The sequence below is a fragment of the Sedimenticola selenatireducens genome (assembly GCF_007625115.1).
GTDB classification, from domain to species: Bacteria; Pseudomonadota; Gammaproteobacteria; order Chromatiales; family Chromatiaceae; genus Sedimenticola; species Sedimenticola selenatireducens_A.
In genome coordinates, this window is the sequence record NZ_VMNH01000005.1 from 516,480 (window position 1) to 573,718 (window position 57,239).

Annotated in this window: 54 protein-coding genes (2 of these 54 cut by a window edge); 22 read left to right on the forward strand and 32 right to left on the reverse strand. The window is 52.5% G+C overall.

Features of this window, described 5'->3' with window-relative positions; genetic code table 11:
* From FHP88_RS06205 to ubiK, 3 genes are all read right to left on the reverse strand, one after another.
* Positions 1-418, reverse strand: partial view of a hypothetical protein gene (locus FHP88_RS06205; protein ID WP_144358140.1) — the 5' portion only. Its footprint begins 41 nt before the window's first position; only the first 418 of its 459 coding nucleotides appear in the window; it begins with the start codon at positions 416-418; its stop codon lies off the left edge, out of view.
* A 115-nt stretch (positions 419-533) separates the two neighbouring features.
* Positions 534-2,042: a YifB family Mg chelatase-like AAA ATPase gene (locus tag FHP88_RS06210; protein WP_144358141.1), complete on the reverse strand. Its 1,509-nt coding sequence runs from the start codon at positions 2,040-2,042 to the stop codon at positions 534-536.
* A gap of 62 nt (positions 2,043-2,104) precedes the next feature.
* Positions 2,105-2,359 carry a ubiquinone biosynthesis accessory factor UbiK gene (gene ubiK, locus FHP88_RS06215; protein ID WP_144358142.1) on the reverse strand — a complete coding sequence of 85 codons (255 nt, stop codon included), beginning with the start codon at positions 2,357-2,359 and terminating at the stop codon, positions 2,105-2,107.
* Positions 2,360-2,645: 286 nt separating this feature from the next.
* On the opposite strand from ubiK, the gene glnK reads away from it, so the two are divergent.
* The 5 genes from glnK (at position 2,646) to speA (ending at position 7,610) form a co-directional block, all read left to right on the forward strand.
* Positions 2,646-2,984 carry a P-II family nitrogen regulator gene (glnK, locus tag FHP88_RS06220; RefSeq protein ID WP_144358143.1) on the forward strand — a complete coding sequence of 113 codons (339 nt, stop codon included), beginning with the start codon at positions 2,646-2,648 and terminating at the stop codon, positions 2,982-2,984.
* Positions 2,985-3,017: 33 nt separating this feature from the next.
* The gene (locus FHP88_RS06225) at positions 3,018-4,295 is read left to right on the forward strand and encodes an ammonium transporter (RefSeq protein ID WP_144358144.1); all 1,278 of its coding nucleotides are present in this window, start codon (positions 3,018-3,020) and stop codon (positions 4,293-4,295) included.
* A gap of 133 nt (positions 4,296-4,428) precedes the next feature.
* Complete coding sequence (locus FHP88_RS06230) at positions 4,429-5,100, forward strand: GGDEF domain-containing protein (protein ID WP_144358145.1); 672 nt, start codon at positions 4,429-4,431, stop codon at positions 5,098-5,100.
* A gap of 76 nt (positions 5,101-5,176) precedes the next feature.
* On the forward strand, positions 5,177-5,626 hold the full coding sequence (locus FHP88_RS06235; protein WP_186297628.1) for a DUF4124 domain-containing protein: 450 nt from the start codon (positions 5,177-5,179) through the stop codon (positions 5,624-5,626).
* Between the two features lie 109 nt (positions 5,627-5,735).
* On the forward strand, positions 5,736-7,610 hold the full coding sequence (gene speA, locus FHP88_RS06240) for a biosynthetic arginine decarboxylase (RefSeq protein ID WP_144358147.1): 1,875 nt from the start codon (positions 5,736-5,738) through the stop codon (positions 7,608-7,610).
* A 16-nt stretch (positions 7,611-7,626) separates the two neighbouring features.
* Here the strand turns inward: speA and FHP88_RS06245 are convergent, their stop codons facing one another.
* On the reverse strand, positions 7,627-10,272 hold the full coding sequence (locus FHP88_RS06245) for an EAL domain-containing protein (RefSeq protein WP_144358148.1): 2,646 nt from the start codon (positions 10,270-10,272) through the stop codon (positions 7,627-7,629).
* 40 nt (positions 10,273-10,312) lie between these two features.
* Positions 10,313-10,981, reverse strand: a complete 669-nt coding sequence (locus FHP88_RS06250) for a haloacid dehalogenase type II (protein ID WP_144358149.1) — start codon at positions 10,979-10,981, stop codon at positions 10,313-10,315.
* A 284-nt stretch (positions 10,982-11,265) separates the two neighbouring features.
* On the opposite strand from FHP88_RS06250, the gene polA reads away from it, so the two are divergent.
* Complete coding sequence (gene polA / locus FHP88_RS06255; RefSeq protein ID WP_144358150.1) at positions 11,266-13,992, forward strand: DNA polymerase I; 2,727 nt, start codon at positions 11,266-11,268, stop codon at positions 13,990-13,992.
* 261 nt (positions 13,993-14,253) lie between these two features.
* Here the strand turns inward: polA and yihA are convergent, their stop codons facing one another.
* The 22 genes from yihA to leuS form a co-directional block, all read right to left on the reverse strand.
* Positions 14,254-14,895 carry a ribosome biogenesis GTP-binding protein YihA/YsxC gene (yihA, locus tag FHP88_RS06260; protein ID WP_144358151.1) on the reverse strand — a complete coding sequence of 214 codons (642 nt, stop codon included), beginning with the start codon at positions 14,893-14,895 and terminating at the stop codon, positions 14,254-14,256.
* Positions 14,896-14,989: 94 nt separating this feature from the next.
* Entirely contained in the window at positions 14,990-15,454 is a 465-nt protein-coding gene (locus tag FHP88_RS06265) for a bacteriohemerythrin (RefSeq protein WP_144358152.1), read from the reverse strand.
* Between the two features lie 137 nt (positions 15,455-15,591).
* The gene (moaC, locus tag FHP88_RS06270; protein ID WP_144358153.1) at positions 15,592-16,074 is read right to left on the reverse strand and encodes a cyclic pyranopterin monophosphate synthase MoaC; all 483 of its coding nucleotides are present in this window, start codon (positions 16,072-16,074) and stop codon (positions 15,592-15,594) included.
* Entirely contained in the window at positions 16,071-16,604 is a 534-nt protein-coding gene (locus tag FHP88_RS06275; RefSeq protein WP_144358154.1) for a metallophosphoesterase family protein, read from the reverse strand. Before FHP88_RS06275 ends, moaC begins: the two co-directional genes overlap by 4 nt.
* Before the next feature lie 98 nt (positions 16,605-16,702).
* Positions 16,703-17,251, reverse strand: coding sequence for an inorganic diphosphatase (gene ppa / locus FHP88_RS06280; protein ID WP_144358155.1), 549 nt, complete (start codon positions 17,249-17,251; stop codon positions 16,703-16,705).
* Between the two features lie 192 nt (positions 17,252-17,443).
* The gene (locus tag FHP88_RS06285) at positions 17,444-18,700 is read right to left on the reverse strand and encodes a 6-phosphofructokinase (RefSeq protein WP_144358156.1); all 1,257 of its coding nucleotides are present in this window, start codon (positions 18,698-18,700) and stop codon (positions 17,444-17,446) included.
* A 66-nt stretch (positions 18,701-18,766) separates the two neighbouring features.
* The gene (locus tag FHP88_RS06290) at positions 18,767-19,111 is read right to left on the reverse strand and encodes a hypothetical protein (RefSeq protein WP_144358157.1); all 345 of its coding nucleotides are present in this window, start codon (positions 19,109-19,111) and stop codon (positions 18,767-18,769) included.
* A gap of 457 nt (positions 19,112-19,568) precedes the next feature.
* Entirely contained in the window at positions 19,569-20,912 is a 1,344-nt protein-coding gene (gene pmbA, locus FHP88_RS06295; protein ID WP_144358158.1) for a metalloprotease PmbA, read from the reverse strand.
* A 22-nt stretch (positions 20,913-20,934) separates the two neighbouring features.
* Positions 20,935-22,377, reverse strand: coding sequence for a metalloprotease TldD (gene tldD / locus FHP88_RS06300; protein WP_144358159.1), 1,443 nt, complete (start codon positions 22,375-22,377; stop codon positions 20,935-20,937).
* Between the two features lie 142 nt (positions 22,378-22,519).
* Entirely contained in the window at positions 22,520-23,341 is an 822-nt protein-coding gene (locus FHP88_RS06305; RefSeq protein WP_144358160.1) for a carbon-nitrogen hydrolase family protein, read from the reverse strand.
* A 103-nt stretch (positions 23,342-23,444) separates the two neighbouring features.
* Positions 23,445-27,803 carry a YhdP family protein gene (locus tag FHP88_RS06310; protein WP_144358161.1) on the reverse strand — a complete coding sequence of 1,453 codons (4,359 nt, stop codon included), beginning with the start codon at positions 27,801-27,803 and terminating at the stop codon, positions 23,445-23,447.
* A 4-nt stretch (positions 27,804-27,807) separates the two neighbouring features.
* On the reverse strand, positions 27,808-29,259 hold the full coding sequence (rng, locus tag FHP88_RS06315; RefSeq protein ID WP_144358162.1) for a ribonuclease G: 1,452 nt from the start codon (positions 29,257-29,259) through the stop codon (positions 27,808-27,810).
* A 9-nt stretch (positions 29,260-29,268) separates the two neighbouring features.
* Positions 29,269-29,856, reverse strand: a complete 588-nt coding sequence (locus FHP88_RS06320; RefSeq protein WP_144358163.1) for a Maf family protein — start codon at positions 29,854-29,856, stop codon at positions 29,269-29,271.
* A gap of 211 nt (positions 29,857-30,067) precedes the next feature.
* Positions 30,068-30,538 carry a 23S rRNA (pseudouridine(1915)-N(3))-methyltransferase RlmH gene (rlmH, locus tag FHP88_RS06325; protein ID WP_144358164.1) on the reverse strand — a complete coding sequence of 157 codons (471 nt, stop codon included), beginning with the start codon at positions 30,536-30,538 and terminating at the stop codon, positions 30,068-30,070.
* 125 nt (positions 30,539-30,663) lie between these two features.
* Positions 30,664-30,891: a hypothetical protein gene (locus tag FHP88_RS06330; RefSeq protein ID WP_144358165.1), complete on the reverse strand. Its 228-nt coding sequence runs from the start codon at positions 30,889-30,891 to the stop codon at positions 30,664-30,666.
* A gap of 136 nt (positions 30,892-31,027) precedes the next feature.
* Positions 31,028-31,999 (reverse strand): helix-turn-helix transcriptional regulator, encoded by a 972-nt coding sequence (locus tag FHP88_RS06335; protein WP_144358166.1) that lies wholly within the window; start codon positions 31,997-31,999, stop codon positions 31,028-31,030.
* A 43-nt stretch (positions 32,000-32,042) separates the two neighbouring features.
* Positions 32,043-32,402, reverse strand: a complete 360-nt coding sequence (gene rsfS / locus FHP88_RS06340; RefSeq protein WP_144358167.1) for a ribosome silencing factor — start codon at positions 32,400-32,402, stop codon at positions 32,043-32,045.
* Between the two features lie 79 nt (positions 32,403-32,481).
* Positions 32,482-33,090 (reverse strand): nicotinate-nucleotide adenylyltransferase, encoded by a 609-nt coding sequence (nadD, locus tag FHP88_RS06345; protein ID WP_144358168.1) that lies wholly within the window; start codon positions 33,088-33,090, stop codon positions 32,482-32,484.
* A 39-nt stretch (positions 33,091-33,129) separates the two neighbouring features.
* Positions 33,130-34,401, reverse strand: coding sequence for a glutamate-5-semialdehyde dehydrogenase (locus tag FHP88_RS06350; RefSeq protein WP_186297629.1), 1,272 nt, complete (start codon positions 34,399-34,401; stop codon positions 33,130-33,132).
* An 86-nt stretch (positions 34,402-34,487) separates the two neighbouring features.
* Entirely contained in the window at positions 34,488-35,513 is a 1,026-nt protein-coding gene (gene holA / locus FHP88_RS06355) for a DNA polymerase III subunit delta (RefSeq protein ID WP_144358170.1), read from the reverse strand.
* Between the two features lie 22 nt (positions 35,514-35,535).
* Positions 35,536-36,039 carry an LPS assembly lipoprotein LptE gene (gene lptE / locus FHP88_RS06360; RefSeq protein WP_144358171.1) on the reverse strand — a complete coding sequence of 168 codons (504 nt, stop codon included), beginning with the start codon at positions 36,037-36,039 and terminating at the stop codon, positions 35,536-35,538.
* Between the two features lie 42 nt (positions 36,040-36,081).
* Complete coding sequence (leuS, locus tag FHP88_RS06365) at positions 36,082-38,667, reverse strand: leucine--tRNA ligase (protein ID WP_144358172.1); 2,586 nt, start codon at positions 38,665-38,667, stop codon at positions 36,082-36,084.
* Between the two features lie 251 nt (positions 38,668-38,918).
* On the opposite strand from leuS, the gene FHP88_RS06370 reads away from it, so the two are divergent.
* On the forward strand, positions 38,919-39,446 hold the full coding sequence (locus tag FHP88_RS06370; RefSeq protein WP_144358173.1) for a zinc ribbon-containing protein: 528 nt from the start codon (positions 38,919-38,921) through the stop codon (positions 39,444-39,446).
* Positions 39,447-39,517: 71 nt separating this feature from the next.
* Here FHP88_RS06370 and rpmG read toward each other — a convergent pair whose 3' ends face one another.
* From rpmG to radC, 3 genes are all read right to left on the reverse strand, one after another.
* Entirely contained in the window at positions 39,518-39,673 is a 156-nt protein-coding gene (rpmG, locus tag FHP88_RS06375) for a 50S ribosomal protein L33 (protein ID WP_144358174.1), read from the reverse strand.
* Positions 39,674-39,685: 12 nt separating this feature from the next.
* On the reverse strand, positions 39,686-39,922 hold the full coding sequence (rpmB, locus tag FHP88_RS06380; RefSeq protein ID WP_144358175.1) for a 50S ribosomal protein L28: 237 nt from the start codon (positions 39,920-39,922) through the stop codon (positions 39,686-39,688).
* A gap of 212 nt (positions 39,923-40,134) precedes the next feature.
* Positions 40,135-40,809, reverse strand: a complete 675-nt coding sequence (radC, locus tag FHP88_RS06385; RefSeq protein WP_144358176.1) for a RadC family protein — start codon at positions 40,807-40,809, stop codon at positions 40,135-40,137.
* Positions 40,810-40,924: 115 nt separating this feature from the next.
* On the opposite strand from radC, the gene coaBC reads away from it, so the two are divergent.
* From coaBC to slmA, 5 genes are all read left to right on the forward strand, one after another.
* A complete protein-coding gene (gene coaBC, locus FHP88_RS06390) occupies positions 40,925-42,148 on the forward strand; it encodes a bifunctional phosphopantothenoylcysteine decarboxylase/phosphopantothenate--cysteine ligase CoaBC (RefSeq protein WP_144358177.1) in 1,224 nt (407 codons plus the stop codon).
* Entirely contained in the window at positions 42,126-42,584 is a 459-nt protein-coding gene (gene dut / locus FHP88_RS06395) for a dUTP diphosphatase (RefSeq protein WP_144358178.1), read from the forward strand. The genes coaBC and dut overlap by 23 nt, the downstream gene beginning before the upstream one ends.
* Positions 42,585-42,702: 118 nt before the next feature.
* Positions 42,703-45,213 (forward strand): phosphomannomutase/phosphoglucomutase, encoded by a 2,511-nt coding sequence (locus tag FHP88_RS19450; protein WP_144358179.1) that lies wholly within the window; start codon positions 42,703-42,705, stop codon positions 45,211-45,213.
* Between the two features lie 113 nt (positions 45,214-45,326).
* Positions 45,327-46,223 (forward strand): acetylglutamate kinase, encoded by an 897-nt coding sequence (gene argB, locus FHP88_RS06405; RefSeq protein ID WP_144358180.1) that lies wholly within the window; start codon positions 45,327-45,329, stop codon positions 46,221-46,223.
* Positions 46,224-46,232: 9 nt separating this feature from the next.
* A complete protein-coding gene (slmA, locus tag FHP88_RS06410) occupies positions 46,233-46,823 on the forward strand; it encodes a nucleoid occlusion factor SlmA (RefSeq protein WP_144358181.1) in 591 nt (196 codons plus the stop codon).
* Positions 46,824-46,838: 15 nt separating this feature from the next.
* On the opposite strand, the gene FHP88_RS06415 is transcribed toward slmA, so the two are convergent.
* Positions 46,839-47,828, reverse strand: coding sequence for a DUF4124 domain-containing protein (locus tag FHP88_RS06415; protein ID WP_144358182.1), 990 nt, complete (start codon positions 47,826-47,828; stop codon positions 46,839-46,841).
* 88 nt (positions 47,829-47,916) lie between these two features.
* Positions 47,917-48,558, reverse strand: a complete 642-nt coding sequence (gene pyrE / locus FHP88_RS06420; protein WP_144358183.1) for an orotate phosphoribosyltransferase — start codon at positions 48,556-48,558, stop codon at positions 47,917-47,919.
* A gap of 144 nt (positions 48,559-48,702) precedes the next feature.
* Here pyrE and FHP88_RS06425 point away from each other — a divergent pair, with 144 nt between their 5' ends.
* From FHP88_RS06425 to hisD, 10 genes are all read left to right on the forward strand, one after another.
* Complete coding sequence (locus FHP88_RS06425; protein WP_144358184.1) at positions 48,703-50,241, forward strand: AmpG family muropeptide MFS transporter; 1,539 nt, start codon at positions 48,703-48,705, stop codon at positions 50,239-50,241.
* Positions 50,234-50,854 carry a DUF72 domain-containing protein gene (locus FHP88_RS06430; protein ID WP_144358185.1) on the forward strand — a complete coding sequence of 207 codons (621 nt, stop codon included), beginning with the start codon at positions 50,234-50,236 and terminating at the stop codon, positions 50,852-50,854. Before FHP88_RS06425 ends, FHP88_RS06430 begins: the two co-directional genes overlap by 8 nt.
* Before the next feature lie 125 nt (positions 50,855-50,979).
* Positions 50,980-51,801, forward strand: a complete 822-nt coding sequence (locus tag FHP88_RS06435; RefSeq protein WP_144358186.1) for an ABC transporter ATP-binding protein — start codon at positions 50,980-50,982, stop codon at positions 51,799-51,801.
* A complete protein-coding gene (gene mlaE / locus FHP88_RS06440) occupies positions 51,795-52,574 on the forward strand; it encodes a lipid asymmetry maintenance ABC transporter permease subunit MlaE (RefSeq protein WP_144358187.1) in 780 nt (259 codons plus the stop codon). The genes FHP88_RS06435 and mlaE overlap by 7 nt, the downstream gene beginning before the upstream one ends.
* A 3-nt stretch (positions 52,575-52,577) precedes the next feature.
* Positions 52,578-53,054, forward strand: coding sequence for an outer membrane lipid asymmetry maintenance protein MlaD (gene mlaD, locus FHP88_RS06445; RefSeq protein ID WP_186297630.1), 477 nt, complete (start codon positions 52,578-52,580; stop codon positions 53,052-53,054).
* On the forward strand, positions 53,047-53,655 hold the full coding sequence (locus FHP88_RS06450) for an MlaC/ttg2D family ABC transporter substrate-binding protein (protein WP_144358188.1): 609 nt from the start codon (positions 53,047-53,049) through the stop codon (positions 53,653-53,655). Before mlaD ends, FHP88_RS06450 begins: the two co-directional genes overlap by 8 nt.
* A complete protein-coding gene (locus FHP88_RS06455) occupies positions 53,655-53,969 on the forward strand; it encodes an STAS domain-containing protein (protein WP_144358189.1) in 315 nt (104 codons plus the stop codon). Before FHP88_RS06450 ends, FHP88_RS06455 begins: the two co-directional genes overlap by 1 nt.
* A 121-nt stretch (positions 53,970-54,090) precedes the next feature.
* The gene (gene murA, locus FHP88_RS06460) at positions 54,091-55,350 is read left to right on the forward strand and encodes a UDP-N-acetylglucosamine 1-carboxyvinyltransferase (protein WP_144358190.1); all 1,260 of its coding nucleotides are present in this window, start codon (positions 54,091-54,093) and stop codon (positions 55,348-55,350) included.
* A gap of 37 nt (positions 55,351-55,387) precedes the next feature.
* Positions 55,388-56,032: an ATP phosphoribosyltransferase gene (gene hisG / locus FHP88_RS06465; RefSeq protein WP_144358191.1), complete on the forward strand. Its 645-nt coding sequence runs from the start codon at positions 55,388-55,390 to the stop codon at positions 56,030-56,032.
* A 52-nt stretch (positions 56,033-56,084) separates the two neighbouring features.
* Positions 56,085-57,239 carry the 5' portion of a histidinol dehydrogenase gene (gene hisD / locus FHP88_RS06470; protein ID WP_144358192.1) on the forward strand. Its footprint extends 144 nt past the window's final position, so only the first 1,155 of its 1,299 coding nucleotides appear in the window; the start codon lies at positions 56,085-56,087; its stop codon lies off the right edge, out of view.

Genomic DNA, 57,239 nt, shown 5'->3' on the forward strand with positions numbered 1-57,239 from the left:
CGTTGTAGCCCTTGAGCTGGTATTCGGCGATCTCAATGGAGCGGTCATAGTGGCTATTTAGCTGGGCTATTGCGGTTTTTTCGCCCCGCTCCCAGGCGCGTCTGGCAAAGGCCTCGGAGAGGGCAATGAAGATACGCTGTGTCTGATAATGGGCCTGGTCACTATTTGGCTGGTGCGTTTGAAGTCGGTTGATTACTTGAAACTTTTGCAGTAGTTCTGCGTGATAAGCACGGTTGTAGAAGAGATTGGCAATGGCTGATTCGCCGCAGTTCTCGGCCACCTGCCGCATCAAGTGGGGCGTGTAATCGGCGCTATGGGAGAAGGGGTTATTACAGTCTTTGTGGTCAGCAATGGCGGGACTCATCGTTATTACAAGGCCCCCAATCACCCCCAGGATCAGAAGAATACGAAAATTCATGCTACACCTCGCGCCCGTCAGTCGTTCTTTTTCAATGTCTTAGCTTTCAGTGTAGACAGAATATTTCAGATTTGTGTAAACAAAGGTAACGGGTGAACGGGATGCATTGGGAGTACTAGGCCTTACGATCCAGGCTGCGGTAGCTGATCGCTTCACCCAGATGGCTGGGTAAGATCTCATCTGAGGTGTCGAGATCAGCAATGGTACGGGAGAGGCGTAGGATGCGATGATATGCCCGCGCGGAGAGGCCAAGCTGCTCCATGGCGCGCTCAATCAGATGGCGTGTATCAGGTGTCAAGACACAGCTCTCTTCCAGTAGGCGTCCTACCAACTGGCTGTTTGGACAACCGCTGCGGCTTATCTGGCGCTGGCGGCACGCTTCAACACGCTGGCGTACCTTGTGACTGGGTTCTCCTTGGTTGGTAGGCCGGCTGAGTGTCTGGGTGGGTAAGCGAGGGACCTCAATGCTCATATCAATTCGGTCCAGAAGTGGGCCTGAAATTCTCCCTCTGTAACGTGTGACCTGCTCACTGGAACAACGACAGCTTCTTCCGCTGGTGTCGCCAAGATGACCGCAAGGGCAGGGGTTCATTGCGGCAATCAATTGAAAGCGTGCAGGAAACTGCTCCTGCCGTGCGGCGCGGGAGATCGTGACTTGGCCGCTCTCCAGTGGTTCACGCAGCACCTCCAGGACCTTTCGGTCAAACTCGGGCAGTTCATCCAGAAACATTACGCCATTGTGGGCGAGTGAGATCTCTCCTGGACGCGGATTACTGCCTCCACCCACTAAGGCCACGCCTGAGGCGGTATGGTGAGGAGCGCGAAAGGGGCGCTTCTCCCAGTCGGTGGCGGAAAAGCCCAGATTACTGATTGAGCGAATCGCCGCGGTTTCCAGTGACTCCTGTTCTGTCATTGAGGGCAGGATGCCAGGCAGACGACAGGCAAGCATCGACTTCCCTGTGCCTGGTGGGCCTACCATCAGGAGACTGTGATTTCCCGCTGCGGCAATCTCCAGTGCACGCTTCGCACGTTCCTGTCCGCTGACCTCAGCAAGGTCTGGTTGGGCTTGAATAGGGGCAGGGGGTTTCAGTCCGCTGTAGGGGGGGATGCCTTCTTCACGTATCAGGTGCTTGCAGACAGCGAGCAGATGATTGGCGGGGTGTATGGGAATGTCGTTAACCAGCGCGGCCTCTTCGGCACACTCGGCAGGGAGTATCAGCCCTCTACCGGCGGCACGTGCGGCCAGTGCGACCGGGAGTACCCCTCTAACCGGTCGCAGGGCGCCAGATAAAGCGAGCTCTCCAATAAACTCGTGGCTGCCCAGTGCCTGAGTCGGAATTTGCCCTGAGGCGGCCAGGATACCCAAGGCTATGGGCAGGTCAAAACGGCCCCCTTCTTTGGGCAGGTCTGCAGGTGCCAGATTTATGGTGATGCGTCGTGCAGGGAACTCAAAGCCAGAGTTGATCAAGGCGCCGCGCACACGATCCTTGCTTTCACGTACAGCCATCTCAGGGAGCCCTACGATGGAGAGTGCGGGCAGGCCGTTGGCTAAGTGAACCTCAATGGTTACAAGTGGGGCATTGATGCCGCTACGTGCGCGGCTATGGAGTGTTGCGAGAGACATGGTCACCTTCCGTGGTGTGTGTCCAACCGATCTTCAGTGGTCGGTTATGAGTATCGAGGGTATTAACCGTTTTGGGCGATTTTCTCTTCCAGTTGAGCGATCTGTTTTTCCAGGGCCTCTAGTTTTTCCCGGGTCCGTAGCAGTACGGCGCGTTGAATTTCAAACTCCTCTCGTGTCACCAGTTCCATGTGACTGAGGCCGGCCTCCAGGGCTGAGCGGAGATTTTTCTGGAGATCTTCCTGCAGTAGTTGCAGACCGACAGGTACGCTGCCGGCAACCCGCTTGGCGAGGTCATCAAGTAGTTTGGAATCAATCATCCGCGCAAGATAACCAGGTCGGGCCCTGTTGTCCAGCCCAAGTCCGGTAAATCTCGGGAGGAAGGGCGGAGATGGAGTGCACTATTATGGTGCATTCATCCCGCAAGGCCTCTAAAAGGTGCATTGATTATATTGTGATTAAGGATTAATTAAGTATAACCAATTGATATTTAATTAAAATTAACTCTTGGCACGGGAGGTGCAGAAGAGAGGGTAATCCGGGCCGTCTGGTTCCGGTCTATTAACCAGAATGGCTAACCATCTCAAAACAGCAGGAGAATATGTAATGAAATTGGTTTCTGCAATCATCAAGCCTTTTAAGCTGGATGACGTTCGCGAGGCATTATCCGAGATCGGCGTATCCGGTATTACCGTCGTCGAAGTCAAGGGCTTCGGCCGTCAAAAGGGGCACACAGAACTCTATCGTGGCGCGGAATATGTGGTCGACTTTCTACCCAAAATCAGGGTGGATGTCGCGATCGCAGCCGATCAACTCGATCAGGTCATAGAGGCAATCACCGAGGCGGCCAGAACCGGCAAGATCGGCGATGGAAAGATCTTTGTTTCCGAGTTGCAGCAGGTCGTACGTATTCGTACCGGTGAAACGGGTCCAGAAGCACTGTGATTCTTTTCTTGATCTAATTAGAGGTTTAACACGATGGAAGACATACTCAACCTTCGATACGCCCTGGATACCTTCTACTTTTTGGTGTCAGGTGCGTTAGTTATGTGGATGGCGGCAGGGTTCGCCATGCTTGAGGCGGGCCTGGTGCGAGCCAAGAACACCGCCGAAATTTTAACCAAGAACGTCGCTCTGTACGCGATTGCCTGCATCATGTATATGCTGATGGGTTACGGCATCATGTACCCAGAGGGTGGCAATGGGGTCATACCGTCATTTGATTTCTCCTTCATGTTGGGGGGTGATAACGACCCAGCTGCTGTCCTGAAACAGGATGCTGCAGGTTGGTATGACGGTGATTACTACTCTGGCATGTCAGACTTCTTCTTTCAGGTGGTCTTTGTGGCTACCGCTATGTCCATTGTCTCAGGTGCCGTGGCAGAGCGTATGAAGCTGTGGAGCTTCCTGATGTTTGCCGTTGTAATGACCGGCTTCATTTACCCTATGCAGGGTTACTGGAAATGGGGTGGTGGTTTCCTGGATGGACTCGGTTTCCAGGATTTTGCAGGCTCTGGTGTGGTGCATCTTGCGGGTGCCTCGGCGGCTCTGGCGGGTGTATTGCTGCTGGGAGCACGTAAGGGCAAATACGGACCCGATGGTCAGATTCGGGCTATCCCCGGTGCCAATATGCCCATGGCTACGCTAGGTACCTTTATCCTGTGGATGGGCTGGTTTGGTTTCAACGGCGGATCGGAGTTGATTCTCTCCAATGTGGGTGAGGCAAATTCTGTAGCGGCTGTCTTTGTGAACACCAATGCGGCGGCGGCCGGTGGTGTGGTGGCAGCATTGCTGACGGCCCGCGCCATCTTTGGCAAAGCGGATCTAACCATGACCTTGAACGGCGCCTTGGCTGGCCTCGTGGCTATTACTGCTGAGCCGTTGGCACCCAGCCCTATTTGGGCAACAGCGGTAGGTATTATCGGTGGTGTGTTGGTGGTTTTCGCCATCCTGTCACTGGATAAACTGAAGATTGATGATCCTGTCGGTGCTATTTCGGTCCATGGTGTTGTCGGTATGTGGGGTCTGTTGGCTGTACCCTTCTCGAATGCGGACGCCACGTTTGGGGCGCAGCTCACCGGTCTGCTGGTGATCTTTGGCTGGGTATTTGCGGCCAGCTTCCTGGTGTGGATGATCATCAAGGCGACCGTGGGTATCCGGGTCTCTGAACAGGAAGAGTACGAAGGCGTGGATATCAGTGAGTGTGGTCTGGAAGCCTATCCAGAGTTTGTCGGATCAAGAGGTTCGGGTCTCTGATATTGAGCTTCTCAATGTGGAAGATTTGGGCGCCCTTGTGGCGCCCTTTTTATTATCATGTGTATAAATAGTGGAACATTCTCCTCTTATCCGTAGAATCAGGGTTATATTTCAATTCCTAACTGTGGTGTGAATGAGCGGCAAAGATAATAAATCAACGGAATGCCCCGTTGGCGAGAGCCAGTGCGCGCATATTGATGCATTGCTGCAACTCCAGCGAGATCATGAAGATCTTGCTGAGCTAGTTCTTACGGATCCCTTAACCCGGCTGTTCAATTATCGGCATTTCAGTCAGTCTCTGGATCAGGAGTTAGAGCGTACCCATCGAACCGGTCATCCGACGGCGCTGATCATGCTCGATCTGGATCACTTCAAACGTGTCAATGATGAGTGGGGCCACGAGGCCGGCAACCAAGTACTGCGTCAGACGGCAGAGTTGATGGTGTCGCTATTGCGCAAGATCGATATCCCTTGTCGCTATGGGGGTGAAGAGTTTGCCTTGATCTTGCCGGGCACACCCCTTCCCAGGGCGGTGAATGCCGCTAATCGACTGCGTGTGGCGATCGAAGAGTCGCCAGTAATCGTGGATGAACGGCCGCTGTTTATCACGGCGAGCATGGGTGTGGATGTCTATATGCGTAGCAGTCATTTTTCTGCCGAAGCCTTTGTGAAACAGGTGGACAGTCTGTTGTATCAGGCCAAGACATTGGGGCGGAACAGGGTGTCTCATCCCGATCTGGATAGCCTCAAGCCGAAGGGGCAGGTTGGAGTGGAAGAGAAGGCTGCACTGTATGGATCAGATTAGCCTGTATGGGGGCGACTGACAGGGAGAGGTGGCAGAAAGTATGCGTGGGAATAGGATTTTTAGCTGTTTAATCATTATGCTCAGTCAAGCTGGGCTGCCGGCTGCCGACGCGGCGGTTTACCGATGGACGGATGAGCAAGGGCGGGTTCAGTATGGCGATCGCCCTCCCCTCGATACAAATACCGATGAGATTAAAATAAAATCCACTCCGACATCCCGTAGCGACGCTACAAATAGCTCTCCCAGTGAATTGGAGCGCAAGGAACTGCGCCAAAAAATGCTGGATAACTACCAGCAAGAGCGTGAGGAGAAGCGTCAGGCGCGGAAAAAGCGGGAGCAGGAGGCCGCTCGGCAAAAGATGCGCTGTGTAGAAGCAAAAGACCGCCTACGGGATTATGAGGATTCCACGGCACTTTATGATCTACAGCCCGATGGAAAGCGGGTCTTTCTTACCAAGGAACAGTTCCAGGCCGAAATGGCTGCGGCTAGAGCGGCGGTGAAGAAATTATGTGGCGCGGGTCATTAGTCAGCCACTTTTGATCGCTTATTTTTGTATTTTCACGTTTTATCCCTCCATATACCGGTCCAGCATCGGGTATCATACGCCTAATATTTTTTCGGCCTTGTAGATCACTATGAAAAAAATGCATGTCGTGCCTCAGGATTATGGAATTCACCGTTGGGGCGATGGGTTCTTTGGTATTAACAAGCAGGGGCATGCCACTGCCCATCCCATTCGTGACGGGGATGTTGAAATTGACCTCTACCGATTGGCTCACGAGGTCAAAAAGACGGGGCTCTCCTGGCCGGTTTTGGTTCGTTTTACTGATATTCTGCACGAGCGTGTCTCCTCTTTGTGCGACTGCTTTGGCAGTGCGATGGAAGAGTTTGAATACACTGGGCAGTACATGGCTGTTTATCCCATCAAGGTGAATCAGCAGCGTAGCGTGGTTGAGGAGATTCTGGCCAAGAAAGAGGGGCATGTCGGTCTTGAGGCGGGCAGCAAGCCGGAGCTTTCAGCCGTGTTAGCCCACGCCCCGGTTGGTGGTGTAATTGTCTGCAATGGTTATAAGGACAGTGAGTATATTCGGCTTGCCCTGATCGGTCTAAAGATGGGGCATCGTGTCTACATTGTTATTGAAAAGCTCTCTGAGCTGGAGCTGGTGTTGGCTGCTGCGGACGAGCTTCAGGTCGAGCCTTTACTCGGTGTTCGGGTGAGGCTCTCTTCTTCAGGGACCGGCTATTGGCAGGATTCAGGTGGGCAGAAATCGAAGTTTGGCCTGACCGCAATGCAGGTGTTGAAGCTGGTCAATCGCCTGCAAGCGGTCGACAAGCTGGATCGGCTTCAACTACTGCACTCCCATATCGGGTCACAGATTCCCAATTTGCGTGATATCCGTCGTGGAATGAGCGAGGTAGCGCGATTTTTTGCCGAACTGTATCGCTTGGGCGCGGAGATCAAGGTGGTTGATGTGGGCGGCGGTCTCGGTGTTGATTATGAGGGGACCAGTTCACGCCATGATTGTTCCATGAACTACAGCATGGAGGGTTATTCCCGCGAAGTGGTTAAGGCCATTGCAAGAATCTGCAGTGAAAAGGATCTTCCTCATCCGAATATTTTTAGTGAGTCCGGCCGTGCCATGACCGCGCACCACGCCATGTTGATGGTTAATGTCATCGACAGTGATCCCTCACCTGAGACACTGGATAGAATCTCCCTGCCAGAGGATGCCCCCGAGGTGCTCTGTTCACTCGCGGAGTTAGTCGGACTGGATGATTATTCAGTGACCGAACTGTTCCAGGAAGCCCGTCATGGTCTTGAAGAAGCCCATGATATGTTTGAGCGTGGGGAGTTGGACTTGCAGCAGCGGGCACTTGCGGAGGGTATATTCAATACGATCTGTAGTCAGTTGATGCCGCGGCTCAGCAGCAGTTCGCGACGGCATCGTGAATTGCTCGATCAGTTGCGGGAGCAGCTTTCGGATCGTCTCTTCTGTAATTTCTCTCTGTTCCAATCGCTGCCGGATGTCTGGGCAATCGATCAGGTATTTCCGGTGATGCCTTTGCATCGACTCAACGAAGAGCCCAAGCGGAGCGCTGTCTTACATGATCTGACCTGCGATTCAGATGGTTGTATCGAAAACTATGTCGATCAAGATGGCGTTGAGAGCACGCTGCCGGTTCATCATCTGATTCCTGGTGAGCCTTATCTGCTGGGTATTTTTCTGGTCGGAGCCTACCAGGAGATTTTGGGCGATATGCATAATCTCTTCGGTGATACAGATGCGGTCAACCTTGAGCTGGATGGTAAGGGTGGTTACCAACTGACACAGCCAGAGCAGGGCGATTCTGTGGATGAGTTATTGCGTTATGTCCATTTCTCCCCTGAGGTGATGCTGGAGAAATATCGGGAAAAGATGGCACTGGCAGGGGTGGGCCAGGAAGAGACCGAGGCATTCTTCAGTGAATTGGAGGCCGGACTTCACGGTTATACCTATTTCGAAGAGTGATTTTTTGGTTTAAGAATCACTCTTTGTTAGCCTTTGCGGGTGAACGCTTGGGTTCCTGGAATGCAGGCGGCTCAGTGCTGATGCTTCCCTGTGTGGTGTTAGTGTGCCAAAAGCCTTGGCGTATCATCTCGGTGATCTCATCAGCAGAGATGGGCTTGCTATAAAGGAACCCCTGCATCTCATCACAGTTCTCCTTGCGAAGGAACTGCATCTGCTCTTCTGTTTCAACGCCCTCGGCCAAGACGCGCAGATTCAGGCTGTGTGCCATGGCGATAATGGCTCGACAGATGGCCGTATCATTGGCGTTACTGGGCAGATCTTTAACGAAGGATTGATCAATCTTTAGCAGGTCGATGGGTAGTCGCTTCAGATAGCTAAGCGAGGAGTAGCCGGTGCCAAAATCATCGACAGCCACTTCCAGGCCAATATCAGCAAAGCGGCCTAACACCTCCTCCATGAATTCTGCGTTTTCCATCAAGCTGGTTTCAGTGATCTCCAGCTCAATGCTGTTGCCGCTGTGCTGACAACGGCCCGTAATGGCCTTGACCTTGTCAAAAAATTCCTGCTGCTTTAATTGCAGGGTTGATACATTGACTGCAATTCGTAGCCCTCTGATTCCCTGACTCCCCCAGCGTATCGCCTGCTGGGTGGCGATTTTCAGTACCCGCTCACCCAGTTGATGAATTAATCCTGTGTTTTCGGCAACACGGATGAAGGTGCCGGGTGAGATCACTCCCATCTCCGGGTCGTTCCAGCGGGCTAGTCCTTCCAGGCCCACAATGGCACCGGTGTGCAGATCAAATTGGGGTTGGTAGAGTAGCTGGATCGAGTCTTTCTCGATGGCCCTGCGCAGGGCTGTCTCCACTTCCATATTCCAGCGGAAGGGTTCACTCATGTTGGAATCGAATAGCTGATAATTGTTACCGCCCAATTCTTTTGCGCGATACATGGCGGTGTCGGCAAATTTAATCAGGTCATCGACTGTAGAGCCATTATCCGGGAACAGGGCAATGCCGACGCTGGGGGTTAGGTACAGTTCATGGGCATCAAGGCGCATAGGCGACTTGAAGGTATGTAAAATTTTCTCAGCAACCAATACGGCATCAAACTCTTCATTAATATCCTGCAAGATGATAGTGAACTCATCACCACCGAGTCGGGCCAAGGTGTCAGTCTGGCGGACACACTCCAGCATGCGTGTAGCAGAGAGTGATAGAACCTTGTCTCCTGCTGAGTGACCCAGGGTATCATTGATGTTTTTGAACCGATCCAGGTCAATAAACAGCAACCCTAATAGACGGTTATTCCTACCCGCATATTTAATGGCCTGCTCAAGGCGGTCATTGAACAATTGCCGGTTGGGCAGGCGGGTAAGGATATCGTAGTAGGCCAGGCGATGGATTCTGTCCATCACCTGTCGCTGACGCGCTACATCCGAGTAGATGCCGATAAAATGATTCGGGGTGCCGTTTGCAGTTTCCAGTGCGATGATATTGAGCCATTCGGGGAGAATGGTGCCACTCTTGTCGCGGTTCCAGATCTCACCTTGCCACTCACCTTTCTGGTTTATTTGGTTCCACATGTCGGTAAAGAAGCGGGCGTCATGATAGCCAGATTCTACCAGGCTGATGGAGTTGCCGATGAGCTCACCCATGGAGAACCCAGTATTCTTCACAAAGGCCGGATTGGCTGAGATGATGCGGCCTTTGTTGTCGGTTACAACAATGGCGTCGGGGCTGTTTTCGATCACCTTGGCGGCCAGCTTTAGCTGTGCCTGGGTATGCTGCCGTTCATCGAGAATGACCTTGCCTGCACATACTGTCGCACAGATAGTACCAAAATAGAGTTGTAGAAAGATGATTGCTGAGCTGTTCTCACCTATTGCAAAAGGGCCATTGCCCAGGGACGTACCGATCAAAGCTGAGACGGTAATAAATAGCATGATGATAGTGATCGTACGGAGACTGAACCTCAAGACGCCCCAGACCATCAGCGGAGCAAAGAGAAAAGTGACCGGATAGTGTTGCATTTCGGTTGGGAGATAGCCGCCAAAAAGTAGTCCGCACACCAATAATGTCGTGACCCCGATTCCCATGATTTCCAGCGGTGTTCGATTCAGCGAATTGAGCTCACTGCTTCGCCAGGCCAAAAGGAGGGGGGTGATGATCAGGATGCCAACAGAATCGCCTACCCACCAGATGGCAATAGAGCGTGCCAGTGCATCGGAAGTAATTATCCCATAACTCCAAAGCATCAAATTGCCCACAATGGCACTGAACAACGGGGCAATGGCCACGCAAAATAGCAGAAATTGGGTAAAACAGAGCGGTCTGGTCAGGAGTTTGCGTGGGTCAGAAAACTGAAGTATCAACCAATAGCCAATCGTCGTCTCTAACAGCACCCCCGTGGTGATTCCGGCGCTGACTACCCAGGTATCGTTCGTCAGTAGGGTTGTGGCAATAGAACCCAGCAGTATTCCGGGGAGCACTTTGTAACCGTGCAGAAGGATGCCGGCAAAAGCGATGCCCGAGGCAAACCAGATGGGTGAAACCTTTCCCTCGAAGAATGCGAACTGCATACTGATCTGCGCAGCGGCAAAATAAAGCAGGCCGTAGATCAGCCAGGGTGGTATGCGAGTGGGTCGGGTAACTTCCTGTATCATTTTTATTGCGCTCTAGTGCCTGCTGGTGGACGCATTAGTATCAAGCCAGTACATCAGGCAATTCAGTTAAAGAACCTAATGTCAGGTGGGGTGTTTTTCCCCAAGGGTCGAAGTGATTGCTCTCAGAGCGTCTGATCCAGGCCGCTTGAAGGCCAACCTCCATGCCCCCCAGCAGGTCAAATGGATTGCTTGATACCAGCCAGCAAGCGTTGGCCGTGGCATCACTTCTGTTTAAAAAGTGTTTATATACCGCTGGATTTGGCTTGAATGTCCGGATCTCGTGGACACTGACGATATCGACAAATTTATTGCGGATGCCTGCTGAAGTGAGGAGCGATTCAAGATCGTCAGGAAGACCATTCGAGAATGCGAAGAGTCGATGACCTGCCGCATTCAGCCGACTTAGGGCATTCGCCGTGTCTTCGAATACTGGCAGATGCCGATACGCTTCAAGCAAGGCCTGTTTATCGGCTTCGCCAATCGGAAGCATCAATTGGGTTGCGGTATATTCAAGTGCTTGCCTTGTGCAGACGGAAAAGTCGACATAATCTTCCGTTAGCCCGCGTCTGAACGAATACTCCAGTTGCTTGTCTCGCCAGCGGCTGGAGAAAAGTGCTGCCTGGTCACCCACCAGCCGAGAAAGGCTCTGAGTGATACCGGTTGTATCGATCAGTGTGCCGTATACATCAAAGGCAAAGGTCAGTGACATGAGGTCTCCTTTCTCACTTCATTTGTCCTATTTAACACACCTGGATATGGGGAGAAAAGCGTTTATTCTCATTTATTTACTTCGTCATGGTTGAAGTAAATGCCATATGTGCAAGGGTAAACTTAGTATAGGGTATCCGACACAGGGTGGTGCTTTTTGTGTGCGCTGATTCTATTTTTGCGCGCCTGTATGTACACCTAAGTCGGATGGGTCGGGTATCTGTCCAGGGGGCAGATAGGTTATCCTGCCGTTTCTATTACTGACACCTGAATTGAAGAGAGATGATGGCTTTAGATGCCCCTTTTATACTTGTAGATGGCTCATCCTACCTGTTTCGTGCCTATCACGCACTCCCACCCCTGATGAATTCACGTGGAGAGGCAACGGGTGCGATTGTTGGTGTCGTCAATATGTTGCGCAAACTCATAGGCGAATATAAGCCGACTCACATGGCCGTTGTGTTTGATGCCCCAGGTGGTAGTTTTCGCAATGAGCTGTATGACCAGTACAAGGCGAACCGTCCGCCCATGCCCGATGATCTGCGGGAGCAGATTGAGCCACTACACCGTATTGTTGAGGCCATGGGTTTGCCTCTACTGATGATTCCAGGCGTCGAAGCCGACGATGTAATTGGTACGTTGGCGACCCAGGCTTCCCAGCAGGGGATGCATACCCTGATTTCAACGGGTGATAAAGACCTGGCCCAGCTGGTTGATGATCACGTCACCCTGATCAACACCATGAATGACAGCCTGCTGGATCGGCAGGGCGTGATGGAAAAATTTGGGGTGAGGCCGGAGCAAATTATCGATTATCTGGCATTGGTAGGGGACTCGTCGGATAACATTCCGGGTATTCCCAAGTGCGGGCCCAAGACAGCAGTCAAATGGTTGAGTGAATATGGCTCCGTTGATGACCTGAAGACACATGCGCAAGAGATCAAGGGTAAGGTGGGTGAGTCTCTGCGAGAAAACCTAGATCAGTTGGCGCTCTCCCAGCAACTCACTACCATCAAATTGGACCTCGAACTGTCGCAAGCGCCAGAAGATTTACGCCCAAAATCTCCAGATTTAACAGCACTGCGTGATTGGTACGCCCGAATTGAGTCCCGCCGGCTGTTGGAGTCAATCACTCAGACAGTCAGCGAAGATGGGCCCCATCAATCTGCTGAGTCGCCAACGCCGGAACAGCCGTCGGGTACGGATTATCAGGTAGTGTTCGAGCAAGCTGCATTTTCCGCCTGGCTTGAGCGTCTTGCGTGTGCAGATCTTTTCTCTTTTGACACGGAGACCACCAGTCTGGATTACATGGAAGCGGAGATCGTCGGTGTGTCGTTTTCAATCGTGCCGGGTGAGGCGGCCTATGTGCCAGTCGCACACTGCTATCCCGGTGTACCAGAACAATTGGATCGGGATTGGGTTCTCGGGCAGTTGAGGCCCATCCTGGAAGATCCCGATGTGATCAAGGTAGGGCAGAATCTCAAATATGACATGAGTGTTTTGGCACGCTACGGAATCATTATGCGCGGCATTGGCTTTGACACCATGCTTGAGTCTTATGTGCTGGACTCTACGGCGACCCGGCATGATATGGATTCCCTGGCTGAAAAATACCTGGGTGTACAGACAATAAAATTCGAAGAGGTGGCTGGGAAGGGGAGCAAACAGCTCAGATTTGATCAGGTGCCTTTGGAACAGGCTGGGCCCTATGCCGCAGAAGATGCCGACATCACCTTGCGTTTACACCAGGTGCTGTGGCCTCGTCTTCAGTCAGAGACCAAACTTGCGGCACTGCTGCAGGATTTGGAGGTGCCCCTGGTGCCCGTACTTTCGCGGATTGAGCGTTGTGGTGTACGCATTGATGCGGCTTTATTGATGAAGCAGAGCCATGAGTTGGCGGGGAAGATGCACGAGCTGGAGCAACAGGCCTATGCCTTGGCCGGCCGCAGTTTTAATCTCAGCTCGCCCAAGCAGATTGGCCAGATCTTTTTTGAGGAGCTGGAGTTGCCGGTTGTATCCAAGACGCCTAAAGGGGCTCCCTCCACGGCCGAGTCGGTACTACAGGAGTTGGCTGATCAAGGTTATGAGCTGCCCGCGTTGATCTTACAGCATCGGGGCTTTTCCAAGTTGAAATCGACCTATACGGACAAGTTGCCATTGATGGTCAATCAGCAGACGGGTCGTGTGCACACCTCTTACCACCAGGCGGTTGCTGCTACGGGACGTCTCAGTTCATCCGATCCTAATCTGCAAAACATTCCGATACGCAGTGAGGAGGGGCGGCGAATTCGCCAGGCCTTTATTGCGGAGTCCGGTTATCGGGTTCTGGCGGCAGATTACTCCCAGATCGAACTGCGTATCATGGCCCATCTTTCGGGAGATGCTGGCTTGTTGAAGGCGTTTGCAGCGGGTGTGGATATTCACCGGGCGACGGCGGCCGAGGTATTTGGTGCCGATGATCCAGAAGGGGTGACACCGGAACAGCGTCGTTCCGCAAAAGCGATCAATTTCGGTCTGATCTATGGCATGTCGGCCTTTGGCTTGGCCAAGCAGCTCGGTATTGAGCGCGGCGCTGCCCAGAGTTACGTCGATCTCTATTTTGATCGCTATCCAGGTGTCAGGGCCTATATGGACAGGATGCGGGCAGAGGCCCATGAGAAAGGCTATGTAGAGACGGTGTTTGGACGACGATTACATCTGCCGGAGATCAACGCCAGAAACAAAATGCGCCAGGCCGCCGCCGAGCGAACGGCGATTAATGCCCCCATGCAGGGTACGGCCTCCGATATAATCAAGCGCGCCATGCTGGCAGTGGATGGCTGGCTTGAAAAGGAACGGCCGCCGGTGCGGATGATCATGCAGGTGCATGATGAGTTGGTGTTTGAGGTGAAAGAGGCGTATCTGGAGCAGGCTGAGACCCAGATCAGGGGCTTTATGGCGTCCGCGGCGACCCTGGAGGTGCCGCTGGTGGTGGATATCGGTACGGGTGAAAACTGGGACGAGGCGCATTGACCGAGTATTTTGGTTGGTATTGAACTATTAGGGAATTCTGCTATCTCAATATATAGCGCCAGCTGGCGCGGTCACTTCTCCCCAAGTGACCTGTCCCCGACGACCCCATGTCGGGATCTAGGACCCTGCTCACCTTGACTCCCCTTGGGTGGCAGGGTCTTTTTTTGTCCAGGGATGGACTTATGCCGCGAAGGCCATGGAGGGCCGGGAGCGGCGTTGCAGGGATGGACTTGTCACAAAGGTCACGTTCGGCGACTTGCCTCAGGTTGTTTCATCGGTGTTGTTTTTCGCTTCCGTTCCCTTTGGCTGCAGATCCAGCCAGCGATCCAGAACCTGATGGGCCTGATCAATTCCCTGGCGCTTCAATGCTGAAAAAAGCTGAGCAGAGTGAATGCCGTTCATCTCCTTCAAGGCCTTTTTTACCTGTAGAAGGCTTTTGGCGGCAGCACCCCGTTTTAGTTTGTCGGCCTTGGTCAGCAGGATGTGTACCGGCAATTGGATGGAATTGCTCCACTCCAGCATCTGTAGATCAAACTCTTTAAGGGGGTGACGTACATCGGCCAGGAGTATCACCCCCCGTAATGATTTGCGCTGCTCAAGATAGGCCGCTAGCTCGGCTTGCCACTGTAGTTTGATCTTCTCGGCAACCTTGGCATAACCATAACCGGGCAGATCCACCAAGCGGTGCTCCTCATCCAGGGTGAAAAAGTTGAGTAGCTGGGTGCGTCCCGGCGTTTTACTGGTTCGCGCCAGGCTTTTTTGTTGGCAGAGGGCGTTGATAGCGCTGGACTTTCCGGCATTGGAGCGTCCGGCGAAGGCTACCTCGGCACCAGTATCCGGTGGCGATTGTTCCACTTTGGCGGCACTGGTCAGGAATTTTGCTTGGTGATAGAAAGGGTTCATCAGTTTCGGCTGGTAGTGAAATGAAGCGAACATACCCCAAATAGTGCGTTGCGGCTACAGAGGGGTATGTCGACGATGTTAGGTTAGTCTTTTATTATCCCCGAATATTTGACCAGAGTCGCTTGGCCCAGGATTTTTTTCCAAGCATGGGTTGGGCTCCCGCCGCCAAAAAGAACCCGCTATATTGCATGTCCTCCTCCATGATGTGCTTGGCAAGCCAGACTTTAAGGAAATGCATTAACTCAAATCCGATGGCGTGCTTTCCTGAGGTAATCTTTTTTTGCAAGTCCACGATTTGTTGAATCAACTCTTCGTGTAGATCATGGTGCTCTTCGTAGCCTGGAAAATGGAGAATGCGCATAAGGCTCTCCTCTACGGCAAAGTGAATACGGGTATACTCAGTCAGTTCTGCAAGGATGCCTTCAACAGCGTCGCTACCATGGCGCTGATGTATGGCGTCATGCATGCGATTGATCAGCCCAATCAGAATTTTATGCTGTTCATCAATCTCTTCAATACCAACGCTGAGTTCTTCTGTCCACGTAATGAAAGTCTTCATCGTAATCTCCCAGTAAATGAGAGGCCGGCAGGCCTGCATATATAACCACAAAATTTTTGCGGATATTAATGAGGATTTATCGACGAATAAACACAATAAGCGGCTTTAATTGATGAATGTCAGGAGAGTGACTGATATTACGCTGTGTCTCTAGTCCAGTGGCCAGACTTGCCACCAGCCTTTTCCAGCAACTGGACACCGTCAATCGACATACCGCGATCAACGGCTTTGCACATATCGTAAATCGTTAGTAGGGCTACCTGGGTAGCGCAGAGCGCTTCCATCTCTACACCGGTTTGCCCACGGGTCTTAACTGTAGCCACGCAGTGGACCGCAGAATTTTCTGGTTCTGCCGTGAGGTCAATGTTTACGTGGGTCAAGGCCAGTGGATGGCAGAGCGGGACCAGATCGGCGGTTTTTTTCGCCGCCATAATGCCAGCGACCCGAGCGATGCCAAGGACATCCCCCTTCTTGTGATCGCCTCGCTGAATCAGTGCCAGGGTTTCTGGCAACATGAAGATTCTTCCTTCCGTCACGGCAACCCGCAGGGTTTCCTGCTTCTCACCCACATCCACCATGTGGGCCTCACCGGATTGATTGAAGTGGGTCAGTTTGCTCATGATTGGTGCTCTATGCTCTTGGGGATATCGAAGAACTCAAAGGTCATCGTATCAAGATCAGCCATGGTATAGGTAGCAGCGGCGCCTCCGACCCCCCCCACAGTGCCTGGATTCACCAGCGTTGTCATGCCGCCACGAATGTTGGGTATTTCCTGCAGTTTTACTGCATGAGTGTGCCCGCAACAGACCAAGTCCCAGTCGCCGGTGGCGGCCATGGCGCGTGCATAGTGGGGATAGTGGACCAGGAAGATCTTCTTCCCGCCCAGCTCTATGCCGGCATCCATCCCATAATAGTGAAGATGATTATCCGCGTTGCCAGCCAGTTGCCCAAGTGTAAATAGATCACCGGTGTTGTTTCCATGGATAACATGGGTAGGCAGATGGTGCTTAATTATGCACTTTAAAGTGCTTGGGGCGACCACGTCACCGCAGTGAACCACGGCTTCGGCGCCGCGTGTCTTGGCTTCCGCAACTGCGTAGTCGAGAAGAGGGATGTGGTCGTGACTATCGGAAAGTATACAGATTTTCATGGGGGTTCCCGACGGAGCGCCATCTCTGGCGCGACGGTGCTGCTCGGCGGCAGCACCGTGTCACGACTCAAATGATGTCGTTCCTATCCTGCAAGGAATCAGAAGTTAGGTTTTTCAGGGGCATCATTGTACATCGTGATGCTGTCCAGAATCTCTTTTTTCGCTTCATCAACACCACCCCAACCCTGAACGCGAACCCATTTGCCCTCTTCGAGATCTTTGTAGTGCTCAAAGAAGTGGGATATCTGGTTCAAAGTATCTTCAGAGATATCTCTGAAGCTCTCAACCGTGCGATAGCGCTTGGAGAGCTTATCGATTGGCACCGCTAGTACCTTGGCGTCATCACCGGCCTCATCAGCCATCTTGAGTACCCCAATCGGACGACATTTGATGACAGAGCCTGGGATTAGGGGGTAGCGGGTGACAACCAGTACGTCTACCGGATCACCATCCGCAGAGAGGGTGTGAGGGACGTAACCGTAGTTGCACGGGTAACGCATGGAGGTGGACATGAAGCGGTCCACAAACATTGCCCCGGTCTCCTTATCCAGTTCATATTTGACTGGGTCGGATTGGGCAGGAATTTCGATGATGACATTAATCTCGTTGGGTACATCGCGTCCCGAACTTACTCTATCCAGATTCATGGGTTCTCGCCGTGCAAAAGTTTGAAATTGAGCCGACTATTAGACCTGACAATAAGCACTTTTTCAAAATATCTTATAATTCTAGGTGATATTCCCATAAGTTTATTAATGGATTGGACGCATGTTTCCCGAGAAAAAGCCGTTGATTGACCCCCCATACCCTATTGAATTACGGGGCATGGGGGGTGCGTGTTACAGCTCGAAAGGAGGGAGTTTCTTTTCGATAACCGTATTCTTAAGCGTTACATACTCCGGCATGCCATTGTCATCATAAGTTGGGTAGGCCTCGCCCTTGATCAGAGGGTAGAGGTACTCCTTACACTTATCGGTAATGCCAAAGCCGTCTTCGGTGATGAAATCCATCGGCATCATCTTCTCAACATTGGCAACTTCACTCAGGGGTGCTTCACCAATGTGCCACTGATAAGGTCTGGATGAGTCACGCACGACGGTGGGCATGATTGAGTTTTTCCCTTCCAGGGCCTTCTCTACAGCGGCCTTACCCAGTGCATAGGCCTGTTCAACATCAGAGGCCGAGGCTAGATGTCTTGCGGCACGCTGCAAATAGTCGGCGACTGCCCAGTGATATTTATAACCCAGGGCATCCTTGATGATGTTCGCCACGACGGGTGCAGCACCACCCAACTGGGCGTGGCCGAACGAGTCGCGGGTGCCTTGCTCTGCAAGGAATTTTCCATCAGGCCAGTGACAGCCCTCGGAGACTACGATAGTGCAGTAGCCATGCTCTTTGACTTTTTCATCGACGCTGGCCAGGAATTTATCCTGGTCGAATTCAATCTCAGGGAACAGGGTGACCACGGGAATACCGTAGTCCTCTACCAGGGCGCCCGCCGCTGCGATCCAACCGGCATGACGTCCCATCACTTCGATGACGAAAATCTTGGTAGATGTGGCGGCCATGGAGCGGACGTCATAGCTCGCTTCCAGGGTGGAAACGGCGATGTATTTGGCTACTGAGCCGAAGCCCGGGCAGTTGTCGGTGATAGGCAGGTCATTATCCACCGTTTTGGGGACATGGATTGCCTGAACTGGAAAGCCCATCTTCTCCGAGAGTTGGGAGACCTTGTAACAGGTGTCAGCCGAGTCACCGCCGCCGTTATAGAAGAAGTAGCCGATATTGTGGGCCTTGAATACCTCGATCAGGCGTTCATATTCGCGTTGGTTCTCTTCCAGGCTCTTCAGCTTGAAGCGACATGAGCCAAAGGCCCCGGAGGGGGTGCTACGCAGTGCGGCAATAGTGGCATCGGATTCCTGATTGGTATCGATCAGCTCTTCAGTCAGTGCACCAATAATGCCATTGCGGCCGGCATAGACGGTGCCGATAGCATCTGAGTGTTTGCGTGCGGTCTCGATCACGCCACAGGCTGAGCTGTTGATAACGGCGGTGACACCGCCAGACTGTGCATAGAAAGCGTTTTTCTTGGTCATGCTTTCATCTTCCTCTCGTAAGTTTAGTAATAATTCTGTTTGGATCTGATTAGGCCGTTGTGGGCGCTATATATCGCCGCGCTCTTTCGCCTCGAAATCGGCCTGGGCCTGGAGTAGTGATACTACGCACTCCGTGATATCCGTGTATTCGTAGACCCCGGTGTTGTATTGGCGATAGGGTTTATAAAAAAACTGGCATCGGTATTTGCGATCACCCGTCTTGAAGATGACAAAATGACAGTTATTCCACTGCCAGTACCAGACTGGGCAAGCGCTCAACTCTCGGTCAGAGGGGCGCAGGCGAATCTCAGAATCTGCCAATTGCAGTTCTATTTCCTGACCGTAGCGCTCATGCAGGGTTGTGCGAATGATCCAGGTTTCGTTATCTGTAATGTCGGGTATAGTCTGCATGGTTACCTTATGTTTTGGCCTAGAATCATAAGGATAACCTATCCACTGTGTTCTTGCCCAGAACAACAAGACATTTTGTGATTGACTTGGTGTGATTGATCCGTTTACTGTAGCGAACGCTTTAGTCTCCGACCAATGCAAATGTTGGATGCGGGCATGGAAAAAGCTAATTCATTTGTAAATTCAAGCTATTGCCCGTTGAAAAGTGACCGCGTAAAGGTTAGGGTTACTCGCTACACCGAATTTAAGATATGAGGAGGGGGAGCCGATTCAGTCATTACTGGATCATTGCCAGGAGGCGCCGATAGACCAGTCACCAGTACATACAGAGTGAACAGTCTACGAAACAGGCCAATTAAAAATAGAACGTCCTGTACGTATCAAACAAGCCTGGAGGAGTTTTAATGGGACCATTAGTGGTCCCGTTTCTTTTTCTGTCAGCCGATTTTTACCTTTGCTAATCCCCAGCGACGGTCATTTGCTCAATCAACAATGAGCCGGTGCGAATGTTACCGCGACGCTCTTCATCCTTGCCCACAGCCAGCAGTTGAGTAAACATCTGCTTTAGATTGCCTGCAATGGTGATCTCTTCGACCGGATATTGAATCTCACCCTGTTCGACCCAGAATCCTGCTGCTCCCCTGGAGTAGTCGCCCGTGACCATGTTTACACCTTGTCCCATCATCTCGGTAATTAGCAGGCCACTGCCCATCTCCTTGAGCAATCCCTCCAGGTCAAGATCCCCGGGCGTGATGCTGAGATTGTGGGTGCCACCGGCGTTGGCGGTGCTCTGCATGCCGAGTTTGCGTGCTGAGTAACTGCTCAACAGGTAGGTTTCAAGTACGCCATCGTGAATGATCTGCTTGTCATAGGTAGCGACCCCCTCACTGTCAAAAGAGGCACTGCCCAATCCACCTGGGATGCGTGGGTTTTCCTGGATCTGAATATGGGCAGGAAATATCTGCTCACCGAGATGATCGAGTAGAAAACTGGCCTTTCGGTAGAGACTGGAGCCGCTGATGGCCCCGACCAGATTTCTCAACAATCCACCGGCAATATCAGAACGGAAGATAACGGGGGTCTGTCGTGTGCTGATTTTACGTGCTCCAAGTCTGGCCAGAGTTCGTTCAGCGGCCATGCGACCTACCGCTTCTGCTGATTCCAGGTCGCTTGATTTGCGGCCCACGGTGTACCAGTAGTCACGTTGCATAGCACCACTCTGCTCACCTATTACTGAGCAGCTCAGACTATGTCGACTGCTTGGATATCCCCCCACAAAGCCATGGCTGTTTCCATACACATGTAGTCCGCTGTGGCTGTTGATTCCAGCCCCTTCGGTGTTACTGATTCTTGGGTCGGACTCCAGGGCGGCACGCTCGCAGGCAATACCCAGTTCAATGGCGGCTTCAGGTGTAAGATCCCAGGGATGATAGAGATCAAGATCAGGTAGGTTGGTCGCCATGCGATCCGCATCGGCCAATCCGCTGTAGGGATCTTCATTGGTGAATCGGGCTATGTTGCAGGCAGCACGAACGGTATCCCTGACAGCCTCTGGCTTGAAATCAGAGGTGCTGGCGGAACCTTTCTTCTGGCCAAAATAGACCGTGATACCAAGCCCTTGGTCGCGGGTGTGTTCTATGGTTTCAACATCGCCTTTGCGAACATTGATGGAGAGTCCGCTATCACTGGATGCGGCCGCTTCTGCAGCAGTGGCTCCAAGTTGTTTTGCCTCACTCAGAAGATCATGGACCATCTGCTCAAGCTGTGCCTGACGAATTGTCATCGAATTTTGTTCACTCATGGAATTGTCTCGTTGGAAGAGGTCAGGCGCTGGTGCCGCCAACGGTCAGATTGTCGATTTTAAGGGTAGGTTGTCCGACGCCAACAGGTACACTCTGCCCCTCTTTACCACAGGTGCCGACGCCTGCGTCTAGCTCAAGATCATTACCGATCATACTGACTTCAGTCAGCACGTCTGGGCCACTACCGATGAGCGTTGCCCCTTTCACCGGACGTGTCACCTTGCCATTTTCAATCAAGTACGCTTCGCTGGCAGAGAAGACGAATTTCCCCGAGGTAATGTCGACTTGTCCCCCACCAAAATTGACCGCATAGAGGCCACGTTTGACCGAGGAGATGATCTCGCCTGGGTCATGCTTGCCTGGCAACATGTAGGTGTTGGTCATGCGAGGCAGGGGGAGGTGGGCATAGGATTCACGGCGACCATTTCCGGTTGATCGTGTGCCCATCAGGTGCGCATTATGTTTATCCTGCATGTAGCCTTTAAGTATGCCGTCTTCTATGAGTACGGTGTACTCGGAGGGCGTGCCTTCGTCATCAATATTGAGCGAGCCCCTGCGCCCCGGCAAGGTGCCGTCATCGACCACGGTGCAGCCGCTGGCAGCGACTTTTTCGCCCATGCGACTCGAAAAAGCGGACGTCCCTTTACGATTGAAGTCACCTTCCAGTCCATGGCCAATGGCCTCGTGTAACAAAATACCTGGCCACCCCGATCCCAGAACGACAGTCATGGTGCCTGCCGGTGCTGCCTCGGCTTCTAAATTTATCAGCGCCTGTCGGACAGCTTCACGAGCGTAGCCGAGTGCGCGGTCCTCATCAATAAAGAACTGGAAGCCCTCGCGGGCGCCGCCGCCGCTGGAGCCTTGCTCTCTCTGTCCTTCCGATTCGACAATAACATGTACATTACAGCGTACCAGGGGGCGGATATCAGCGCAGAGTGTGCCGTCACTGGCGGCGACCAGTACCACATCATGGGCGGATACAAGACTGGCGATGACCTGCTGGACGCGTGGGTCTTCCTTCCGGGCCTCTGCATCCAGTTTGCGCAGCAGCGCAATCTTTTCATCCTCTGTCATGGTTTCTAGCGGGTTGATTGGCGCATAGAGTTGTTGGGTTGTAGTGGTTCGGGCTAGACGGGTTTTACCTTGAGCCCCGGCTCGGGCAATGGCTCGTGCCGTACGCCCCGCGTCTAGCAGACTGGGTAGGGCAATCTCATCGGTGTAGGCAAAGCCGGTTTTTTCGCCACTGATCGCCCGTACCCCGACGCCTTGCTCAATATTGTAATTGCCATCCCGGATGATACCGTCTTCCAGTACCCAGGACTCGAGACGGCTGGCCTGGAAGTAGATGTCTGCGGCATCAATCTGTGAAGTCAGCAACTGATCCATGACCCGGTCAAGGTCGCTGTCATTGAGGGATGCCGGTGTAAGAAGGGTGTTACGAACTATCTCTAATGTGTCTGCCATGCCGATGTCTTAATCAATCCGAGTCTATTGGTTTGGGAGCCGCAGCAACGCATTTTCGCCGCTCGTTTGAATACTCTCTTGCCACAGCGCCGAATATTGGCGCTGCATATATGCAGTATATAGGGTAGACAGCGAATAAGCGCTAGAGTTTGCGGTGATTGATGGTTGGGAAGTTGCGTCGCAGTGAAGCCAGGTAACCCAGGTCCAGCTTGCAGCTGACAGATCCGGTCCCCCGCGGTACCTGGGAGAGGATATTGCCCCAGGGGTCCACGATCATGCTATGACCATGGGTTTCGCGTCCATTTATGTGAAATCCACCTTGAGCGGCGGCGACAACATAGGAGAGGTTTTCAATCGCTCGGGCACGTACCAGGGTGTCCCAGTGCGCCTTGCCCGTAATGGCGGTGAAGGAGGATGGCATACAGGCAATCTCCATCCCTTTATCAAGCAGTTTACGAAACAGCTCAGGAAAGCGCAGGTCATAACAGACGGCTATACCGAGCCTGCCAAAAGGCGAGTCCAGGACGACGATTTCATCGCCCGCTTCTATGGTCTCTGACTCAACGTAGCGCTCATTGGCTTCCACGAGGTTAACATCAAACAGGTGGATCTTGTCATAACGGCCAACACGTTTTCCCTGCGCATCGTAGACGATACAGGCCGCGCGTACTTTGCTGTTATCGTGCGCTTCCAGAGGGAGCGTGCCACCCACCACCCAGATTTCGTGGCGCTTTGCCAGATGGCTGAGAAACTCTTGAAGTGGGCCATCGTTATCGATTTCCCGGAGTGCGCAGAGGTCACGATCCTGTTTACCCATGAAGGCAAAGTTTTCGGGTAGTACGACCAAGCCAGCGCCGTTATCTACGGCTTCGGTGACAAGACGCTCAACCTCGAGCAGATTGGCGCTGACATTAGGCCCCGTGGCCATTTGTATAGCTGATACTCTTGAACGCTCTTTATTCATGATGGCTGCATGATTCCTTGGTTATTTAGAGACAATACTGCTGTCGCTATTTTTTCTGAGCATAGCATTATCCGTTATCAGTGACCAAGCATGGGGCGGTGGCCTATTGTATGTCCTTAGGCACTTGCTCATAGGTTGGCCCAGTTGGTTTGATTTTGTTCAGCAGTTTTGAAAAGAAGCGGGATACCTTGTTTTTCTTTTCTTTGTCGGGCGCAGGATTTTCGGTGTCAGGTTTGTCCGTTGTGGTGGACTCTGTTGCGAGTTCTTCTGCCGGCTCGAGATCCAGCGTCGGATCAATTTCTGGTTCCGGCTGTTCAGGGCGCGATGAAACCTTCTCGTCTCTTTGTTTGTCCCCTTCCGCAGGCTCCCTGGATTTTGGGGTCAGTATAGGGTTGTCCCAGGAGCCTGTTGCCATATATTGGAGTTGGGTCACCTTATCAAAGGCATCTCCCATCAGTTGTTGTGCGATAAAGAGTGCCGCACCTACTGCAGGACCACCCGCTATTGCGCCAGCGATAGGAATGCTGGATGAGATTTTGGGTGTGATGGTTACCAGCGAATCAAAGTCCTCATCACCCAAGCCAATTCGACCGGAGAGTTCGATATTGGCTGAAGGTCCCTTCATCTGAAAATCATTGGTGTAGGCGTCGCCTGTGTCGAGCAGGAAGGTGCCAGTGATGGCATCAAAGGCGAAGCCTTTTTGGAATATGTCACTGAAGTCGAGGGTGAGCCTGCGTTTCAATGCGCCGAGATTGAAGAGACCAAAGAGCCGGCCAACGCCCGGATCTACTTTCAGGAATTGGCCACTGCCGATCTGCATGCTGACTTGTCCGTTCAGCCCCTGAGTGCTGAAGTCCACGGGTGAGCCTTGCCAGTTCAGACGGCTATCAATCTCGACGGGAGCCTCTTTTAAATTGTCTGTCAGATTGAGGTCAGTGAGAACCGAGCCTAGCTCCTTACTGGAGAGTGAGAGGTCAATGCGTGAGCTGGACTGTTGTGCAGAATCCACAAGCCAACTACCGGTTGCTGCGATGACGATACGGTCAGAATTGAGGGTGGCGATCTGTAGCTCAAGTCCAGTGGCGCGTCGTTGAGTGATAATCTGCAGGGACCCAAAAGGCTTGTCATTGATCACGACCTCCTTAACGTTTGCCTGGATTGCGGACAATTTTGTTGGATCAAGCGCTTTACGTTTTGTCGAAACCGTGTTTTTTTTCTGATTCAGTAACCTGTCGTCGAGGGTGAGGCTGAGTCGATTGAGGTTCAGTTGAATAGGCTCTTCTTGTGACCTCGCAGGGATCATCAACGTCCCCTCGAACCGGTTGCTGCGGATGTCGCCTTGCCAACGGTCCTGTCGCTGCTTCAGCTTGAATACAAAGTCGGATACAGTGGCCTCTTTCAGGGTCAGTTGGTCGGCTACTATGCTGATTTCTGATGGTATTGAATGGCTTGCATCATTTTCACCTTCTGGTTCTAGTGCGGAGAAGAGAGCGAGCCACGGGTCGAGCTGGATTCGCTTAAGCTTTACCCGCAATTCAGGGGTTGTGGCGGAATTGATGGGATAGAGCAGCCCACCCTCTGCCCAGTCACCTATGAGGGTGCCTTCCCAATGTGTCTCCCCTCGTTCCAGAAGAAAGCGTGTTGCGCCTGATTGCTGATCTGAAATTTGTAGCTGGCCGATTTCTACTGCAACGCGGTTGAGTGGTGGCAGGGTTGATGCGCTCGTCGTCCGATCAGTAATGCTTAACCACTCATCCAGCGCTAAGCGGTCGAGTCTGCCCTTTACCTCTATTCCCTCTCGTTTTGGCAGCGTGGCTTCCGCACCACCCAGCTGAATGCCGGCATGGGTCAGTCGCGGCGTATTGCCCTTTCTGTTGAGTGCCAGTGCCAGGCGGACCTGTTCGTTGTAACGAATATCTAACCGCTGCACATCCCGGCCATCTATGCGGGTTTTAAGCTGGAATGGCCACGCTTGTTCGGCACTTTTTCCAAGCGGTTCCGGGAAGTTTATTTGAGATCCGATGAGATCCGAGGTGATGCTCAGAGGAACGGGGGCATCTGGTCCTGCGGAGATATGGGGGATATCCAAATCCATCTTCCACAGGCTCTGGCCTGACAGGTGGTCTTGAATGTTTTGTGTCGGGAGTTGTGCCTGCAGGTTTTTACTTGAAATAGTTGCACGGGCGCTGATTCGTGTGGCCTTTGCATTATGTTTAGGGGTTGCTACATCAACAATGATAGGCAGCCCAAGTGCCTCCCCTTTTATGCCGGAGGCGAAGATATGGTCTTGATCAAATTGCAGATCTCCCTGGATCTTGTTGAGCGCCAGTTTCCAATCTGCCAAGGCTAATGTTGAGTTGAGGAAACTGAGTTTGCCGTCCAGCTTGAAGGGAGATCCATCGTCAATGGGCAGGCTGAATGAGAGTCCGAGCTGAGCATCACCTTCGCCATTAAGTCCTTTGGTGAGCTGAGCAAAATCGGCTTTCAGGGGTGACTCTGTCAGGAGTCGGAGGTTGTCATTGAATGGTCCCTTCACCTGGCCGGTCAACTGCAGTGGAGAAGTAAATGCCAGATCAGCGATCGTGGCATGGGCTGACTCAAGGCGGCTGTCGAGTATCGATCCACCAGTAGCCCAGGTATCAAAACTGTTGTTGAGGAAGCGAACGTCGGCATTAAGGTTATTGAGGGCGGGCCACTCTGGCCAGTAATCCAGTTTGAGATTTTCCACATTGAAAAAGACCTCAAACCGTCCGCTGTGCGTTGTGTTGAAGGGGAAGTCCTGCAGTGGGCCGCGTACTACCACGCTGCCTTCGGTGACATGCCCTTCTCCAATACTGCGATCCAACCAGGCAACCACATTCTCCCCCATGATCCCTGCAGGCAGATAGCGATGGGTGGTGATGGCGTCACCGTCCCAGTAGTCGCTCTGCAAATCCAGAAACAGTGGCTCCTGCTCCGAACGGGGTATGTCCATGCGCATTCGAGTGACGGTATGAATATCGTCATTAGCGGCAAAGAGTTGATCGGTATTGAGTGTGATGCTATCGGTGTCGGCCTTCCATGTGAGGTCACCGATCACCTGCTTCAGTATCAGTGGATCTCGAAACAGGTCGGCAAACTCCAGGGTGACATCCTTGGCGTTTAAGGCCAGGGTGCCTTGGTCTGGTCCCATCCAGAAAGACAGGGGCAGATTACTGATGCCGGGAATATCTTTCCAGGGTTTTGAGTGAAAGGCTGAAACATCGCCGCTGGCTTCCCAGTTGATGCCTTCCGGTTGTTGGTGGTACTTCAGGCGCAAGTTATTCAGGCTGCCCTGAGCCTGTATGTTGCTCAGCGTCTGTTCTATACCCGTGTCAATGCCGGGGAACAGCGTGCTAATCGCCTGGATATCTTCCAAGCGAAAATGAGAGCTGCCAGCACTGACCTGCCAGTTTCCAGACGCGTCCTTATTCGCAACAACACCCATCTGAGCCTTGGGCCAGTCCGTCCCCTTGCGTTGAATCTGCAGGTCAGCCAGATCCATTTGCCAGCCTGTATCCAGTCTTTGGATGCGCACAGCACCTGCGATCCTATCCAACTCCAGGGTTCCGGCGGGTTTACCTGTTTCAGGCGATTGCCGCGTAATGATCACCTTGTCCCACTCAGTTGTCCCTTCCAGGCTGACCAGGCCCTGATGGTTCCACTCTCCCCAGAGCGTGATATCGGCCTGGTCATTGCTGAATCGGTAGCCCTGCGCGATGCGTCGGTTAAGGAGAAAGGCCAGATCAATGCCTCGACTTTGCATAAAGCTGCGGGCGGTCCAGGTTTCTATCCGGTCGAGTTGACCCTTTAGGTCGATGGACAGGTCAATCTTTCCTTGCTGCTTGCCAGGCAGGTTCACGCTGCCAGTCAATTGATGGCGGGTGCCACCATTACGCATGTAAAGATTTACGTCCGTCAGTCTCAGTGGCGGTGCTGTTGAGGTAAGATCTTCCCAGATGATTTCACCTTTTATCAGGCTCAAGTGTGTGGGGAGAAGAAAAGCAGAACTGCTATCGGCCTGTTCCATCTCATCCAGATTGCCAACAGTAATGGCCCCGCTTTTTTGGCGTACCACCCGTAATCGGGGTGAAATAAATGAGACTTTTCTTACTACCGGACTGAACTGTCGCAGTGAATCGATTATTCCGAAAGAGACCCTTACCTCTTCCAGATAGAGGGTGGCTTTTTGGGTTTTTTGGTTGATGAGCTGAAGGTCATACAGCACCAGTTCGGGTCCCAGGCCCCGCCAGTCGCCCTTGAGTCGGCCGATTTCAACGGGCTGGCCCAATAGCTCACTGGCCCAATCCGCTACGTCCGCACGATATTCTGCCGCCAGCGGGATCAGTAGTCGCCCCACAATAATCAGTAGGCCGGTGAGTACGATCAGTAAGATCAGAGACCGGCGCAGGGTTCTGACTGAAAAATGGAAGAGACGCTTCATGCCCCTAAATTAACACCACATCATAGTGTTCCTGTGTATACAGCGATTCGGCTTGTAGGCGAATGTTTTTGCCAATGAAACTGCCGAGCTCTGCCAGGGTGGCGGATTCTTCATCAAGAAGGCGGTCAACCACTTCTTGAGAGGCCAGTACCAGCAGTGATTCGACATCAAACTGCCGTGCCTCACGGAGTATTTCACGAAATATTTCATAGCAGGTGGTTTCCGCCGTCTTCAGGGATCCACGACCCCCACAGCAAGGGCAAGGTTCACAGAGGATGTGTTCAAGCGATTCGCGGGTCCGTTTTCGGGTCATCTCGACCAGGCCCAGACTGGATACTTCGGTGATATGGGTCTTGGCATGGTCTCTCGCAAGGCACTTCTCCAGTGCACGCAACACTTGTCGTTTGTGTTCCTCTTCCATCATATCGATAAAGTCGATAATGATAATGCCGCCTAAATTGCGCAGCCGTAACTGTCTGCAGATAGCCTGGGCGGCCTCCATATTGGTCTTGAATATGGTCTCTTCCTGATTACGATGGCCGACAAATGCGCCGGTGTTTACATCAATGGTGGTCATTGCCTCGGTCTGATCAATAATCAGATAGCCACCGGATTTAAGTGTTACCTTCTGCTCGAGTGCCTTTTGAATCTCATCTTCGACCCCATAGAGATCAAATATGGGTCTCTCACCAGGGTAGTACTCGATCTTTACGGGGCTGTCAGGAATGAGTTTTTCAGCAAATTGGCTCAGTCTCTGCCAGTTTTCGCGTGAGTCAATGCGCAGACGCTCTACATCATCGGTAATAAGATCCCGGAGTGAGCGCAGGTAGAGTGGTAGATCCTCATGGATCAGCTGTTTTACCGGTGAAGTTTGCAGACGATCCTGGATAGCGTGCCAAAGACGGGTCAGGAAGCGAATATCCGACTTCAGGGTTTCCTCATCAACACTCTCTGCCGCAGTGCGGATGATAAAATTCCCTTTGAGTGAAGAGTCACCAAAAAATCCGCTAACGATATCTCGTAGCCGAGTTCTCTCATTCTCATCTTCAATCTTTTGTGAGATTCCCAGATTGGTTAATTCGGGCATGAAGACCAAGTAGCGGGAGGGTATAGAGATATGGGTAGTGAGTCGGGCGCCTTTTGTGCCGAGCGGGTCTTTAACCACCTGGACAATAACCTCAGCCCCTTCACGCACCAGTTCGTTAATACTCTCACTGCTCACCGCGTTACCATTGCTGATATCAGAGGCGTGCAGGAATGCGGCGCGCTCTAAGCCGATATCAACAAAGGCCGCCTGCATGCCTGGTAGCACGCGACAGATTTTACCTTTGTATATATTACCAACCAGGCCGCGTCGTTGTGTGCGTTCAATGATAATCTCTTGGACTACACCGTTTTCAATGACGGCAACACGTGTTTCAGGCGGTGTGACATTGACAAGTATCTCTTCACTCATGTTCTTTCTCTATTCACATCTGAGCGGGCAAATGCCCACCCGTTGTAAAAGTTCTGCCGTTTCAAAGAGGGGTAGCCCCATGACACCCGAAAAACTACCTTCCAGTTTGGCGATAAAGATCGCCCCGATGCCCTGGATGCCATATCCGCCCGCTTTATCGGCTGGCTCTCCGCTCTCCCAGTACGCTTCGGCCTGTACTCGGCTGATAGGCCGAAACTGCACGTGGCTGACACTTAGGCGAGTCTCTTCATGTTGCGAGATGACGGCGACACCGGTCAGTACCTTATGGGTGTTATCGGCGAGTTTCATCATCATTGCTATGGCGTCATCACGGCTATTGGGTTTGCCAAGGATTTGATGATCAATGACAACCGCCGTGTCAGCGCCAAGAATGGGTAAAGGTTTATCCCGATCACTTGATTTGAAACCGGCCCGGGCCTTGGTTAAGGCCATGCGAATCACATATTCCGCCGGGGCTTCTCCGGGTAGTGGTGTCTCATCTATGTTCACGCCAACCACAGTGTGGTGGACCCCGATCTGCATCAGTAGTTCACGACGGCGTGGTGAATTCGAGGCGAGATAGATCAGCGGCTGCATGCTTAGCCTGTACTTCTTTGATTGAAAATAAAAACGGGTTGTGCTGCCAACAGTGCGCTTAAAAAAACGTCGTTATTATTGACTGTCTAACCCTGGTTTTCAGTGCGGATCAGGGGTTGACAGTCTCAGGTATAACCCTACACCAGTGTGAATCTGAAAGACAGCAAAGAATGGCATGACTGTGCCAGGGTTACGGTTTTGCTATGCAGCACTAAGCGCGGTGATAGGGATGGTTTTGCAGCAGGCTCCATGCACGATAGAGCTGCTCTGATATGATGACGCGTACCAGTGGATGGGGTAGGGTAAGTGCAGAGAGCGACCAGCGGCCGTCGGCTCGTTCCAGGCAGGCCTCGGCAAGTCCTTCTGGTCCGCCGACCAGCAGGGCAATATCAGAACCCCCATTCATCCACTGTCCTAGTTGAGTCGAGAGTTGTTCGGTGCTCCAGGATTTTCCAATGACATCCAGGACCACTACACGACACCCTTTGGGTATGGCCTTCAACATGCGCTCGCCTTCATCTTTGACGGTTCGCCTGATGTCGGCGCTTTTACCCCGATGACCGGGAGCGATCTCAACCAGCTTGAGGTTGCATTCCGGCGGGAGGCGCTTGGCATACTCTTGGTAGCCCTCCTGTACCCAGCGGGGCATTTTGTTACCGACTGTTATGAGGTGGATAATCATGGTGACTGTTCAATAGAAGTGACCCGAAGTTTGCTGGCAACTCACTCAATTAACCGAGAGATCGGTACCCTATCAATCAGGACTATTTAAAGCAATTCATCCTGAACTCGGTCGTGGTGGTGAACTTAGTCATCTAGCTTGTTGACGCCAAAAAAGATCATAAAGAACCAGATCACGCGTCTGGGCTGGACCATGAACCAGCCCAGAATTGGGGCAATGCCCAACAGAAAAAAGAGGACGGTGTAGTACTCCCGGGGCAGAAATATCAATAGGAGGAGCCAGAGGCCCAGCCATAGTATAAAAAGTGTGCTGAGCCACTTAATCAGGGTGGATTGATTTTCTGGATATGACATTGTGGCTTTCCATGCGTAATTGTCATGTCCGGGGTTTGGGGACGTTTAAGGTTGGGCTCTCGGGCGATAATGGTATCGCGCGTCCCTCTGACGGGAACTACGTTCATTATAATGAACTAAAAGGGGTTTGTGTAGGCTATTTTTCCTTATAAAGGGCCAATGTATTTTGAAGCTGCTGCTGGATACGTGATCTGAGCTGGGACGGACCGATTACTTCGACATCGGCACCATACTTCAGAATATCCATCACCAACTCCTCTTCTCGGTGATAGGGGATGCGCAGTTCATATTCTCCCTTTTCTGACCAGCTCGATTGTTGCAGGGGATGCCATGCCTCACGACTAACCCAGCGAGCTCGTCTCGGGGTGAAGCGAAGATGGGCCATATGGCTGGATTGGCCTGAAAAAATGCCGTAGGAGTTGGTGGTGTGGGCGTCCAGCTCCTCCGGGGTGAGATCAAGGGCGTTATCTGTCAACACTTCGGCTTTGGTCAGTGCATCAAGGGCAAAAGTCCGAAGTCCCTGCCGTAAATGGCAATAAGCATCCAGGTACCAGTTGTCTCGGTAGTAGGTCAGGCGTTGGGGGGAGAGTGTTCGCTCGGTGGCTGCATCTGATGCCCGTTGGTAATAGCTGATTTTCAGCTGTCTTCGTTGGGCCAAGGCGCCACTGACTCGCTGAAAGTATTCACCCGCCGGACGTGAGGTGGCCCGCAGTATGCGGATGCGTTGTGACAGATGGTTCCCCCCTAACGCCTGGGCCTTGAGCAGTGACTCGATGCGGTTTTTCAGGGGCGCCAGTTGTTGGTCAAGCAAGCCGGGCTGGACATGCTCCAACAACTGTTGGACGCTCAGCAGGGCGTGCAACTCTGAACTATTGAACCAAACGCCCGGTAGTTCATACATCTCTCCTTCGCTGCGATCATAATAGTAGCCATTTAATTCCCGGTCATACTTAATGGGTGCATTAAGATAGAGACGCATGGCGTCAATGATCCGCTTCGCTGTGGCTCGAGAGCACTCCAGCTCTTCCTCAATGCGCTGTCGCGATACGGGGTATCGGGAAGCGCTGAGTAGTTTGTGCAGATCAAATATGCGGTCGAATCGGTCCATTGTGACTGAGCTGTGCGCAATGTGGGGGATGCCACTGTGTGGGCTATTGTCGTTTTACTGACGGGGTATCGTTTGCTGGAGTGTCGAGATCCCAAAGCCGCTCAAGCTGATAAAAGTCCCGCACTTTGGTTTGCATGACATGAATCACGACGTCATTCAAATCAACCAGAACCCACTCGCCCTCTTTCAGTCCCTCGGTGCCGAGGGGTGTTTCGCCGACCTCTTTTGCTTTGTAGGCGACGGTCTCCGCTATGGAGGCTACATGTCGATTGGAGGTGCCGCTGGCGATGATCATAAGATCGGTGATGCTGGTCTTGCCCCGGACATCCAGCACCTTTACATCCAGTGCCTTCATGTCGTCGAGTGTTTTCAGGATAAGGTCGCGAAGTTCGTCTGTCTGCATATCTCTCTACGCTGTAATTGAAAAAGTTACTTCAAAGGTGATTTTATATTAAAAATGCGGCAGCCACAGAGATTTAGGTTCACTGATAGAGTTTCTTTTCTAAAATTTGCTGTAGTACCGGGTCAGGCAGCAGGTAGCGGGGGGATTTTCCATGCTGGAGCAACATCCGAATTTGGGTGGCTGATATCTCCAGTTGGGTAACGGACAGGGGGAGGATGAGTCCAGAGGCCTTTGTGCTTAAATCGCTCGGATTATGCGTGATTCGATCTTGATAATGAGTCGGATCAGTTTCTCCTGGTCGTTGCATCACCACTAGATGGCAAAGTGACAAGATCTGGTTGGGTTCTTTCCAAAGGGGGAAACCATTAAAGGCATCACTTCCCAGCAGCAGGCAGAAGGTCTCGTCTGGTTGTTCTGCCGTTAGCGAAAGCAGGGTATCCACCGTATAAGACTTCCCCCTTCTCTCCAACTCCCGGGTGTCAATGGTCAAGAGCGGTTCATCCTCAACCGCAGCCTTTAGAAGATCTAGACGCTGTTGTGGGGTGCTGGTGGGTGCGTCTCTGTGCGGTGGGTCTGATAACGGGATCAGTTTGATCTGGCTCAGCCCCAGCGCCTGTTGAACATCCAATGCAGTACGCAGATGGCCGTAGTGGATGGGATCAAAAGTGCCGCCGAGTATGCCAATCATAAAAGGTTTGGTGCCCCTCCTTGGATGGAGGGACACTTCCTAGGTGCGGATGTGCCCATCGCCAAGGACAATGAACTTGACTGAAGTAAGACCTTCGAGGCCGACGGGGCCACGAGCGTGGAATTTGTCTGTCGAAATACCGATTTCGGCACCCAAGCCATACTCAAAACCATCCGCAAAACGTGTAGAGGCATTCACCATCACTGAGCTGGAGTCCACTTCCGAGAGGAAGCGCCGGGCGCGGGTATAGTTCTCGGTAACGATGGACTCTGTATGCCCGGAGCTATGCCGGTTGATGTGATCAATCGCCTCATCCATGTTCTTTACTACGCGAATCGAGAGAACCGGCCCAAGGTATTCTGTATCCCAGTCTTCGTCCGTTGCGGGTATGCACCCCTCCAAGATTTCGCAGCAACAGGGGCAGCCACGTAGCTCCACCTCATGCTCGGAAAAGGCGGCCCCCAGCAGGGGTAGAATATCCTCTGCAATAGCTTCGGCCACCAGCAGGGTCTCCATGGTGTTGCAGGTGCCATAGCGTTGGGTTTTGGCGTTGATGGCGATATCAAACGCCTTGACGTTATCGGCCTGATCATCAATATAAACGTGGCAGATGCCATCGAGATGTTTGATGACTGGAACACGCGCATCCTTGGAGATGCGCTCAATCAGTCCTTTGCCGCCACGCGGTATAATCACATCAATCGCCTCGGGCATGGTGATCATGGCACCCACCGCCGCCCGGTCCGTGGTGGCCACGACTTGAACGCAATCGGCAGGGAGTCCGCTCTGTTCCAAGCCGCGCTGAATGCTGGCGGCGATAGCCTGGTTTGAGTGAAAGGCCTCAGAGCCGCCCCGTAGTACGGTGGCATTGCCTGATTTTAGGCAGAGTGCGGCCGCATCCGCCGTAACATTGGGGCGAGACTCATAGATGATGCCTACCACGCCTAGCGGTACGCGCATACGTCCCACTTGAATGCCGGTGGGCCGGTATTTCATGTCAAAGATCTCACCAATGGGATCACTGAGGGAGATGATCTGCTGAATCCCTTCAATCATGCTGTCGATACGCCCTGGTGTCAGTTCCAGACGATCGAGTAGGGCCGCATCAAGACCTTTCGCTCTACCGGCCTCAAGATCGCGCTGATTTTCGGCCATCAGCTGTTCTCGCTGTTCCTCCAGGTCCTGGGCGATCGCCAGCAAGGCCGCATTTTTGTCACCCGTAGAGGCGGCTGCGAGTCTGCGTGATGCGGCTCGGGCGCGTTGACCGAGTTCGGTCATATAACGGTTGATGTCTACAATTTCACTCGACATGGTCATTCCGGTGTTCGGTAAGCTGAATGTAATGGAGGGAGTCTAACAAATTGTTTCGGGGTTGCGTGAGACAATCTGTCGAGCGGTTACTCCGCCAGTAGTGGTGCACCTGCCATGCGGGTGCAGATGCGCTGCAGTTGCAACCATGGGTCTTGCGGGTTTTGCCCCTTGATGGCTCGGTCGGTGAGGCAGCAGAGTTGCAGCAGTTTTTTCCATTCCCGTCGGTTTAATCTCTGCAGGCCCTGACTGACCAATGGTTTGCGTTTGTCCCACACTTCACGGGCTGTTGCGACGACTTGTTGTGGTGAGCGTCCCTGTTCAACTTGCTGTGCTAAGGTGCAGAGGAGCCTGATTTCCCGTGTCAGTGCCCAGAGTATAATGGGCGCGGCGGTGCCTTCTGCGCGCAGCCCGTTAAGCATGCGTATACTGCGGGCGATGCCTCCTTCAAGTGCACTGTCTACCAGTCCATAAATGTCGTATCGAGCGCTATCCGCAACGGATTCCTGGAGCTGCTCTAGATTGATCACGCCCGCGCCGAAAAGCAGCAGCAGTTTGTCGATCTCTTGGGCTGCCGCCAGTAAATTGCCCTCAATTCGCTCCGCCAGCAGGTGCGCAACTTGTGGACCAGGGATCAGCCCAGCCGTTCGCATGCGCTGTTCAATCCAGGGCTGCAGACGGTTTCCCTCGATCGGCCAGATCTGAATAAATACACCTTTCGATTCGAGGGCCTTGAGCCATTTGCTACTGATCTGGCTCTTGTCGAGCTTGGGTAGGGTGAGCAGCAGAATGGTGTCTTCCGGGGGGCGGTCGGCATATTCACTGAGTGCTTTGCCGCCCTCTCTGCCGGGTTTGCCTGAAGGAAGGCGAAGATCAATGATCCGCTTCTCCGCAAAGAGCGAGAGGCTGTTGGCCTCGGCGGTCAGCTCGTTCCAGTCAAATTTTGCTGTGGCGTCGAGTATGTCTCGCCCGCTGAAATCTTGGGCTCTGGCGCTTGAGCGGATAGTGTCACTGGCTTCGTTGATCTGTAACGGTTCGTCCCCGCTGACGACATAGATAGGGGCCAGGCCATTCCGTTGAATTTGCGATAACAGCTCATGGGGGCGGACGCGCATCGGAGTCTACGGGTGGCCGCTACTAAAGCTGCGCTTCCAGCCTTCGCATGATTTGCGAGGCGAGGTCGCGTTGCATATCTTTACGCAAGGTTCCTTCTTCCTGCTGCTTACCCAGTACCTCTGTCTCTGAATTGAGGTAGGTGCTGGTAATGCTGACGACTTGCTCTTTAACCAGTTCATGGCCGTCTGCGGCAATCAAGCTGAAAGTGGCCCCTTCATGCAGCTCGTATTCAGCCACATTTCCGTTGCCGTCTACAGAGATGACGCGCCGGTCACTGGCTCGCTGGGTGATTTTCAGCGTGCTGACGGCACTGTCGCGGGTTTTAACCACCTGTAAATCACTGTAAGTGATCATCTGGGTCAGCTCTCTGCCCAGCTCTTCATATTCTCCGACGCCCTGAATGAATACGGGGCCTATTGAACTGGGGAGGTTGGTGCTGCCGCGCAGTTGAAAGCCGCATCCCTGAAGCGTCAGCGATGCCACCATTATCAAGAGTGCAAGGTGGCGTGACTTAATCCCAATCATGTTGTTCTCCGCTCTTGCAGACAGTGTCTGCTCCTTTAGGCATTATTTTGCGACAATATTAACCAGTTTATTGGGTACCACAATAATTTTACGTATCTGGGCATCGCCGATGAATTTCTGAGCGTTAGGGTCATCTTGAGCGGCCTGTTCAATGGCTGCCTTGTCTGCATCAGCGGGGACTTCGATTTTGGCCCTTACCTTACCGTTGACCTGAATGACGTACTGTATGGAGTCCTGAATCAAGGCACTCTCATCGGCCTGTGGCCAGGTCGAGTTCAGTATTTCATCGCCAAGGCCAAGCGTGCGCCACAATTCATGGGTCATGTGGGGTGCAATGGGGCCCAGTAGTCGCAGGACAATGCTCATGCCTTCACGAAGTAGGGCTGCATCGTTTGGTTCATCGCCCAGTTTATAGAGCGTGTTGACGATCTTCATGGCAGCCGAAACGACGGTGTTGAATTGCTGGCGATCGTAATCGAAACAGGCCTGTTTAAGGGCGGTGTGTATCTCAAGTCTTGCCGTTCTCTGCTCGGCGTTTAAGTTGTTCAATGTGCCATCTGTTGTGGCAATGATCGTGTGCTTTTTATAAGCCAACGCCCAAAGACGTTTCAGAAAACGGTTGGCGCCTTCTACGCCATCATCGGACCACTCCAGTGATTGCTCAGGAGGTGATGTGAACATGGTATAGAGGCGTACTGTATCAGCGCCAAATTTATCGACCAGCGATTGTGGGTCGACGCCATTATTCTTTGATTTCGACATCTTTTCGATGCCGCCAATCTCGACTGAATTGCCATCGGCGATAAGCTTGGCGCTGACTACTCGGCCTTTTTCGTCTTGCACGGTTTCTACGTCAGCCGGGTTGTACCAGGATTTCCCGCCATCGCTCTCGCTACGATAATAGGTCTCGGCCACCACCATGCCTTGTGTCAGCAGCTTGGTGAAGGGTTCACTGTTATCGATCAGTCCCGCATCACGCATCAGCTTGTTGTAGAAGCGTGCGTAGAGCAGATGCAGGATAGCGTGTTCGATGCCGCCGATGTAGTGATCGACAGGCAGCCAGTAGCGGGCCCGCTGGTCCAGCATTTGATCATCTGCATCCGGGCAGGTATATCGGGCGAAGTACCAGGAGGACTCCATGAAGGTATCAAAGGTGTCCGTTTCGCGTTCAGCATCACCGCCGCATTCAGGGCACGGGGTTTGATACCACTCGGGCATCTTCTTGATAGGCGATCCGCCAGTGGCATCAAACGCAATGTCTTCTGGAAGAATAACAGGAAGCTGCTCTTTGGGTACCGGGACGATGCCGCAGCGATCACAATGAATCATGGGGATTGGCGCGCCCCAGTAGCGTTGTCGGGAGACTCCCCAGTCACGCAGACGGAAGTTAACCCTTTTTTCGCCTTTGCCTGCAGACTCAAGGTGTTGGGCAATGGCTTCGAAAGCATCGGCTGAGCTCAATTCATCGAAGATACCTGAGTTTGTCAGTACGCCCTTCTCGGTATAGGCGGCCTTGTCAATCGCGCAGTCACTGCCGTCAGGGGAGAGGATGACCTGCTTGATCGGGATGTCATAGCGGTGTGCAAACTCCCAGTCCCGCTGATCATGCCCGGGGACTGCCATCACGGCCCCAGTGCCGTAACCCATCAATACGAAGTTGGCTGCAAAGATCGGTACAGGCTCCCCGGTAATGGGATGCAGGGCATTGATACCGAGGCGATGGCCTTTTTTCTCCATCAGCTCAATATCTGCTTCGGAGGTACTGCCTTGCCGACACTCATCAATGAAGGTGTGCAGTTCTGGATTATTCTCTGCGGCTTTTAGGGCAAGAGGGTGTTCTGCTGCGACGGCCATATAGGTGACGCCCATAAGGGTGTCTGGACGAGTCGTGTAGATGGTGACTGTCTCATTGGAGTCTTCGATGCCGAACTCCATCTGCACGCCTTCGGAGCGGCCGATCCAGTTCCTTTGCATGGTGCGCACCTGTTCTGGCCACTCCTCCATGCGATCCAGTTCTTCCAGTAATTCGTCTGCATAGTCAGTAATCTTGACGAACCACTGGGGGATTTCGCGTCTTTCTACTAGGGCGCCAGAGCGCCAGCCGCGACCATCAATTACTTGCTCGTTGGCAAGCACGGTCTGATCAACCGGGTCCCAGTTGACGACAGAGTTCTTGCGGTAGACCAGTCCTTTTTTGAACAGCTCGGTAAACAGCCACTGCTCCCACTTATAGTACTCGGGCTTGCAGGTTGCCAGCTCTCGTCCCCAGTCATAGCCAAAGCCCAGCTGTTGTAGCTGGTTTTTCATGTAGTCAATATTGGCGTAAGTCCATTTGGCTGGAGCCATCTTGTTTTTTATTGCGGCCCCTTCTGCGGGTAAGCCGAATGCATCCCAGCCCATGGGTTGTAAAACGTTTTTCCCCAGCATGCGCTGATAGCGTGTAACAACGTCGCCAATCGTGTAATTGCGCACGTGCCCCATATGCAGTTTTCCACTGGGATAGGGGAACATGGAGAGGCAGTAGTACTTCTCTTTGGTCGTATCTTCAGTGACCTGGAAGCTCTTATTGTCTGTCCAGTATTGTTGTGCTGCAGGCTCAATGGAGGCTGGTGTATATGTCTCTTTCATTTTCAGGGCGGGTTACTAATAAATGCTGTAGATTAAACGACTAAGGATACCCTACCACCGGTTAGACATGAAGGCATATCATCTGTCGGGACGGACATAAAAGCCATTCTTCAGGGCTTTTTGTCAATAAACAGGAAAAAAGTGCGTATTCTGTGTTAGCCCTGTCTTGAGTTATGGCGAAGTTGGTGTAAAACATAACTATAAGAGCGATCGTTTTGTGCCATGTAACAGAGACGAAGTAAGGATGCATTATGAGCGATAGAGATGAGAAAGATCCCGTCGAGCGGATGGTAGATGCCTATGAGCGGATGTTGGAGTATGTGGATGGGGTGATTGGCAAAGCAGAAAAAAGTACGTTGCCCTCACTCAAGAAGAGTTTGGATGCGGCGAGGGAAAAGGCCGTTGAACTGAATGAGTTGACGCGTGAAGAGGCGGAAAAAATTGCCACTTACGTCGAGCGGGATATGAAAGAGGCCGCCCATTTTCTGGTAGAGACGGGTGATGAATTTCGGGATTGGTTCCGATTTGATGTGGAGTTGATAGAGGGGCGGCTAATGGAGATGTTTGCCTCGGTTGCTGACCGGACGCGTCTGGAATTAGAGCGTTTTGCCAATCAGGCTCGGCAAGCGGCTATCTACCGAACAGGTGAGGTTACCGGGCCGGGTACCCTGGTTTGTGATCAGTGCGGTAAGGAGTTGCACTTCCATAAGGCCGGGCATATTCCGCCCTGCTCAAAATGTCGAGGTACAACCTATCGGCGAAGTTCAGAGCAGGTGTAAGCTTGGGCATAATCAGGCAATAAAAAACCCGTCGTTTTTGACGGGTTTTTAGTTTCGCAAGAGCGCTAAGATTATTTAATCTTGGCTTCCTTGTACATGACATGCTTGCGAACTTTGGGATCGAATTTTTTGATCTCCATCTTGCCCGGCATGTTGCGCTTGTTTTTGGTGGTGGTGTAGAAGTGACCGGTTCCGGCACTTGATACGAGTCTGATTTTATCACGCATGGTCTCTGCTCCTTAGAACTTTTCGCCACGGGCACGCATGTCGGTGAGAACTGCGTCGATGCCTTTTTTGTCAATGATGCGCATGCCACTGGCGGATACGCGCAGACGAACCCAACGGTTCTCGCTCTCTACCCAGAAGCGATGCTGGTGGAGATTCGGCAAGAAGCGACGGCGGGTCTTGTTGTGGGCGTGGGAAACATTGTTCCCTGTCACAGGCCGCTTGCCCGTAACCTGACACACTCTGGACATGGTTAAATCCTCGAAAAACTGTCTTTTGCTACCCTGAAACTCAGGATGCGATGAAATCGTTTACACCCCCAGTGGGGCGAAGAGGCGGATTTATAGCAAAAAGCCTTTTGCGTTTCAAGTTTTCTTTATGCCTTTTTTTAAACGCTATGGCATGGTTTGTCTAGGAAATCCGCATAATTGTTATATATCTCAATGCATTGAGGTCTTTTGCTTTAAATGTCGCCCTGTTCGGCCATGGAAATAACTTCTCCATGGCCGATTACCATATGATCCAGTAACCGAATATCAACTAAGGCGAGCGCCTGCTTAAGTTGTTGTGTGATGGAACGATCAGCCTGGCTGGGTTCGGCAATGCCTGATGGGTGGTTATGCGCCAGGATCAGGGCTGCGGCGTTGTGTGCCAAGGCTCGCTTCACCACTTCACGCGGGTGGACGCTGGCGCCATCGATCGTGCCCCGGAAAAGCTCCTCATACTCTATGACACGATGCCGGGTATCCAGGAACAGACAGGCAAAGACCTCTTGCGGATAGGTTGAGAGTCGGGCCTGTAGGTATTCGCGGGTCTGGCGAGGGTTGGTTATGGCCTCGCCTCTGTCCAGATTTTCCCGTAGATGTCGGCGGCTCATTTCAAGTACCGCTTGTAGTTGGGCATATTTGGCGCTGCCCAGGCCGTGACTGCGACAAAAGCTGGCACGGTCAGCAGCGAGTAGATTGCCCAGTCCTTTATGCTGATCAAGCAACTCACGGGCTAAATCAACGGCGCTTTTCCCTTTGACTCCGGTACGCAGAAATATCGCCAGTAGTTCAGCGTCGGAGAGGGCGGATGGTCCTCTCTGTAACAGCTTTTCCCTTGGACGTTCATTGGTAGGCCAATCAGTGATTGCCATATACACCTCCCTGTTGCAATAGGCGATAAAATCATATCAATAGATAGGTGTGGGTTCCAGATAATCGTTCATTCAGTTAATCTGGGAGACTTTATGACTAATGTGAAGCTGATCAATGCAGATAGGTGATGTGAATGTTCTCGCGGATAGGAAGGTATTGCTGGGAGTCACCGGTGGTATAGCGGCCTATAAATCAGTTGAGCTTGTCCGGCTTTTGCGGAAATCCGGTGCAGAAGTTCAAGTGGTCATGACGGGCGGTGCCAGTCAGTTTGTAACACCTATGACACTCCAGGCGGTATCCGGCCGCACTGTTCGGCAGGATCTGTTCGATCCGGGGCATGAGGCGGCAATGGGGCATATCGAATTGGCGCGCTGGGCGGATGTGGTACTTGTGGCACCAGCCAGTGCCAGTTTTATCGCCCGGTTGGCGAATGGTTTTGCCGATAATTTACTCTCGACGCTCTGTCTGGCAACGGCAGCGCCACTTATATTGGCTCCCGCGATGAATCAACAGATGTGGCAAGCTCAGGCCACACAGCACAATGTGGGGGTGCTGCTTCATCGGGGTGTGCGGCTTTGGGGTCCTGCTTTGGGTGATCAGGCCTGTGGTGAGGTGGGTCCTGGTCGGATGGTTGAGCCGGAAGCGCTGTTTCAGCAGCTCTGTAATCACTTCTCATCGGGACCGCTCTCTGGCGTTCGCGTGCTGTTGACCGCCGGACCAACACGGGAACCAATTGACCCCGTCCGCTTTATCGGTAACAGAAGCTCTGGAAAAATGGGTTTCGCCCTGGCAAGGGCCTTTGTCTCTGCAGGCGCAACGGTAGAGCTAGTTGCCGGGCCTGTTTCTTTGGCTACCCCCGCGGGTGTTGCACGCTTTGATGTAGAAACCGCTCGAGAGATGGAGCAGAAGGTGCTGGATCGGGTGACTGAGTGCGATATCTTTGTCGGCTGCGCGGCGGTAGCCGATTATCGCCCCGAGGTGGTGGCGGATCAAAAAATCAAGAAGAACAATGAACAGATGGAGATTCATCTGGTGCGTAATAATGACATCCTGGCCACAGTAGCGGCATTGTCCAAGGCGCCATTTACCGTCGGCTTTGCGGCAGAGACACAAGCGCCAGAGACCTATGCCGAGAAGAAGCGAATTGCCAAGAAGATTGATATGATTGCCGCAAATTTGGTTGGCGCATCCGAAGGTGGATTCGAGCGGGACGAGAATGCACTGACCCTGTTATGGGAAGGTGGGCAGAAACGTTTACCCTTGGCAGATAAAGGGATGCTGGCAGAACAATTGGTAACCTTGATAACGGAACGCTATGAAAACAGATATCCAGCTTAAAATTCTTGACCCCCGGCTGGGCAGTGACTTTCCCTTACCCGCTTATGCAACAGCGGGCTCTGCCGGCATGGATCTGCGTGCCATGCTTGACGCTCCGCTGGCGCTTGGTCCGGGAGAGACTCAACTTATCCCAACTGGCATGGCGATCCATGTGGAAGATCCCAAGCTGGCAGCGGTGATTTTGCCGCGTTCCGGGTTAGGCCATAAACACGGCATTGTATTGGGTAATCTGGTGGGGTTGATCGACTCCGATTATCAGGGGCAGCTGTTTGTCTCTTGCTGGAATCGTGGCAGTGAAACCTTTCGGATAGAGATTGGTGAGCGAATCGCTCAGCTTGTCGTCATTCCGGTGGTCAGGGCCGAGTTTGAGATTGTGGATGAATTCCGCGCTTCGGAGCGGGGTAGTGGGGGATTTGGACATTCCGGTAGGCATTGAGCGCCAATCGGAATCAATAAATTGTCTTGTCCGGGCCTGATGTTGTAAACAGTAGACATTATGTCATTGTAGACCAGCGCTGATGTAGGTGATTCTGGGGAGAGTCAGGGATGTGGTTATGTTAAAACGAAAAAAAGCGGTTAACGAGGAAGAAGGGGCGGCACCGCCAACACGTGTTGTGGCTGTTGCGGGAAGTGCAGGACGATATTTCAATGTCGCTGTTATGACGACGCTCATCCTTATGATGATTGCCGCCGCGGCTATCGTTTTTCTGCAGTCCCAGCAAGATCAGCGAACAAGTCTGAAGCAACTCCAGTTGGTTTCTAAAAGCCTTGCCACAGGGATCGCTGACAGTTTGGCCATTAAACGGGATTTGCTTGCGGGGCTGGCGACACAGCGAGAGATTAGAAGTCAGTTGCTGAATGAGGATGTGAGCGGGATGAGAGTCCAGGAGCAAAGGCTCCAGCGACTGCTGCCGGATGCCTTGAAAGTGCGCCTGTTCCCTAAAGGTTGGGATCAGTTGGACCCCGCGAGTGAGCCACCTATCAGCTACGCCTCGCTGGATATGCTTCGAACAGTAGAGCGGGGCTCTGCACCATCCGTTGCCGAGGTCCATCAAATAGGTACTGCGCAACAACATATTGCCCTTGCGGTTCCTGTGCTTGCTGACGAAGGTGGCCCTGTTGTTGGGGTGTTGCATGTGGCTTATCCCTATAGCTGGCTGCAGTCCGGGGTGGCGGCATTTTCAGGCGTTGATGGCCGTATTGAGCTGCAGCAACTGGTCAAAGGGGCTCCTGTTGTGCTTGTAGCAGCAGGTGATTCAGGCGCGTCAGTAGCTGGTTCAACAGCTATTTCTGGCAGCATCTGGCAGATCGCATTTGCACCCAATGGGGCGAACTGGACAAGTGAGGTACAGGTATTCTCACTGGTTGTTATTGGCATGACAGCCTTGCTGATAATGGGCGTCCTTCTCTTGCAATCGAAGCGCTTCAAGCAGGCCATGCGGGATGATCTTGAATCCATGTTTTCCCTTGTTGAGGTGCTTAAGAGTGGTTTGATTGGACGCATCAATCAACCCCGGCTCGAAGAGTTTGGCCATGTATTCGGTCTGATCAGGCAGATATGGCAACAGTCATCACGTAAGCCGGCGTCAGAGGCGGTGGCGGTGAAGAGCGAAACCAGTGAAGCTGAGTTGACAGATCTTGAAGCTTTTGAGGATGAGTCTACCAGTCCAGCCTACAGTGAGCCTCTTGAGGCACTGCCCACTTCCATCTTCCGCGCTTATGATATACGCGGTGTTGTTGGTCAGACACTGAATGAGCGAATTATTTTTGAGATAGGGCGGGCTATTGGCAGTGAGGCACAGGACCAGGGGCAGCATACCGTTATAGTGGCCCGTGACGGCCGACATTCTGGGGCGGCATTTAGTCGCGCGCTCAGTGATGGCTTAATGGCGAGCGGTTGTGATGTGCTGGATATTGGCATGGTGCCTACACCGGTTCTCTACTTTGCGACCTATTTTCTAGGCAGTAATTCCGGTGTGATGATAACGGGTAGCCATAACCCCTCTGATTACAATGGCCTGAAGATTGTGATCAACGGTTCGGCGCTATCCGGTGATGGAATCGCTGGATTGCGTGAGCGTATCGAGCGCGGAAATCTGAGGCAGGGTCAGGGTGTGCTCCATGAGCAGGATCTGTTGCCAGATTATATCGAGCGCATTGTTGATGATGTGCAATTGAGCCGCCCCCTCAAATTGGTGGTGGATTGTGGTAATGGTGTGGCCGGTGTGGTAGCTCCTGCCCTGTTCCAGGCATTGGGTTGTGATGTGACGCCACTCTACTGCAAGGTCGATGGGGATTTTCCAAATCATCATCCAGATCCCGGTAAACCGGAAAATCTTGCTGATCTGATCACGGCTGTCAGAGAACGCAAGGCCGATCTGGGTGTTGCCTTCGATGGTGATGGTGACCGGCTGGGCGTGGTGGATGCAACCGGCAAGATCATCTGGCCGGATCGGTTATTAATGTTACTTGCGCGTGATGTCCTGTCTCGTCAACCGGGTGCCGATGTGATCTATGATGTCAAATCGAGTCGTCACCTTGCGGATGAAATTCTCTCCTACGGTGGGCGCCCCATTATGTGGAAGACGGGGCACTCCCTGATTAAGGCAAAGATGCGTGAGACGGGCGCGTTGCTGGCGGGGGAGATGAGCGGTCATCTGTTTATTAAAGAGCGCTGGTACGGTTTTGACGATGGGTTATACTCTTGCGCCCGGTTGCTTGAGCTGTTATCGAGCGAGCCCATGTCAGTAACAGAGGTATTTGCGGGGCTGCCCGAGAGTGTCTCTACGCCAGAGTTAAATATTACTTTTGCCCATGAGGGCGAGAACTTTGCGCTGATGGAGAAGCTGGCGGAAGGGGTTGATTTTCCCGATGCCAAAGTGGTGGATATTGATGGGTTGCGTATTGAGTTTGAAGATGGATGGGGTCTGGTCAGGCCATCAAACACTACGCCCTCTTTAGTGTTTCGATTTGAGGCGAACAGTGATGCATCCCTAGAGCGGATACAACGGCAGTTTCATGATTGGCTGTTAGTCACTGAGCCTGGTCTTCAGCTCCCTTTCTAGATAGGCAATCTACTCGAAACCGGTTAAAGAAGGATAATTCTACTCAGCAACAGGGCGCCGGTACTGGGTCTGTACCGGTGCGTTTGTAATTATAACGAATAGTGAACAGTAACATGAGTTTAACGCCAGAATCAGCACACAATGTGGCCCATGTCCTCACGGAGGCGTTGCCCTACATCAAGCGCTTCCGCGGAAAAACCGTGGTGATCAAGTACGGTGGTAACGCCATGACCGAGGCCGAACTCAAAGACGGCTTTGCACGTGATGTTGTATTAATGAAGTTGGTTGGCATCAACCCGGTAGTTGTACACGGTGGCGGTCCCCAGATCGGTAATCTATTAAGTCGGCTGGGTAAGCAGAGCGAGTTTATCCAGGGGATGCGGGTCACTGATAGTGAAACCATGGATGTGGTGGAGATGGTGCTGGGTGGTCAGGTCAACAAAGAGATCGTCAATCTGCTCAATCAGCATGGTGGGTCTGCTGTCGGCCTGACAGGCAAAGATGGTGGCCTGATTCATGCGCGTAAGCTGATTTTGAAGCGTACAGCGCCTGAGTTGCAAGCGCCCGAAATCATCGATGTAGGGCATGTGGGTGAGGTCGCCAGTATCAATAAGGCGGTCGTAGATATGCTGGTGAGTGGTGATTTCATTCCTGTCATTGCACCGATTGGTGTGGGCGATGATGGACGTTCCTATAATATCAATGCGGATCTGGTCGCCGGTAAAATGGCTGAAGTGCTACAGGCAGAAAAGTTGATACTGCTGACCAACACCCAGGGCTTGTTGGACAAGGAGGGTAATCTGCTTACTGGCCTGACTGCCGGGCGAGTGGATGAGTTGATTGCCGATGGCACCATCTATGGTGGTATGTTGCCGAAGATTAAATGTGCCCTGGATGCAGTGAATGCGGGCGTTAACTCATCGGTTATTGTAGATGGCAGGGTTAAGCACGCTGTCCTGCTTGAGCTGTTTACTGATCAGGGTATTGGTACCTTGATCAAGCGCCGCTGAGTTTTATTGATGAATCAGAAGGTATCCCGTAAACAGATGATCCTGGAATCGCTGGCGGCAGAGCTGGAGCGTAGTCCCGGTGAGCGGATCACAACGGCAGCATTGGCGCGCGCGGTGGGTGTCTCCGAGGCGGCACTCTATCGGCATTTCGCCAGCAAGGCGAAGATGTTCGAAGGGCTGATCGGGTTTGCTGAAGAGTCTGTGTTTGCCCGTATCAATCAAATACTCGAGAGTGAGCGGGAAACCCGGGCACGCTGTGCCAAAGTGCTTTATCTTTTACTCGCTTTTTCCGAGCGTAATCCGGGTATTACCCGTGTGCTGCTGGGTGATGCGCTGGTCGGTGAAACGGAGCGATTACATCAGCGAGTAGAGCAGTTCTTTGCAAGGCTTGAGACGCAGTTACGGCAAATTCTCCGGGAATCGCGAATGCGTGATGAGAGTCTATGCGTTGATGCAGAGGGTGCGGCAGCCTTGATGCTGTCTCTGATCGAAGGGCGTATGCATCAATTTCTGCGGACGCGTTTCAAGACATCGCCGACCATTGGCTGGGAGCTGCAGTGGGCTATTTTGGAGCGCGCGCTGTTTCAGGATAATGCCTGAGAGGGAAACGTTTTTTTACTGGTTTACTGAGTCAGCCAGATACTGCTTGAAACCAACACGAATCTGTTCCACCTGATCGGTTTGACAGTGCTCTGTCCCGCGGGGTGATGGTTTGCACTGTAGATCCATGAAGAGTTCGGCTCCGGGCCGGTCTTTATAAAGAATACGTGAAGCGGTCAGGCTGATGTCATCATCCTTGAGGGGTGCCGCTGACATGATAATACTGTCGCTGAGCATCTGTAGGCGGGTGGTGGCGTATTTACGTACATACTCTTCCACCTTTTCCCAGGCTTTATTACAAGCCGCATCATCCGGGCAGATGACCACGGTATCCAAAAGAGAGCGGTCTTTCTTGGCGTTAAGTTGGGGGTCCGCATTTTCATCATGCAGGTTTTTAAGGCTGCGGAATCTGGCTAAATCCTTGGCTGCAATATTACGGATCACCTCTTTTTCCTGCTCCTTCTGAATGATGGTGGTGTAGCTGTCTTTCAATTGGGTGCGGGTATATTCAATATCCTTGAGCAGGTTTTCCGAGAGTGGCTGACCCTGACGCTCCATGGCGGCGGCGCTCTGCTGCATCTCAGCCAGCCTGTTTTTCATGCGTCGGATATTGCTGCGAATAACCTGAATGTTGGAGTCTATGGCGGTGAGTTTGCCATTTCGCGCCATTAATAGATCATCTTCAGTGCGGAAGGTTCGGAGTAGAACCAGGTCCTTGGCGCGTTGGATCTCTATGAGTCGCTGCTGTTCTGCGCGTAGTTTTTCCAGTTCTTTCTCTTTGGCGATCTCCTCTTCGGTCTTGGCAGCCTGAAGGCGCTCAACCTCACGGCCTGATTCGCTCAGCTCAGAGCGTGCATTCCTGGAGTGCTCTGTAGGTACTTTGTCAGAGAGGTGGACGTTGCCTTGTTCATCGACCCAACGATAGATTTTACCAGCCTCTGCCTGCATGGCCGATAGTGCGTAGGTGGCAAGTAATACCATGAGTAGTCTGTCTGGTCTGATCATAGTTCCTGGGTAGTCTCAATGTATCAGTGATCTGTTATCAGTATAACGGCACTATCAGATAGAATTTAGCCTGTGTAAAGCCAACAGGTCACACTCCGTACTCATCCCTATAGGTCTGGATCATTTCGAGAGAATCTTCTGAGCCACTCTTGGTTGAGAGATACTCAACCAGATGCTCAAGTCGAACAATGGCCGCAACCTTCAGATTGTAGTTCTTTTCGACCTCTTGAATGGCGGAGTGTTCCCCTTTTCCTCGCTCTTGTCTGTCCAGCGCAATGACCACGCCGGCCGGGGTGGCTCCTTCCGCTTCAATAATATCCATTGATTCACGTATGGCTGTGCCCGCCGTGATAACATCGTCAATAATGAGTATCCGTCCTTCAAGTGGGTGTCCCACGATAGTGCCACCCTCGCCGTGATCCTTGGCCTCTTTTCGGTTGAAGGCGTAGGGGATATCAATCCCATGATGATCGTATAATGCAGCCGCTGTCACTGCTGCCAGCGGAATGCCCTTGTAAGCGGGACCATAGAGGATGTCGAAAGGAATGCCGGAGTCGACAATGGCCTGGGCGTAAAATTTACCCAATCGTGCCAAGCTGGAACCGCGGTTAAATAGGCCTGCATTAAAAAAGTAAGGGCTGACGCGGCCAGATTTTAGGGTGAATTGTCCAAAGCGTAGTACGCCCACATCCAGGGCGAAGTCCAGAAAATCATTTTGATAGTTTTGCATGCTTGACTCCGATTGCAGATCATAAATTGTCCGTTTACTGCTAAAAGTATGCAAGTAGCAGATACACCGTTATGCGGAAAAAGTGCAGTAATCAGTTACAATCACTGACTTAGGCTTGGTTTCAGAATAAGAGAGTGCCCGCATATGGTGGTTGCAGAGGGAAAAGGCTGGGCGGAGGCGCTGCGTGCTTATCGTCATCCCAAGGTGCTGACTCTCTTTTTTCTGGGCTTCTCTGCCGGCCTGCCACTCCTGCTCATCTTCTCCACCTTGTCACTCTGGCTACGAGATGCTGATGTCGATCGATCCACCGTAACTTATTTTAGCTGGGCTGCGCTCGGTTACTCGTTCAAGTTTATCTGGGCGCCCATTGTTGATCGTCTGCCGCTTCCGTTATTAACGGCCCAACTGGGGCGGCGCAGGAGTTGGCTGTTGCTGGCCCAGCTCTCAATTATTGGCGCCATCGTATGGATGGCATTTACTGACCCGGCAGAGCATTTGACGCTGATGGCCTTTGCCGCGGTTTTGTTGGGGTTCTCTGGTGCTACCCAGGATATTGTGATTGATGCCTATCGCATTGAATCGGCTAACCGGGAGTTGCAGGCGCTGATGGCATCTACCTATATTGCCGGCTATCGAATCGGTATGTTGGTAGCAGGTGCAGGGGCGCTCAAGTTGGCTGTCTGGTTTGGTGCGGAGGGGGGGTATAACTACCCGGCATGGCAGTGGACGTACCTTTGTATGGCTGCTGTGATGTTGGTAGGTGTGATCACGACTTTGCGGGTGCCCGAGCCGGAAGTTGTGACCGTACAAAAAACGGCGTTTCGTAGCACAGCGGATTACCTGCGCTTTTTGTTGCTCTTTGTAGTGCTGGTTTCGGCCTTTGCTGTGAGCTTTTTCCTTGCCCGGGATTGGTTCGGGATGGTCGGCGAGTTGTTTGTCGATCATGTTGGGCTAGATCACCTTGCAGCCGGTTTTTTGGCCGAAATGCTCAGACTCTTATTGTCTGTTGTATTGACCTTTCTGGTGGCCCGCTTTCTCGTGTCGCTTGGGCTGGTTCAAGGTGCTGTCCTAAGGGAGACCTATCTTGATCCGGTCGCTGACTTTTTTCGACGCTACGGCCGTATCGCGTTGTTGATCCTTCTGCTGGTAGGTCTTTATCGGGTTTCAGATATTGTGCTGGGGGTTATTTCTAACGTCTTCTACCAGGACGTCGGTTTCAGTAAGGATCAGATCGCCGATATCACGAAAACCTTTGGTCTCATAATGACCATTATGGGTGGTTTTCTGGGCGGGATGCTTTCGCTTCGTTATGGCGTGATGCGCATTTTGTTTTTAGGGGCCTTACTTTCAGCGGGTACTAATCTACTTTTTTTGCTCTTGGCCCAAGGCCAGGCGGATGTCACATTACTCATTGTGGTGATTACTGCGGATAACCTGAGCGCAGGTCTTGCTGGCGCCGCCTTTGTTGCCTATCTCTCAGGTCTTACCCATGTCGCATTTACGGCATTTCAATATGCGCTGTTCAGTTCCCTGATGACGTTATTGCCAAAACTGCTAGGAGGGTATTCCGGCTCAATTGTTGATGCTATCGGTTATGAAAGGTTTTTTCTAATGACTGCATTGCTGGGGCTGCCGGTATTACTGCTGATCTATCTGGCGAATCGATTTATTGAGCATGAGTGAGTTTGGTGTGGATCGTAGGATAAAAATGGGTTCATTCGGCTGGGATCATAAGGATTGGCAGGGGCCGTTTTATCCGGATGACCTCCCGGCAGATTGGCGGCTCAGCTACTATGCCAATGAGTTTTCAGTGGTTCTTGTACCGTTCTCAGTCTGGACTGCGGATGAGTGTGCTACGTGGCATGATGATGTCCCGGAATCATTTCGCTTTGTCCTGGATATTACCCCTTTTTCAGGTGAAAAGGATGTGTTGCGGTGTTTGAAGGTCGTGGTTGATGGGTTGGGTGATCGGCTTGCCGGCATCGTCTCCTGGGCCATTTTATCCAGTGAAGAGGCTAGGCAAATTGAATCCACGGTTGGCTCCGGTTTACTGATCACCCCATCCCCTGATGACATAAGTCCTGTTATAGGAATGGATAGGGCGTCAAATAGCGCATTAGTCTGTCTGCTGTTACCCGATGAGTTAGGGCGAGATCTTGTTGCGCTACGTGTCCTGATGGAGTCGTTGATGATTGCAGAGGCGTCGTGGCATGTCGCGATGATTTTTTTCTCTGGCGAGCCACCAGCGATTAAGGTGATAAAAGATGCAGAGGTTCTGCAGCAGTTGCTTGGTTGAATCTCGATTATCTATTTCTTGTCATGCTTGACGCTGTTGTTTGCAAAAGGTGAGAATGGCGCCTTTGTCTGTGAGTGCGTGTTTTGTGGCGTCAATGGAATGAGTTGTTGGAGTGTGGATGAGTGATGATGGAGTCGGCTGACAATCAGGAGCCTTTGGTTCGGATACGTGACCTGCGTTTTTCCCGTGGTAATCGAGTCATTTTTGATGGCGTGGATATCGATATTCCGCGTGGCAAGGTGACCGCGATCATGGGGCCGAGTGGGACTGGCAAAACGACGCTGCTAAAATTGATCGGTGGGCAGTTGCGTCCCTCCTCGGGGACGATTCACGTCGATGGACAGAATATCCACAGGCTGGGAAATCGGGATCTGTATAAGTTGCGCATGCGCATGGGCATGTTGTTCCAGAGCGGTGCACTTTTGACCGATATCAGCGTGTTTGAAAACGTGGCCTACCCTTTGAATGAGCATACGGATCTGCCGCCTTCCATGATTCGCAAGCTGGTGCTGCTTAAATTGGAAGCGGTCGGACTGCGGGGTGCTCGTGATCTGATGCCCAGCGAGCTATCGGGGGGCATGGCGCGTAGAGTGGCGCTGGCGCGTGCGATGGTGCTAGACCCCATGATGATCATGTACGACGAGCCCTTCACGGGGCAGGATCCGATCTCCATGGGTGTTTTGGTTGAGCTGATTCGTTCCCTCAATGATGCCAGTCGGTTGAGCAGTATTATTGTTTCACATGATGTGCATGAGACAGCCGCCATCGCAGATCTAATCTATGTAATATCAAATGGTAAGGTGATTGAGTCGGGGCCGCCTGAGTCGATGATGGATTCGAAATCGGCTTGGACGCGTCAGTTTATGCAGGGTCTGGCCGACGGGCCTGTGCCCTTCCACTATCCTGCCGCAGAGCTGGCTGATGATCTGCTGGAGGGTGCATGTTAGATTCCCTGGCAAGATTGGGGCGCATTGGTATTGGTGTGCTCGAGCGGTTAGGTCGGGGTCATCTGCTTTTATTGGGCATGTTGCGGGGTGTGACCGATCTTCTCCCTCGTCCCGGATTACTGATCAAACAGATCTATTCTGTTGGTGTGTTGTCTATATTGATTATCAGTGTTTCTGGTCTGTTTGTTGGCATGGTGCTGGGTCTGCAGGGATACTACATACTTTCCCAGTTTGGTGCGGAGCAGACACTTGGCGTTATGGTGGCCGCTTCGCTGGTGCGTGAGCTTGGGCCTGTGGTGGCGGCGTTACTGTTTGCCGGTCGTGCCGGATCTGCCCTGACGGCCGAGATTGGCCTGATGAAGGCAACGGAACAGTTGTCTGGACTGGAGATGATGGCGGTTGATCCTGTCCGTCGAGTCCTAACACCGCGTTTTTTTGCCGGCTTCATCTCCATGCCATTGCTGGCTGCACTGTTTAGTGCGCTTGGGGTGATTGGGGGCTATTTTGTTGGTGTAGGTTTGTTGGGTGTTGATGACGGTGCTTTCTGGGCACAGATGCAGGCTAAAATTGATCTGCATGAAGACGTGTTCAACGGCGCAATAAAAAGTGTGGTGTTTGGGTTGGTGTGTACCTGGATTGCGCTCTTTCAAGGTTTTGACGCGATTCCTACCTCTGAAGGAGTCAGTCGGGCGACTACCAGGACGGTGGTTCACTCATCACTGGCTGTGTTGGGACTGGATTTTATTTTGACGGCACTGATGTTCGGGGATTGAGAGATGATACACAGCAGGACGATAGAAATTCTGGTTGGTGCCTTCATGGCGGCAGGTCTGGTCGCATTCTTCTTTTTGGCGATGCAGGTGAGTAATCTGAGCGCCAGTAGTAACGGCGAAGGCTATGAGGTGACTGCCCGGTTCGATAATATCGGCAGCTTGAAGGTGCGTTCGCCGGTGACAATGGCTGGGGTGAGAATTGGGCGGGTCAGCAAGATCAGCTTTGATCGCACAACCTATGAAGCCGTGGTGACGATGCGTGTCGAGACGGAATATAACGTAATACCAGAAGATAGCTTTGCCAAGATCTTCACAGCAGGGCTGTTGGGAGAGCAGTATATTGGCCTGGATCCCGGCGGCAGTGAAAAATACTTGCAGCAAGGATCAGAGATCTCATTGACTCAGTCTGCCCTGGTTCTGGAAGAGATCATCGGACAATTCCTGTTCAGTAAGGCAGAAGAGGGTGATAAAGTTGAATAAGCGTTGTTTTATCTGGATCGGGTTGCTGGTGCTGTTGCTGCATGCCGGCGCTGCATTTTCGGCAGTCATGCCGGAACAGGTCGTACGGCAAACATCCGACCAGATCCTGGGTGAGTTGTTGAGTCGTAAGCAGGAGTTACAAGCCTCTCCAGGAAAGATCTACGATCTGGTTGAATACATTGTGCTGCCGCGATTTGATTTCCAGCGTATGTCGCAGCTGGTTTTGGGGAAGTATTGGCCGAGGGCCAAACCCGAGGAGAAAGAGGCGTTTATCAATGCCTTTCGCCAGCTTCTGGTGCGCACTTATGCCACGGCGCTGCTCAACTATTCTGGAGAGGAGATCGTCTATCTGCCGGGTCGTCACGAATCTGCGGGTGATGATGCTACTGTGAATACAGAGGTCAAGGCCTCAGGGGCATTGCCTATACCGATCGATTACCGCCTCTACATGAAGGGTGAAGAGTGGATGGTGTATGATGTCTCGATCGACGGCATCAGTTTGGTGTCTAATTATCGTACTTCATTCGCTTCCCAGATCAGGCGCTACAAATTGTCTGGATTGATTGAAAAGCTTGAACAGCGCAATCAGCAGAGGAATTAATGGCCTTGGTAACCGCCACAATGAGTGATCAAGGGGTATTGCTGCTGGAAGGTGACTTGGTGTTTGCGAATGTGACGGCGGTGCTTAGGGATATTGAAAAGCAGTTGCCGGGTAAAGAGGCACTCGTCATTGATCTAGCCCAGGTGGGTGATGTGGATAGCTCGGGTCTTGCGCTGCTGTTAGAGGTGCTGGAGCGGGGTCGGCGCCTTGGCATTAGTCTTAAGTTTCGCGGGCTTTCGGATGCCTTGTTAGGCATTGCCCGTTTGAGTAATGTAGAGGGGCTGTTGCCGGTTGATGGGCCTGGGTCTGCGTAAGAGCGCTATTACGGCTTCTTTTCTTTCCGTCCTCGTCTTTTTTTCATAGAATAGTCAGTTCCCTTGTGTTTTTGTCTTAATGGCGTTGCACAGCTTGTGCACGGTAACAATGGTTCTTTAGATGGATAAACTGATTATCACAGGTGGCGCACCGTTATCCGGTGATGTACGCATCGCTGGGGCCAAGAATGCCGCTCTGCCGATTCTTGCTGCCACGTTGTTGGCCGATGGGCCCGTTACAATCGGAAATGTGCCTCACCTGCATGATATCACCACCACCATGGAGCTTTTGGGCCACATGGGTGTGCAGTTGGTGGTGGATGAGCGGCTCTGCATTGAGACTGACACCAGCAGTATTCGGGATTTCCATGCCCCCTATGAGCTGGTTAAGACCATGCGGGCCTCAATCCTGGTGTTGGGGCCCCTGCTGGCCCGTTTTGGGCGCGCGGATGTCTCCCTTCCAGGCGGCTGTGCGATCGGTTCCCGCCCCGTCAACCTTCACATAGAAGGACTGCGAGCCATGGGGGCCACGATCGAAGTCGAAAATGGCTATATTCGTGCATCGGCTAAAAAGCTGAAGGGTGCGCGTCTTGTGATGGACGTGGTTACCGTTACCGGCACCGAAAATCTCATGATGGCGGCTACCCTTGCTGATGGTGAGACGGTGATCGAGAATGCCGCGCGTGAGCCAGAAGTGGTTGATTTAGCAGACTGCCTCAACAAAATGGGGGCCAAGATCACGGGTGCAGGAACCGATACAATCACAATTGAAGGTGTCGACCGGCTGGTTGGAACCCATTACGATGTCTTGCCGGATCGCATTGAAACGGGTACCTATCTGGTGGCGGCTGCCATCGCGGGGGGTAAGATCCGCGTACGTGATACCAAGCCTGCGCTGGTTGAGGTGATTCTCCATAAACTTCGAGAAGCCGGTGCCGACATAGAAACCGGCAATGATTGGATCTCTCTGGATATGCACGGCAAGCGCCCGCGCTCTGTAGATATTCACACGGCGCCTTATCCTGCTTTCCCGACGGATATGCAGGCCCAGTTTACGGCGTTAAACTGTGTCGCCGAGGGTGTCAGTACGATCACGGAAACAGTATTTGAAAATCGCTTTATGCACGTGCAAGAGATGCAGCGCATGGGTGCAAAAATCAAGCTCGAGGGCAATACCGCCATAATCACAGGTGTTGAACGCTTGACCGGCGCCCCGGTGATGGCGACCGATCTTCGTGCGTCCGCCAGTCTGGTGTTAGCGGGGTTGGTCGCTGATGGTGAGACGATTGTTGATCGCATCTATCACATTGATCGGGGTTACGAGAACATCGAAGAGAAACTGTCCGGTTTGGGTGCCCAAATCCGCCGAGTACCCAAATAGCCGAAGCGCTCTATACGTTAGCAGGCTGGAAAACGTCATGAATTTTGAGACCCCGATTACGATAGCTCTCTCCAAGGGACGCATCTTTGAGCAGACCTTGCCACTGTTGGCACATGCAGGCATCGAACCTCTCGATGATCCGGAGACCAGCCGCAAGCTGATCATGGATACCAATCACCCCCATGTGAAGCTGGTGATTATCCGTGCAACCGATGTCCCTACTTATGTGCAGTGGGGGGCTGCTGACCTCGGTGTCGCGGGTAAAGACGTGCTGCTGGAGCATGGTGGTGAAGGGCTTTATGAGCCACTGGATCTGCAGATTGCCCGCTGTCGTCTAATGGTTGCTGGTGCTGCTGGTGCCAGTCTCGAGGGTAATCGCTTACGTATTGCCACCAAGTATGTGGAATCTGCGCGACGTTTTTTTGCGGCCAGAGGGCAGCAGGTCGAAATCATTAAACTCTACGGCTCCATGGAGCTTGCGCCCTTGGTAGGGCTTTCTGACCTGATCGTTGATCTGGTCGAGAGTGGCAACACCCTCAAGGCCAATGGCCTGGTTCCGCTGGAGCATATTGCCGATATCAGCTCACGAATGGTGGTTAATAAGGCCTCCTGGAAAATGAAGCATGGTACGGTGATGCAGTTACTGGACGCCTTGCAGGAGGCAATCGGTAAGGCGGCCTGAAGCTGGATTGTTAGTTAGTCTGAACTGTATTTCATCGAATTCGGGATTCACCATGTCTGAGATATGCCAACTCGCTACATCGGATAGCGATTTCCAACAGCGACTTGACCAGCTCCTCGCCTGGGAGTCCGTCTCTGATGCGTCGGTCAATAATATCGTCAATGAGGTGCTCGGCAATATTCGCCGACGTGGCGATGCAGCGCTGCTGGAGTACACCACTCGATTTGACGGCTGGGAAGCGGCGACGGCCAGTGATCTGGAAGTGCCGTTGGCGCGTCTCGAGCAGGCCTGGAATAACCTGCCAGAAGCGCAGCAGATTGCCCTCAAGCATGCGGCTGACCGGGTGCGGGATTATCACGAAAGACAAAAAGGCGAATCCTGGAGCTATCAGGAAGCTGACGGTACCCTGCTAGGCCAGAAAGTAACCCCGCTTGATCGCGTAGGGCTCTATGTGCCCGGTGGAAAGGCGGCTTATCCCTCGTCGGTATTGATGAATGCCCTACCCGCTAAGGTTGCAGGTGTTAGTGAATTGATCATGGTGGTGCCGACGCCCGGTGGTGAATTGAATGAACTGGTACTGGCGGCAGCGCACATCTGTGGTGTCGATCGTGTATTTGCGGTAGGTGGAGCACAAGCGGTTGCTGCATTGGCGTATGGCACTGAATCTGTTCCTGGGGTGGATAAGATTGTCGGACCCGGCAATATCTATGTAGCCACCGCCAAGCGGGCAGTATTCGGGCAGGTCGGCATTGATATGGTGGCGGGTCCCTCCGAAATTTTGGTTGTCTGTGATGGTCAGACCGATCCAGATTGGGTTGCGATGGATCTCTTTTCACAGGCAGAGCATGATGAAGATGCTCAGTCGATCCTGATCTGTCCCGATGCGGACTTTGTTGCCAAGGTTAAGGCCAGTATTGATCGGCTGCTTCCGACCATGGAGCGTGAGCCGATTATCGCAACGGCGCTAAAAGAGCGGGGTGCGTTGATTGTTTGCAAGGATCTGGATGAGGCGTGTGCCATTTCCAACTACATTGCCCCTGAACATCTTGAGCTATCGGTAGCGGATCCGTTAACGCTGGTGGAGCAGATCCAGCATGCCGGGGCAATCTTCATGGGTCGATATACCTCTGAACCACTCGGCGATTATTGTGCGGGGCCTAATCATGTCCTGCCTACTTCCCGAACTGCGCGCTTCTCTTCACCGCTT

Excerpts from the sequence above, each read along its gene's own strand:
- FHP88_RS06210 (WP_144358141.1), bottom strand. The coding sequence starts at position 2,042 with ATGTCTCTCGCAACACTCCATAGCCGCGCACGTAGCGGCATCAATGCC.
- ubiK (WP_144358142.1), bottom strand. The coding sequence starts at position 2,359 with ATGATTGATTCCAAACTACTTGATGACCTCGCCAAGCGGGTTGCCGGC.
- glnK (WP_144358143.1), top strand. The coding sequence starts at position 2,646 with ATGAAATTGGTTTCTGCAATCATCAAGCCTTTTAAGCTGGATGACGTT.
- FHP88_RS06225 (WP_144358144.1), top strand. The coding sequence starts at position 3,018 with ATGGAAGACATACTCAACCTTCGATACGCCCTGGATACCTTCTACTTT.
- FHP88_RS06230 (WP_144358145.1), top strand. The coding sequence starts at position 4,429 with ATGAGCGGCAAAGATAATAAATCAACGGAATGCCCCGTTGGCGAGAGC.
- FHP88_RS06235 (WP_186297628.1), top strand. The coding sequence starts at position 5,177 with ATGCTCAGTCAAGCTGGGCTGCCGGCTGCCGACGCGGCGGTTTACCGA.
- speA (WP_144358147.1), top strand. The coding sequence starts at position 5,736 with ATGAAAAAAATGCATGTCGTGCCTCAGGATTATGGAATTCACCGTTGG.
- FHP88_RS06245 (WP_144358148.1), bottom strand. The coding sequence starts at position 10,272 with ATGATACAGGAAGTTACCCGACCCACTCGCATACCACCCTGGCTGATC.
- FHP88_RS06250 (WP_144358149.1), bottom strand. The coding sequence starts at position 10,981 with ATGTCACTGACCTTTGCCTTTGATGTATACGGCACACTGATCGATACA.
- polA (WP_144358150.1), top strand. The coding sequence starts at position 11,266 with ATGGCTTTAGATGCCCCTTTTATACTTGTAGATGGCTCATCCTACCTG.
- yihA (WP_144358151.1), bottom strand. The coding sequence starts at position 14,895 with ATGAACCCTTTCTATCACCAAGCAAAATTCCTGACCAGTGCCGCCAAA.
- FHP88_RS06265 (WP_144358152.1), bottom strand. The coding sequence starts at position 15,454 with ATGAAGACTTTCATTACGTGGACAGAAGAACTCAGCGTTGGTATTGAA.
- moaC (WP_144358153.1), bottom strand. The coding sequence starts at position 16,074 with ATGAGCAAACTGACCCACTTCAATCAATCCGGTGAGGCCCACATGGTG.
- FHP88_RS06275 (WP_144358154.1), bottom strand. The coding sequence starts at position 16,604 with ATGAAAATCTGTATACTTTCCGATAGTCACGACCACATCCCTCTTCTC.
- ppa (WP_144358155.1), bottom strand. The coding sequence starts at position 17,251 with ATGAATCTGGATAGAGTAAGTTCGGGACGCGATGTACCCAACGAGATT.
- FHP88_RS06285 (WP_144358156.1), bottom strand. The coding sequence starts at position 18,700 with ATGACCAAGAAAAACGCTTTCTATGCACAGTCTGGCGGTGTCACCGCC.
- FHP88_RS06290 (WP_144358157.1), bottom strand. The coding sequence starts at position 19,111 with ATGCAGACTATACCCGACATTACAGATAACGAAACCTGGATCATTCGC.
- pmbA (WP_144358158.1), bottom strand. The coding sequence starts at position 20,912 with ATGAGTGAACAAAATTCGATGACAATTCGTCAGGCACAGCTTGAGCAG.
- tldD (WP_144358159.1), bottom strand. The coding sequence starts at position 22,377 with ATGGCAGACACATTAGAGATAGTTCGTAACACCCTTCTTACACCGGCA.
- FHP88_RS06305 (WP_144358160.1), bottom strand. The coding sequence starts at position 23,341 with ATGAATAAAGAGCGTTCAAGAGTATCAGCTATACAAATGGCCACGGGG.
- FHP88_RS06310 (WP_144358161.1), bottom strand. The coding sequence starts at position 27,803 with ATGAAGCGTCTCTTCCATTTTTCAGTCAGAACCCTGCGCCGGTCTCTG.
- rng (WP_144358162.1), bottom strand. The coding sequence starts at position 29,259 with ATGAGTGAAGAGATACTTGTCAATGTCACACCGCCTGAAACACGTGTT.
- FHP88_RS06320 (WP_144358163.1), bottom strand. The coding sequence starts at position 29,856 with ATGCAGCCGCTGATCTATCTCGCCTCGAATTCACCACGCCGTCGTGAA.
- rlmH (WP_144358164.1), bottom strand. The coding sequence starts at position 30,538 with ATGATTATCCACCTCATAACAGTCGGTAACAAAATGCCCCGCTGGGTA.
- FHP88_RS06330 (WP_144358165.1), bottom strand. The coding sequence starts at position 30,891 with ATGTCATATCCAGAAAATCAATCCACCCTGATTAAGTGGCTCAGCACA.
- FHP88_RS06335 (WP_144358166.1), bottom strand. The coding sequence starts at position 31,999 with ATGGACCGATTCGACCGCATATTTGATCTGCACAAACTACTCAGCGCT.
- rsfS (WP_144358167.1), bottom strand. The coding sequence starts at position 32,402 with ATGCAGACAGACGAACTTCGCGACCTTATCCTGAAAACACTCGACGAC.
- nadD (WP_144358168.1), bottom strand. The coding sequence starts at position 33,090 with ATGATTGGCATACTCGGCGGCACTTTTGATCCCATCCACTACGGCCAT.
- FHP88_RS06350 (WP_186297629.1), bottom strand. The coding sequence starts at position 34,401 with ATGTCGAGTGAAATTGTAGACATCAACCGTTATATGACCGAACTCGGT.
- holA (WP_144358170.1), bottom strand. The coding sequence starts at position 35,513 with ATGCGCGTCCGCCCCCATGAGCTGTTATCGCAAATTCAACGGAATGGC.
- lptE (WP_144358171.1), bottom strand. The coding sequence starts at position 36,039 with ATGATTGGGATTAAGTCACGCCACCTTGCACTCTTGATAATGGTGGCA.
- leuS (WP_144358172.1), bottom strand. The coding sequence starts at position 38,667 with ATGAAAGAGACATATACACCAGCCTCCATTGAGCCTGCAGCACAACAA.
- FHP88_RS06370 (WP_144358173.1), top strand. The coding sequence starts at position 38,919 with ATGAGCGATAGAGATGAGAAAGATCCCGTCGAGCGGATGGTAGATGCC.
- rpmG (WP_144358174.1), bottom strand. The coding sequence starts at position 39,673 with ATGCGTGATAAAATCAGACTCGTATCAAGTGCCGGAACCGGTCACTTC.
- rpmB (WP_144358175.1), bottom strand. The coding sequence starts at position 39,922 with ATGTCCAGAGTGTGTCAGGTTACGGGCAAGCGGCCTGTGACAGGGAAC.
- radC (WP_144358176.1), bottom strand. The coding sequence starts at position 40,809 with ATGGCAATCACTGATTGGCCTACCAATGAACGTCCAAGGGAAAAGCTG.
- coaBC (WP_144358177.1), top strand. The coding sequence starts at position 40,925 with ATGCAGATAGGTGATGTGAATGTTCTCGCGGATAGGAAGGTATTGCTG.
- dut (WP_144358178.1), top strand. The coding sequence starts at position 42,126 with ATGAAAACAGATATCCAGCTTAAAATTCTTGACCCCCGGCTGGGCAGT.
- FHP88_RS19450 (WP_144358179.1), top strand. The coding sequence starts at position 42,703 with ATGTTAAAACGAAAAAAAGCGGTTAACGAGGAAGAAGGGGCGGCACCG.
- argB (WP_144358180.1), top strand. The coding sequence starts at position 45,327 with ATGAGTTTAACGCCAGAATCAGCACACAATGTGGCCCATGTCCTCACG.
- slmA (WP_144358181.1), top strand. The coding sequence starts at position 46,233 with ATGAATCAGAAGGTATCCCGTAAACAGATGATCCTGGAATCGCTGGCG.
- FHP88_RS06415 (WP_144358182.1), bottom strand. The coding sequence starts at position 47,828 with ATGATCAGACCAGACAGACTACTCATGGTATTACTTGCCACCTACGCA.
- pyrE (WP_144358183.1), bottom strand. The coding sequence starts at position 48,558 with ATGCAAAACTATCAAAATGATTTTCTGGACTTCGCCCTGGATGTGGGC.
- FHP88_RS06425 (WP_144358184.1), top strand. The coding sequence starts at position 48,703 with ATGGTGGTTGCAGAGGGAAAAGGCTGGGCGGAGGCGCTGCGTGCTTAT.
- FHP88_RS06430 (WP_144358185.1), top strand. The coding sequence starts at position 50,234 with ATGAGTGAGTTTGGTGTGGATCGTAGGATAAAAATGGGTTCATTCGGC.
- FHP88_RS06435 (WP_144358186.1), top strand. The coding sequence starts at position 50,980 with ATGATGGAGTCGGCTGACAATCAGGAGCCTTTGGTTCGGATACGTGAC.
- mlaE (WP_144358187.1), top strand. The coding sequence starts at position 51,795 with ATGTTAGATTCCCTGGCAAGATTGGGGCGCATTGGTATTGGTGTGCTC.
- mlaD (WP_186297630.1), top strand. The coding sequence starts at position 52,578 with ATGATACACAGCAGGACGATAGAAATTCTGGTTGGTGCCTTCATGGCG.
- FHP88_RS06455 (WP_144358189.1), top strand. The coding sequence starts at position 53,655 with ATGGCCTTGGTAACCGCCACAATGAGTGATCAAGGGGTATTGCTGCTG.
- murA (WP_144358190.1), top strand. The coding sequence starts at position 54,091 with ATGGATAAACTGATTATCACAGGTGGCGCACCGTTATCCGGTGATGTA.
- hisG (WP_144358191.1), top strand. The coding sequence starts at position 55,388 with ATGAATTTTGAGACCCCGATTACGATAGCTCTCTCCAAGGGACGCATC.